This window comes from Desulfosporosinus hippei DSM 8344, assembly GCF_900100785.1.
In the GTDB taxonomy this organism is placed as follows: domain Bacteria; phylum Bacillota; class Desulfitobacteriia; order Desulfitobacteriales; family Desulfitobacteriaceae; genus Desulfosporosinus; species Desulfosporosinus hippei.
In genome coordinates this window covers 1-57,671 of sequence record NZ_FNCP01000013.1, presented here as the reverse complement: position 1 = coordinate 57,671, position 57,671 = coordinate 1, and the positions used below count along the sequence as shown (strand labels likewise).

Here is a 57,671-nt window from a genome sequence, read left to right as displayed (position 1 = left end):
CGTCATCCCTGATATATAGTCAATCACTGCTAGGGCGTAATCCTCTCTCTTTTCAATTTCATATATTACTTGATTATTATACCTATTTCTTTTGGACGATCTATCGTTATTATTAGAATACTTCAAGAGCCAATCCAAAAAACTGTTTAAAAGTAACGGATAAGTTAAGATATTTTTCCGAATTTTATATATAGTCTCTTCCTCACTATATAAATTTGATAAAGTACCATAGATCGATTCCAAGATCAGTTTGGAGTAACCTTTAAAAACATTTAACCTTTCATGCTTATATATGTTTTCATAATTAAACGCTTTTATTGAGTTAATTAAACCGATATATTCATCTGAAAATCTAATACCATTTTCAGGACTACTTGACTTACATAAATCAATAATCAATCTATGCGTTATTACCGTATTATTAATTTCTGACAATTCAATTTTGATAAAACTCTTTAGAATTTTTACCAATTGCTTAAGCTGATAACTGGATAAAATATTTAATGTATAGGCATCCTCGATATCTCTACCTAAATAAGCAATTTTATCTGAGATTTTAACTACGCATCCTTCCCATGTAAAAGGTGCATATTGACTGGATTTTTCGATGCAATTGAGGTCAACTTTTTCTTCTCTAGGATATATGGAATTTTCGTCAACTTCTCCACAGTGCAAAATAATCCCATCCCTCACTGCATAAGTCAAGTTTAAATTCTGTTCAAAACCTGAAGGATCAGGCAAAGTCTCAATTTTATCTATAAATCTTAAACTATTTCGCTCATGCCAAAAATTTTGTTTAGTTTCAGCCGATGCGATCTCTTTGAGAACTGTTTCGCCAGCATGTCCAAAAGGGGCGTGACCCAAATCGTGACCAAGCGCGATAGCATTAGTTAATTCAGTGTTTAAACCCAGATACTTCGCAATGGTATAGCTTACTGAAGCGACGTGGTTTACATGTTCAATCCTAGTGCAAATATGGTCATTTCTCGTTGCAAAGAACACTTGGGTTTTGTGTTTCAATCGTCTATAAGCATTTGAGTGCAATATCCTATTATAATCCCGTGCAAATTCGCTACGAATATCATCGCTCCGAGAGTATATACCAACTTCACGACTAATGCATTCGTGCCACTTTGGATTATCTATTTTGATACTTACATCTGAAAAAATCCCCTTAGTCATCTTTCTCCCTCCACTTACTCTATCTAAACATTACATATGACTTCTTCTTCAACTCAGTTGTTTTATTAATTGAAATTATTTCTATGTATTTCACCTGTCACCAGTATGGCGTTAGTTAAAATATTCTATATATTCCTACAAAATCCTGCGTGAATAGTGTCTTTATGAGATTAAATAGATTATTCGTAACTATGCCTACTAAAACGCAAAAAGAGAAGTCAGTAGCGATAACCAACTTCTCAAAACAAGCATTAGTAGCAATAGTTTTCTAGCTTACCTATTCAAATTGACCCTCCTCTCTTCACCGTCCTGTTGAAAATACTCTGTAAAAAACTCTACAAATCTCTTGAAAATTTCTACCACTTCATCCAACACTTCTCTTCTAATTCGCCCAAGGCTCTTTACTGGAACGTCAAGGATATAGCTTGACCGTTCTTCTCTGAAATAAATCCCAATCCCAATCCGATTTTCAATCATCATCTTGTCCGTCTTCAGTTGAACCCAGGTACTTATGTTTTTCTTTGATATTCTTAATTTTACATGCGAGTGGGTATCTCTGACACTAATTTCGTAAGTATTTCCATCTCCCGCACCAAAAGTAATAGCATTTGTATCTAATCTGGACTTAGATCTGTAAGCCCCAGGAAAGAACCATAGTACTTGGCGTATTTTTCCTAAAACATATAAATTAGCACCAAGACGGCTAGACAGATTTAAAGGTTCATGGATAACTGGTCTAGTCGATACATTGACAGCCTCTAGATCGCCTTCCAGCTCTCCTCCATGCAACTTTCTCCCCCTATATTCATCAACTATCTCAAAAGGCCCTCTGACTACCGCTAAACGGCTCAGATTCGTAATAACATCCAAAGAATAAAGCGTTGTTAATGTTTCAAGGACTGGTATTACAGCAGGGTTCACCTCTACAAATAAAACATCTAAAGGCTTTTCAAGCAAGCGTGCAAACTCTACAACCTCTTTAACAAGATGCTCCCTTCCTTGAAAGGACAGAGCCTCCCAAATAACTATTCCTTGCTTAACATCGGTAAGGATTTTCTTCACTTTTTCCATATGCCTAACGTCCGCTGGTATGAGCTGTACCTCTACATAGATATTAAGATTTATCTTATCAGCACAGGCATAAATATCTATTTTATTACCGTTAAGTGGCACTTCTTGCTCTAGCCGATATACTCTTGATCCGACTAAAGTACCGAGTACGTCAGAAAATACAACTTGGTACAGACTAAACAGATTTTCTTTTTCCCCACTAAGAATGAATCGTGGCATTCTATCAATACTCCTTTTAACTAAATTGCAAAAGGAACCCAATACTTAGATTTGGATTCCTTTTTGAAATTATTCAATGACAAATTCCATGGGCCCTGAAGCTTAACCTGCTCTATGCCTTTAACAAACCTTCCAGTTCATCAATCGTCTGGAGTATTTCGCCACCTTCAATAAACCTATTTCCTTTCCACTCCGCTGATATAATTTTGTCAAAAATTTTTACAACTAATTCCTTTATATGGGTAGTTGCAAAAGTGTCGTTCACTCGAAAATCATTTTTGACTAGCATATTTCGGATCTCACACACATCTTCCTCGAGTTCCGATGGTGTCGCCAGATTGAGAAGTTCAGCGACATCGAAATCTAGTGCCTTGGCTATAGCTTGCATTACGGGAAGTGAGGGAGCGCGCCTCTCCCCCTTTTCAAGACGGTTAATGTAACTACCTGATACCGCAGTCATAATCGCCAATTCATTTAAAGAATAGCCTTTTTCTTGCCTTCGGTGTTTTATACAAAGACTAAATTTGGGGTCGACGGCTCTTTCTTCTTTATCCTTGCTCATTTGCTATATTTTAGCCCCTTTCAAATAGAAACTTCCTTGTATTATAGATTTTAGAGGCAAAATTATAACAAGAGAAAAGAGCACTTCATTTCTTCCGTAGTTTCTCTGGAAAGTTCATACTATTTCCATCCGTATCAGTAGAAATCTAAGGAAATCTTATGCTATATATGTTTATCAATTCGTAATCTGTTATAATTTATCCATAACATTTCACAGTGGAGGCTACACGTTATGGATGATGAGAAAATCTTAATTAATGATGTTGCTATTTATTTAAGAAAAAGTCATGGAGATTATGAGGAAGACTTAGAAAATCATAGGCATGCACTTGTAGAGTTATGTGAGAAAATCGGATGTAAATATACTGAATTTGCTGAAATTGGCAATAGTGATAGCATACAGGATAGACCCGAATTCATTAAAATGCTAGGGGAGGTAAAACAAGGGCTTTACGATGCAGTAGCTGTTATTGATATTGATCGATTGGGGCGGGGCGATGATGGTGATTGGTCAAAAATCGAAACTATTTTCAGGGATGCTGAAGTCCTAATACTCACACCCGATAAAGTATACGATTTGGAAAATGAAAATGATGAATTTCAATTTGAATTAAAGAAATTCTTTGCACGGTTAGAATACAAGCAGATAAGTAAAAGATTTAGAAGAGGTAAGATTACTGGTGCAAAGAGAGGGAGATGGACTAACGGAAAACCTCCCTATCCATATGAATATAATGCAGAGTTAAAAAAGTTGGAGGTAAATGAAGAAAAGAGAAAAGTTTATCGTTTAATCATTAATATGAGCTTACAGGGACAAACTGCTGAACAAATTGCCTGGAAGTTAAACGAAATTGGTTATAAAAGTCCAGGCGGTAAGTTTTGGAGTTCAACTGCTATCTATCGGTTATTAAGAGATCAAACCCATTTGGGTAAAATAATTATTCACAAATCCAAAGGTAGTGGGCACAAAAACAAAAAAACTAAACCTCTTAAGGTGTTCGAAAAGGAAGAGTGGATTATTATAGATGGAGAACACGAAAAACTTAAATTAATTGAAGAACATCAAAAAATTTGTGAACTATTTGCCAAACGAAAAATAATTCCCAGAGCATCAAGACGAGGAGCTTTTTTGTTTAGTGGTCTTGTATACTGCGGAAAATGTGGATATTCCATGCAATTTACATATAACGGAGTAAGTAAAATTGAATATGTTAAAAAGTGCCAGAAAACTGATCCCTATGGAAACCGATGCGGTAATCAGGGATTAAACACACAAATCTTTGAAAAAGCTATATTTGATGAGTTAAAAAAGTATGAAGAGGAAATTATAAATAAAAAATACGAAGTTAACTCTAATGAATTGGAAGTACTAATTCAGGCAATCAACCAAAAAGAAATGGATGTTCTAAAAGAAAATAAAGCTTTAGATACATTGCAAGAGCAGAGAGAAAATCAAGAAATATCAAAAGAAAGGTTCCTGGAACGAAAGGCGATACGTGAAGATAATCTAAAAAAGTTAAACAGGGAAATTGGAGAATATAAAGAGAGGCTTGAAAAAAGAGAACAGACAAGTAATGAAAAAAGGCTTACCTCAATTAGAGACTTTTACAATCAGTGGAGCATTTCAAAAGATACGCAAGAAAGAAATAATTATTTGAAGACTATCATTGATAAAATTTCTTACACGAGAGATGGAAACAGGATAAATGTCAAAATAAATTTTCTTTAGGCGTATAGAGATGCAAAGGTAGTCTCTTATTGAGAGATTATGAGATAAAATGAGGTGCTCGGTTTGAATGATAAAATGCCCAACAGACTAATCAACGAAAAAAGCCCTTACCTTCTCCAACATGCTTACAACCCTGTTAATTGGTATCCCTGGGGACAAGAAGCTTTTGACGAGGCTAGTCGGATGAACAAGCCGATATTTCTTAGTTTAGGTTACAGTACTTGTCACTGGTGCCACGTAATGGAACGGGAATCCTTCGAAGACGACGAAGTCGCCGCCTTACTTAATCGCTACTTTATCTCCATCAAAGTAGACCGCGAAGAACGTCCGGACGTTGACCATCTTTACATGGCCTTCTGTCAGGCTCTAACAGAATCAGGGGGCTGGCCGCTGACAATTATGATGACCCCTGAGAAAAAGCCATTTTTTGCGGGTACATATTTTCCAAAAACAGAGCGCTATGGCTATAAGGGAATGCTGGAGCTTCTAGAACAAGTAGGGACTCTCTGGGCAACAAATGAACTAAAATTACGTGAGTCTGCGGATCAGATTGTGGCTGCTGTCCATACCGGACGCTCCGTACCCAATAAAACATCTCCAGTCTCAAGTAATCTCAAGGAAACCTCGGAGTCCATCCGATCCTGGGGAAACGAAGTTATCTCCCAGGCATATTCCGTCCTTGACCAGAGCTTTGACTCACGTTACGGAGGTTTTGGAAGTGCCCCTAAATTTCCGACTCCACATACACTAACCTTTCTCCTGCGCTATGGGAAGGATCATCCTCAGGACAGAGCCCGGGAAATTGTCCGTAAGACTCTCGATGGTATGGCTCTCGGCGGGATCTATGACCATGTGGGATTTGGATTTGCACGATATAGTACTGACGATAAATGGTTAGTACCTCACTTTGAAAAGATGCTTTATGATAACGCCTTACTAGCCTTAGCGTATTTAGAAAGCTATCAAGCAACCAACTTTTCAAAAGATGCTCAAATCGCCCAAGAAATTTTCACCTATGTACTGCGAGATATGACCTCGCCCGAGGGAGGTTTCTATTCAGCAGAAGATGCCGACGCTGAGGGGGAAGAGGGAAAATTCCATGTCTGGACTCCCCAGGAGGTTGAAGCCGTTCTAGATAAGGAGCTAGCGGCTAAGTATTGTGCTGTATATGACATTACTCCTAAAGGAAACTTTGAAGGAAAAAATATACCGAACCTTTTATTAGGGAAAATCAAGCAGATTGCCCAAGAGAACTCTTTATCTGAAGAGGAAATATTGCAATCTCTAGAATCCGCAAGGCAAGCACTCTTTAATACACGGGAAAAACGTGTCCACCCTCATAAAGATGATAAGATTTTAACCGCCTGGAACGGTTTGATGATCGCTGCCTTAGCAAAAGGGGCTCAAGTTCTGGGAGACACTTCCTATTTGAAAGCAGCTGAAAGAGCAACAGACTTTGTACTTACTCAGCTTCGGCGAAGTGACGGTCGTCTGATGGCCCGTTACCGTGAGGGTGATACTGCCTACTTGGGATACTTAGATGATTATGCCTTTTTAATTTGGGGTCTTCTGGAACTTTACTCTGCAAACGGCAAACCTGAAGTCCTCCAAACCATCCTGGAACTTCAAAAACAACAGGATTCTCTGTTTTTTGACGAACAAGTTGGCGGATATTACCTGACGGGCTCAGATGCGGAAGAACTTCTCTTTCGTCCAAAAGAGAGTTATGACGGCGCCCTTCCTTCGGGTAATTCCATTACTGCCCTCAATTTGCTTCGTCTCGCCCGCCTAACCGGAGATGAACATTGGGAACAAAAGGCCCAGCAGCAATTGCTGGATTTCCGAACAGTTCTTGAAGAGCATCCTTCAGGGTACACAGCTTTTATCCAAGCTATCCAATATGCGCTTCATCCTTCTCAGGAATTGATACTGGCAGGCTCCCTTAACTCCACTGAACTTCCGGAAATGCGTAAACTTTTCTTCTCTGAGTTTCGTCCCTATTCATCAGTTTTGTACCAAGAAGGAAGTATTAGTGATATTGTCCCTTGGCTTCATGATTACCCTGTTGAGCCGGATCAAACGACAGCGTATTTATGCGAAAATTTTACCTGTCAAAGACCTGTTCACCAGCTGGATGATTTCCAAGCACTTCTGAACAATTCATAACAAATGATCGAAAACCAGGGCTGGCGCTAAGCTATTGGCTAAAGCGACTAACCCTGGTTTTCGATGTATGAGATCTGCATTATCATGATAAATCTACACTATTACACACAAAAAAGAGCCTTCTAACTCATTTTGATATGCTTCTTTTCAGGGTAAAACTCCATGCCGCTGCCGCAGCACCAGCAGTAGTAGTATTATTCGTTCTACCTAAAGCAAGCGTATCAGTCCGGAAAGAAAGGCTCTGCTTTTTTTACTAATATTTAACGGTTGTCCACGGCAATAATCATCAGAGAGGGGCATTCTGCCAGATTATAATCCATCGGTGAAGCAAGTTCCTCTTCATTCTCATAGAACATCCTGACAAAGGGCCGGTTAGGGAAGGCGGGGTTTTGTTTTACCACATTTCCTCTTTGTCCATTACTCAATAGAATCCCAGAACCTGAAGGGTATACAGCAATGTGTTTCTTAAATACTTCTAAAGTTCGAGGACAAAAATGGGTATTAGATTGAGAAACAATGTATTCATAAGCCTCATTAGGCTCAATTGCTTTGCGATAAATCCGTTTACTGGTCAAAGCTTCATAAACATCAGCTACTGCAGCCAATCTGCCATATTCATGAATTTCGCTTCCTTTAAGCCCTCTGGGGTAACCCGACCCATCCCACTTTTCCTGATGTTGAAAGGCCACATGCGCCGAAAGTAAACTGAAGTCCTTATTTTTCCGTAAAATATTAAACCCATCTCCTGCGTGCTTCTTGATCTCCTCAAACTCTGCCTCAGTCAAAGGTGCTTTTTTATTGAGGATATGTTCGGGGATTAATATTTTCCCAATATCATGCATGAGAATACCCATGCCAAACTCAATTAATTTTTGTTCTGAATATCCTGAAGCAATCCCTAAGACAAGTCCTACAATCGTTGAATTAATAGAGTGGTGAAAAGTATAATCATCATACCCTTGCATGTCGGTCAAATTTCCTAAAATATCTGCACTAAAGAGCAGGTCGTTAATCATCTGCTGAATAGTTGATCGAACGTCGGCCACCACTAACGTCCCTTCTTGACCACTCTCTATATAATTGCTGACATGCTTAATCGTTTTATAGGCAACTTCCCGGGTTTGACCGGTAATCGACATATGAAATTCAACGTCTTCTAATCGATTATCCTGAATAAAAAGAACATCATAACCCATGGCTACTAAACGTTCAATATACGAAGCAGTCAGGCGAATACCAGTCTGCAATAAAATTCTACCTGAAGAATTAATTACAGGACGTGCTAAAATCGATCCTTCCTTGACATAACGAGTACTTACCAACCGCATGAAAATTCACCCTATCCAAGATTTGTGTCTGTCTTTGTCTTATATATTTTGGCCTAATAGACTAAGTTCGTCAAATATCACTAAAAACCTTTATGTATTTATGTTTTTTTAAAATTTTTCCCTTTAGTCCTAGAAAGTTTTACTCTACCCTTGACAATTTAGAATATTATAGTTTCTCTCCAACCATTATAATCTACGAAAAGGATCACTGACAACTTTTCCTTCTTCAAGCAAAGGCAATGGCTACTATTATTTTTTTCAGATCCAGATATTGATCCCCTTGTTCCTAAATATAAAATGAACTGCTCCCCCTTTGAGTAACAGATTTTTATTATTTAATCTGTCTACCAATTAGGGGAGCATCCCAATTCTAAAGATGGCTTAAATACAGATCTAAAAGTTAAAACTAACTTTCTAATACCACTTTAGTTAACCGAAAGTGTTCTACGTCAACTAAGCCTAAATCTGTAAGTTTTAATTCCGGGATGACAGGTAAAGAAAGAAATGCCAGGGTCATAAAAGGATCAACCATTTGATTAATTCCAAGACCGACTGCTAACCTATGTAACTCAGCTAAATTCTGAGCTACAGTTTCGGCATCAAGGTCTGTCATTAATCCGGCAATTGGCAAAGGGAGTTTTCCGATTATCTGATGGTTATCGACTAGACAAAGACCGCCACCCATCTCGACACAGGTTCTAATGGCTAAGTTCATTTCCTCGTCACTCATTCCGACGACAACTAAATTATGCGAATCATGAGCGACTGTTGAAGCAATAGCTCCTTTGGTCAGGCCTAAGCCCTCGACAAACCCTAGCCCGATATTGCCAGTTCCATGATGACGTTCCAGCACCGCTAATTTGGCAATCTTTTGAGTTAAATCAGTCATAATCACTCCATCTTTGACAGGCAGTTCCCGTATTAGGGCCCTTGTAACTAGGGAATGATCTTGGACTCCAATGACCTGAACTTGAGCATGGTTCAAGGATTTGGATTCGCTATTGGCAAATACTCTAAGCTTTTCTGGTGTCCAATCAGTTAAATGTACACTTTCAGTAAGTCCAGAGGCATCAGAGCGTGGAAATTTTGGCCGCTCGCCCTTTGGGCTTACCTTTGTTCCTTGCCAGTATACTTCCTCTATTGCAAAACTCTTTAAATCATTCAATACAAGGAAATCCGCTTGATAACCAGGCGCTACCGCACCTAGGCGAGAGAGCCCAATTGCTCGGGCAGCATTGATCGTGGCCATCTGGATTACTTGAATTGGATCTACTCCTGCCTTAATCGCCAGGCGAACAAGATGATCGATGCTGCCTTCATTTAGAAGATCCATCGGATGTCGGTCATCTGTGACAAGAAGACATTGTCCGGAATTTTGGCTCGTGACTGCAGGCAAAAGATCTAAAAGGTTCTTGGCTGCACTCCCCTCTCGCAGCATAACATGAAAACCCCGTCGCAGACGTTCTTTAGCCTCTTCTACCGTGGAGCATTCATGTTCAGTATGTATTCCGGCTAGAAAATAAGCATTAAGATCCTGGGGAGATATCCCCGGAGCATGTCCATCAAAGAAGGATACAGGAAGACTTAGCTTTTCCACCATATCCTGCTTAGCTTCGATAACTCCCAGGTAATCCATAACTTCTCCTAAACCTATAACTTTAGGGTGTCCGACGAATTGTAAGAGATCCTTAGCTTTGAGGTGGGCCCCGGAAGTTTCCAAATCTGTTGCTGGTACACATGAGGGAAGTGCGACAAAGGTATTAAAGGGTAACCCATTAACACTATCCAGGATATATTGAATCCCTCGACTTCCCAAAACATTGGCAATTTCATGAGGATCTACAACCGCTGTAGTTACACCATGGGAAAGTAGAACTGAGCAGAACTCCTCCGGACAGAGATGCGAGCTTTCAATATGGACATGTCCGTCTATCAGGCCCGGAACAACATACTTACCGCACAAATCCAGCTCTTTTTCTGCTTCTGCAAAGGTGCCAATGCCGACAAAAGCTCCTTGATGGACTCCAATGTCTGTTTCGTGGATTTCTCCCGAAAAGACATTAACTAACCTTGCTCGTCTCAGAACCATGTCAATCTTCACCAGGCCCCGGGCTTCATCCATTCTTTGTTTAAAGCTCGACATATGCTCATGCTCCATTCACGTATGATAAGGCTTCATTTCTTTAATACGTACAAATCAATTAAGGCTTCCTACTTACATGCTTGATCTGCTTTCTTAATAGGAAGTGTCCCCTCTGGCCATCCAGGGCTATGGGGACACTTTTCGATCATTGACATAGCAATAAGCGGTAGTTTAAACAAGTCCGACCCGTTGCATGACTCGATTCAGACTGCGGGTTGAGCTCAACTTAAGCTTCGGAACATCAATTGTTAATAATTGGCGATCTTTCATAACAATTCTGCCGTCTACCATTGTCAGGCGAACATCAGAGGAAACCGCCTGATAAACCAACTGAGAATAAACATCAACATGTTCATTCGGCCAGGTGTGTAATCCCTGCAAGCTTACGACTGCCAAATCAGCTTTTTTGCCGACTTCCAGACTTCCTAAATCATGTTCGTGGCCGATAGCTCTTGCTCCACCCAAGGTAGCCAGTTCAAAAACTTCTCGCGCGGGCATAACTGTCGGTCCATGTAAGGGTTTCTGAATCAAAGCAGCATGTCTCATTTCCCGGAATCCGTCTAAATTGTTGTTGCAGGGTGCCCCATCGGCGCTTAAGGAAACCTCTGCCCCACGTCTCATAAGTTCCGGAATCGGCGCAATTCCGGAGGCCAGCTTAAGATTTGAAGACGGGCAATGTGAAATTCTTGTTTTGGTGCGGACAAGAATCTCCTTTTCTGCCTCATCAAGCCAGATACAATGAGCTAAGATTAGCTTTGGCCCCGTTAATCCCACCTTGTCCAGATAAATAATGTTCCTCATGCCTCGAGTACTTTCCACAAGTTCAATTTCCGAACGGTTTTCCGAGGCGTGTGTATGGACAAAAGCATTCTTTTGGCGGGCAAGTTGCGAAACCTCTTTTAATAATGAATCGGTGCAGGAAATAACAAAGCGAGGAGTAAAGGCAACTTCTAGGCGCCCATTTCCTTTACCGTGATATTTTTCAAATAAATCTACGCTTTCCTGCAGCGAATCCTCAGTCTTTTCTTGCAAAGAAAGTGGTATATCTCCATTGCAATCATCCATCATTACCTTCCCGCTCAAAGCTCTTAAGCCACTGGTCAGGATGGCTTCGAAGGCATGTTCAGTATGATGCACAGTTTCCATGTCGACAATCGTCGTTGTCCCACCCAGGAACAATTCTCCAATCCCTAATAAGGCAGAGTCATATAAGGATTCCGGATCATGGCCGCCTTCCAGGGGCCAAATTCTCAATTTAAGCCAATCTAAAAGTTCTAAATCGTCAGCCTGTCCTCGAAAGAGAGTCTGACACAAATGAATATGAGTCTGAATTAACCCTGGTATTAATAAATCTCCATTGAGGTCAATTACTTGATCTGCAGGTTGTTCGATAACATCCCCAACTGCTGCAATCTGAGATCCATCAACAAGCAGATCCCCATGGAGAATCTCGCGCTTAGCATTCATTGTAACAATATTCGCATTTTTAAAGAGAATACGCATCCCATTCCCATCCTTTCCTGTATCGTGAAAGGCGCTGTGCTGAACATAAAACGCCAACCACTCAGGTTACTAGCTTATAGATTAAGATTTTTCTCTAATCTATGAAAAGCAGTAATCATATTGTTCATAATTTTGGAGAGATGATGGTGCATCTCTCCAAAATCGAGTTTTGATTAATGTCCGCCAATAATAAAGTGAATGATGAATAACAGAGTCAAAATATATGTGACCGGATTATTATCCTTGTGTTTTCCGGTAATCAGTTTAATAATCGTATAGGACATAAATCCAAAGGCCAGACCTTGAGCGATGGAGAAGGTCAAGGGCATCATGACAATTGTCATAAAGGCCGGCAAAGCTTCCGTAAAGTCATCAAATTTAATTTGAGTGACTTCACTCATCATTAAAACACCCACTAGAATAAGAACCGGAGCAGTTGCTTGTCCAGGAATCAACCCGACAAGAGGAGCAAAAATTAACGAGACCGCAAAGAGACAGGCCACTACAACCGCTGTTAAACCACTTTTTCCACCTTCGGCAACCCCGGAGGCACTTTCAATATAAGAGGTTACTGTAGGAGTTCCCATGGTTGCACCGAACATTGTTCCCACAGAATCAGCCATCAGGGCTTTACCGGCACGAGGCAGGTTTCCGTTCTCATCTAAAAGACCGGCTTTACGGGAAACTCCAAGTAGAGTTCCGATATTATCAAACAAGTCAACAAAGGTAAAAGCAAAGAGGATTGAGATAAAGCCATAGCTTATGGCTCCCCTGATATCCAATTGGAAGGCAACAGGTGCGATAGCGGCTACAGGATTAGAGGTAGCAATAAAGCTGGATATTCCCGTCGGAAATGGTGAAACACCCATGATCATACTAAATGCGGTGGTTGCTGCGATTCCGATTAACAAGCCGCCTTTAACATTTTTAGCCATCATCCAGCCGGTAACAATTAGTCCGAAGACAGTAACCAGAACACCAGGGGACTTCATATCACCCAAGGCAACAAAGGTTGCTGGATCCGCAATAATTAGTCCGCCATTTTTTAGTCCAATAAAAGCAATGAATAAACCTATACCTACCCCAATAGAGAGTCTCAAGACCTCAGGTACACCTTCGATAATCCATTCTCGTACTTTTGTAACAGTCATCAAGAAAAAGACAAAACCGGAGATGAAAACCGCACCAAGTGCTGTTTGCCAACTAAGTCCCATTCCCAAAACTACTGCGTAGGTGAAAAAGGCGTTAAGCCCCATTCCTGGTGCTAAAGCAATCGGATAATTTGCATACAAACCCATGATCAAAGTACCGACTGCGGCAGCAATGGCTGTTGCAGCAAAAGTGGCAGCCACTGGCATTCCGGCATCCTTCAAAATATTCGGATTAACGAATAGAATGTAGGCCATGGTAACAAAGGTGGTTATACCTGCGATGACTTCTGTACGAACATTTGTCCCTAACTCGTTGAGATGAAAAAACTTTTCTAAAAAGCCTTCCGGTTTACCTGAAGGTGGATTTTTCTTATTTGTAACGGTTGACATGGACAGCCCTCCCATTAAAATAAACTTTCCCATTGTAATTTTTTCATTTGTTTTTCTAGTTTAAGCTAAATTCATTGATTTTATTAAACTTCGTTTTGAATACTTCCTTACTGACATCACATAGGATAAGTGCGACTTAAGCTTAAGACCTAATAATGACTACTGGGTTAAAGTTAACGATTCACCTCCCCGTTTTTTTCAGCTAGCGCTTTTAAAATCTTTTCAGGTGTCGCTGGTATAGACGTAATCCTTACTCCCACAGCATCATCAATAGCATTAATGATGGCCGCAACTGTCGGAAGCATTGCAGGTTCACCAAGTCCCTTAGCGCCAAAAGGACCAGTGGACTCTGCATCTTCTACAAAAAATGCTTCTATATTAGGCACATCTAAGGCCGTGGGAATCAAATAACTGGAAAAGGCCGGATTCTTAATTTTTCCCTCGTCTAATTCTAATTCCTCAAGCAAAGCATACCCAATCCCTTGGGTAACTCCACCTGCAATTTGACCCTCTACTTGAGTAGGATTGAGAGCCTTTCCTACATCATGAACTGCGACGACTTTAAGGACTTGAACCACCCCGGTTTCGGTATCAACTTCAACTTCGGCAGACTGACAGCCAAAGGAATAGGGCCAGTAAGGAGCACCCTGCCCAGTCTCCGGGTCTACAGGGGTTGAACGAGCAGTGGAACTTTCGGCACTAATAAACCGTTCCCCCCGTAAACGAGCTTGAAAAACCAGGTCTGCCAAAGGCACCCTGCGTGAAGGATCCCCTTTAACCCCGATATATCCCTCTTTAAGTTCAATTCCTTCCGGAGTTGGGCAAGAAAACTCTCGTGCAGCATAGACCAGCAACGAGGATTTTGCTTGGCGAACGGCCTTTAAAACAGCATTTCCCGTATTATAAGTTTGCCTTGTCGCTGCCGTTGTCCCTGAATCCGGAGTAGCATCCGTATCCCCGGAATAGACACAGATATCCTGAGCCTCCAGCCCAAGTTCTTCCGCCACGATTTGCGCAAAGATAGAATTACTTCCTTGACCTACATCAACGGCCCCTGTCAATACTGTGGCCGAACCGTCATCATGAATTTCCACAAAGGCACTGGAAACATCCGGGAACCCATTCCCATAACCTGTGCCATACCAGGAACACCCTAAACCGATTCCTCTCTTTTTCACTCGGACTCCCCCCCTCTTTGGAGATAAGGTGTGATTTTTGCCAGGCACTGATCCAGCGGAACACTGCTGGTCAACACTTGTCCGGTTGCTGTTGTACTTCCGACTTTGAAGATATTACGCAAGCGAATCTCTAAAGGAGAAATTCCGATCTCCTTAGCAAGGAGATCCATTTGGCTTTCATAGGCCAAGACAGTTTGGGCTGCCCCAAAACCTCTCATAGCTCCTGAAAATGGATTATTGGTAAACACAGCATAACTATCAATCGAGACATTAGGAATGACATAAGGACCGGTTGCGTGGACTGCAGCTTTACGCAAGACGTTGATACTCCAGGAAGCATAGGCACCTGAATCCCCAACGATCTTGGCTTCCATGGCCACTAATTTGCCATCTTTTGTTGCGCCTGTCTTATATTGCATCCGCATGGGGTGACGTTTGGAATGGGAATAAAATGACTCTTCCCGAGTATTTTCCATTTTCACTGGTCGAAGGGTTTTCCAAGCCATTAAGGCAGCAATGACCTGGAGTGAAATATCTTCACGTCCTCCGAAAGCTCCTCCCACCGCCAGGGTTTTCACTTGAACCTGACTAAAGCGCAGCCCTAAAGCATGAGCAATCTCGCCGCGATCATAATGAGCGTATTGAGTAGCTGTTTGAACTACCAGGTGTCCACGTTCATCTAAATAAGCCAATACCGCTTCTGGCTGTAAAAAAGCATGATCCACATGTTGGGTATTGTATTCCTTTTCTATCACAACATCTGCTTTAGCCCAACCTTCTTCCATTGATCCCCGTCTTATGGGCATGTGATAAAGAACATTCGTTGGACGCAGGGATGGATGAAGAGGCAGGACATCAGGCTTCATGGCCTCCTCCGGGTCAAAGACAGTAGGCAGAACTTCGTACTCTACTTGTACACGCTTAGCGGCTTCTCGGGCAATTTCCTCTGTCTCAGCTCCCACAACAGCTACCGGGTCTCCTACCATTCGGACATACTCAGCCAAGACTGGTTGGTCGCGGAAGAGTACTCCGTGAGCATTGTGCGGAACATCTTTTGCGGATAGAACAGCCACCACTCCGGCCATTTCCAATGCATAGTCGCTGTTAATACTTAAAACTCTGGCATGGGGATGGGGACTGCGGATAACCACAGCATAGAGTTGACCCGGCAGATTTACGTCGGCAGGGAATTTTGTTTGCCCAAATACTTTTCCCCAAGCATCTTCTCTGGTAACTCGTGATCCAACCACTGAAGTTTTCATTGTTTTCCCTCCTCAGCGGCAATCTTCACAGCACGTAGAATTTTATCGTAACCAGTACAGCGACAAAGATTCCCAGACATGGCAATCCCTATCTCAGTTTCACTGGGGTGTGAGTTCTTATCCAATAAATTCTTAGCGGATAAAACCATTCCCGGAGTACAAAAGCCACATTGAACCGCTCCAACTTCTACAAAAGCCTTTTGTACCGGATGGGGAGAACGACGATTCCCTACTCCTTCAATGGTTGTAAGCACACTCCCATTGGCTTGAGCAGCCAAGACAAGACAGGAGTTGACAGTTTTTCCGTCCATGATAATGGTGCAGGCCCCACATTCTCCTTCGCCACACCCTTCCTTAGTTCCCAGGAGCCCTAAACGGTTGCGCAAAGCATCAATGAGACGTTCACTTGGTTCTACGTTCAAGGTATATGGCTTTTCATTGACGACAAGTTTAATCTCTATCATACTATTGTCCCCCCTCAGGAATGATGGATGTCAAAGCCTCACGAAAGACTCCGGCTACTGCTACTCGTTTATAGGGCGCGGAGGCTCGAGTTCCTAAAGCCTCTCGCACAATCCGCTGAACTTCTATAACACCTTTTTCCAGCAATTCATTATTCAATTCTTGTCCACTTAATTCTTGACCCAGCGCTTCACTTAAGAAAGCGCGTCTGCCAACTGCCCCCAAAGCAACACGAACATTATCTGTTCGACTTCCATTCAATTGTACTGAGACAGCAACACTGAGACGTGCAATAGCCAGAGCTTTCCGTCTGCCTAACTTAGCGAACCCGCTTTTCTGTCCATTCATGGGAATGTGAAATCCTCTGATAAGAGCTCCCTGCTCCAGCAGAGGTGTCCGGCTCAGAAGAGACTCTAAGGGTAAAATCTCATTTCCTGCCTTTGTACTTAGACAAACCTCCGCTCCTAAGGCCAAGAGGGCCGGCAAACCATCCGCTGCCGGGGAACAATTACCCAGGTTTCCGCCTATAGTTGCTTGATTGCGTATTTGCGGAGAACCCATTGTTTGACATGCCTGCCAAAGGGCATGGGCCTTCCGAAAAACAAGCTCACTTTTCCCCAATTCAGCAAAGGTTGCCATACTTCCGATCTCCAAAGATCCCTCAATTTCCTTTATTTCTCGCAGTACTGAAATCTTGCCCAGGTCTATCAAACCTAAGGGCTGGACTTTTCCCGTACGCATATGAAGTACAAGATCTGTTCCTCCGGCTAAGAAAGTTGCCTCCGATGTGTGAGCAATTTCTAAAGCCTCGTCTACGCTCTGCGGTTGGAAATACTTCATTTTCTCACCCCTATTATCATTCTAAGAGTCCCGTTCTTTGGATATTTCAATTTTCTGTTTATTTTTGGGCGCACAAAAAAACAACCTCTATTGCTGGATTCTATGAACCATCTCTGGCTCATAGAGAAGCAATTACGGTTGCCTCGTAGAAACCCCCGATCCAATTATCAGGGATATATGAGTAAAAGAAACAGTATTCAATTATACTAGGACTCTTAAATCAGTTAAGACTCAGCGGGTAACAAAAACCATTGGATTTGAATCAAAATAAAGTGAATTCATTCTATAATATACAAATTCGATATCAATATGAAATATCCTTCTTTTCTTACCCAAAAAATTATTTTACATAATATCCATAGTTCACCAAGGGGGCCTGTATTAAATAAGTCTCAATAGTTGCAGTTGTTGAGCCATCATAATGACAAGCCACCCAGGGAACCTTCTATTCATCAATGGTTAATCTAATTAAACCGGATTCCATGATGCTTACTAAAACTGCTGCACCAATGGCCCGTGCTTTTTCTGAAATCGTCCAACAAAACTCTTCCCGCCCACGAGGATCGATATCCCCAACTTTAATGTTTGCTGAGATTTGCGTATTTGTCCTTAATAAGCCTCTTAAAACCCCATCAATCAAGGTAAAGACCTTGGCAGTCTGTATGCCGTCCTCAATTTCACCTAAACAATCTCCTGCCAAAACCTGTTCTCCAATTTCGCGCTTCGCTCTGAAAATCCCGGTAATAGTTGAATAAACCACACGGTCTTTTGAAATACCCTTAACTTCTCCAGGAATACCTGTATTGGGCTGGGCCGGTCCAGCATAAATAATCCTGCCCAGATTATGTCCCCGATTAGTTTCTATGACAAGGTCTACGTCTTCACCGGCAGTAAAACCTGGTCCCAAACCGATGGTCATTGGGGCCATATTCCGCTTTGTCCCTAAGTTTTGCTTGGCCATGATAGCGTCAACCAATATCTGTGGTTTAAGCACCGGTAACATCTCTAAATCAGGATCGACTAAAATTGGAATCTCTCCTGCTTTCCAAGCAGTTTCACAATCTGTAGCGGGCAAATCTACGCGGCAAGCCGTAATCCCTTCAACCTGCCATCGACCTTCTTCCACAGCAGTCCCAAAACAGACTGGCCAGCGAACCATTAGGGGCTTAGCAACTTCTGTCATTACCACTCGAAACCCCGCTTTGGCCAAAGCCCAACCTACTCCGGAAGCTTGTTCTCCTGCTCCACGAATTAAAACTACCGGTCCATTCATCACCAGTTTACTGTTCATGACATATTTCTCCTTATCCTAAAAAACCATTATGTTTGGCTAAATAAAGCTTGGTATTGCTCAGGTGTATCAACATCATAAAAAAAGCTTTCTTCAACTGGAAACTTCCGCCATCGATCTCCATAACGATTTAAAACCACTCTGCCCCCTTGCTCCCCTTGAAGTGCCAACAGCTCTGGAACATACCGCTTATGGAAAAAGACGGGGGATCCAGCTGTTTCCCCAGTCATTGGTACAAGAAAGTCGGGAGGATGCTTAATAACCTCTGCTAAGCAGGCAGACAACATCTGAGCAGTAACGCCCACCTGATCACCGGGTAAGAAGGCGTAACTGTGAACCTCACTGTTCAGATCTTGTAACCCTATCTTAATGGTGTCGGCCAGAGGTCTGGGGTTGGGAGCAAAATGCCAAACCCCACTGTGCTTATAAAACTCATTCATGCTATCTTCTGAAACATATTTCTCAATAGGCTGCCGCGCGACTACCTGAATCTCCAGCGTGGACGCCAAAGCACTTGCTTGATTATTGACAGCCGCCAGGACTGTATCCAATACATGCCCCAGTACTGTGGTATTCTTCCAGGGGAGGGCCAGCTTGTCTTTCCCCATTCGGCTGGCTAAACCGGCAGCCATTACCACAAATCGAACCATCGTAAATCCCCCTCTTTGGCATCCCCTGCGGCTAAACGCAAATTACGCGGCCGCATTTCTACACATTCAAGATTCTGTTGCATTTCTGCCCATCGATATTTGAGGGCAAGTAATAGATCCAAGGGATCCATTGGATCTATTACTTGCTTATTTTTAATATTCTTCCCTGGTCCATTAAAAAGTATAACCCAAGGCATTAGCCTATATTGAGGAGCAAACACAGGAGACATAAGAAAATAGCTCCAAGCACTCTCTGCGTTCCAGACCCGTCCCAGAAGATCCTGACAGAGATGAGGTCTATGAACTTGGTCGGCCTGCAGAACCTTTCCCCATAACCCACGATCTAACACTAAAACTGCACAATCCGTGTGCTTAGGAATTTGCGGTTCGTAGGTCTCCCAACACTTTAAATTGCGTTCTCGAGCCCCGTCTCCCTCTATCACCCAATAAGGTTTAATTAAACCTTCACTCCCACACTGCACCTCTGCCTGGTTGCTTTGGTGCTCCGATGTCAGAAGACCCTCAGCGATAGCCTCGTCAACGGCTTTGAGTGAAGGTCCAACCCACTTTCCGCTCTCCTCTTCAGCTCTATCATACCAGAACCAAGTGCCCTTTCCTTTAGGAGGAGGGTCGGGACTCTTCCAGGCACTCATTTGATTCTCAGGATAAACTTTTGTTGTTGTCGTCGCTACAACTTGTAAACCCATGGATAGGATTTCGTGAGTCATGGATCGGACACAGGTTGTTTTTCCGCCAGCCCCGATGAATGTAGTCACAGGGGATTTACCGGTCATATTCCATAGGCTGCCGCTCCCCATGGCGGAACCGGCGGTTAAACTCGAACTACTCATGTTTTCTCCTTAACCATTATTTCTTATTATAAGGAGTTTCTCGTAAAGGCAAAGCGCAACGCAGCTTGCCATCAAATTTGTAGTAAGCCGACGCTACAGCCGGTGCCGTCGGAATTGAAGCGATTTCTCCTACTCCTTTAGCCCCATAAGCTAAGGGGGATGAGTTCTTTTCAATAATCACGGACTCCACATCAGGCATTTCCGTTGAGCGCAACAATCCTAACTTGGCATACTTAGCAGTGGGGACTCCATTTAGCAGAGGGAAATCTTCACGCAGTGCGTATCCTAAACCCATGCATACTCCGCCTTCAATCTGACCTTCTATTGCTTTAGGGTTGATAGCCCTTCCAACATCATGAGCAGCTATAACTTTTTCCACCATTCCCTGTTCATTCAGTAAAACTACCTGAGTTGCATAACTATAGGCCACGTGACTGATCGGGTTGGGCTTATCCGAATCCATGGGATCGGTTTTTCCAAAGTATTCGCCATAGAACTCTTGACCTTCTAATTTCTCAAGAGTGGAGGCATGCATTGCTTGCTGCATTTTTAAAGACGCTTGACGTACGGCTTCGCCGCTGAACATAGTCTGACGTGATGCTGTTGTCGTACCGGAGTTAGGGGTTAAGCCTGTATCAGGAGCTCCAACTTCAATTTTTTCTAAAGGCAGTCCCGTTGCTTCATGGACGATCTGAGTTGCAATAGTAGCAAAGCCCTGCCCGATGCAGGCAGCACTTGTCAGGACGACAACTTTGCCATTAATAATTTTCAGTTTTACCCGGCCGGTATCCGGCAGTCCTACTCCAATACCGGTATTTTTCATAGAGCAGGCAATACCTGCCGCGTGAGGATGTGCTTCGTAGACTTCACGAACCGCACGAAGTGTTTCCTTAATAGCGGTTCCTTCATCTGTGATCTGACCCGTGGAATTAACCATCCCCGGTTCCAATGCATTAAGATAGCGAATTTCCCAAGGAGAAATCCCGACTTTTTCAGCTAAAAGATCCATATGTGTTTCAGAAGCAAAGGCAGACTGCGGAACACCGAATCCTCTAAAGGCACCGGCGGGGGGATTATTGGTATAGACGCATAAGCCGGTAATATCGACATTATCTATTTGATAAGGGCCGCTGGCATGAGTACAAGCACGCTGGAGAACCGCTGTTCCTAATGAAGCATAAGCTCCGGTATCCGCAACAATCTTAGCTACCATAGCCGTCAGTTTTCCATTCTCATCACAGCCTGTGGTAACCTCTAATTCCATGGCATGCCGTTTGGGATGAACTAAGATGCTTTCTTGGCGAGTAAAGGTAAGCTTTACAGGTTTTTGGGTTTTCACTGCCAGCAATGCCGCATGGTGCTGGACACTTAGATCCTCTTTCCCACCGAAACCGCCGCCAACCAGTTTGCTGATTATCCGTACTTTTTCCGCGGGCAGACCCAGCATCGCCATAATTCCATGTTGATCATCATAAACACTTTGATCTCCCACATAAACTGTAATTCCCCCATCCTCTTGAGGGATAGCTAAGGCACTTTCAGGTTCCATAAAAGCATGTTCAGTAGGAGGAGTTGAGAAATGATTGGTAACCACAAAGGCTGATTTGGCTAGGGCTTCTTCGGTATTCCCTCGCTTAATCTTGGTTGTGCTTAACAGATTTCCTTTCTCGTGAATACGAGGAGCTCCCTCGGCGAGGGCTTCATCAGGACTTAGGATTGGTTTCAACTCTTCATAATCCACTTTAATTAAAGCCACAGCTTCTCTGGCTTGTTTTTTGGTTTGAGCAGCGACTAAAGCAATGGCATCGCCGATATACCTGGTTTCTTGGCCGATGGAAACCAGAGTCGGCCAATCATGGAAAATGTGACCATGGTTGCGATCCGCCGGAATGTCTTCTGCTGTTAAGACGGCTTCAACCCCAGGATAGGCAAGGGCTGCAGAAATATCAATGGCTTTGACAATTGCTCTAGGGTATTTGGTTCTTAAAACTGCTGCCTGGAGCATATTTTCTACATGCATATCATCCACATATTGTCCGGTTCCCATTGCTTTTTCACGAGCATCAACTCTTTGAATACTCGTTCCAATTCCTGCACTGGCCTGAAGTGACTTCGGATGTATTTCCCCTCTGAGGACTTGCGCTGCTAATGATATCCCCAATTCTATCTTGATATACCCTGTGCAGCGACATATATTCCCACGAATACTCTGCTTTATCTCTTGAGCAGTGGGATTAGGATTCTTATCAATTAAAGCTTTAGCACTAATAATCATTCCGGGGATACAAAAGCCGCATTGTACTGCGCCGGCTTCGGCAAAGGCCCAAGTATAGGCCTCCTTTTCTCGCTCTGACAGCCCTTCGACGGTTAAAAGTTTTTTCCCGGATGCTTTGGCAACAGTGAGAATACAAGCTCTCATTGCCTTTCCGTCGACTAAGAGCATACAAGCACCACAAGCACCTTCTCCACAACCGTTTTTAAGAGAAGTTACTTGAACCTCGTCACGCAAGAAATCCAGGAGATTCTTATCCTCTTGCACATTATGAACTGCGCCGTTAATATCAATCGTATACATTGTTACCCGACCTTTCTCTTGAGGAATGGCTTTCGGGATAAGTATATCCCCGCAGGTTTATCCTCCTTTAGCTGACCATCCTGGACAACCTGCTTACCCCGTAAGAATACGTGAATCGCTTGACCAGACCGCTTGAAACCTTCGTAAGGAGTATAGTCTACCTGCTGATGTAACTCTTCAGCTTTTATGACCGTTGATTGGCGCGGATCCCAAACCACTATATCAGCATCACTTCCGGGAGCAATGGTTCCTTTACGGGGGAACAATCCGAACAGCTTAGCTGCATTTGTAGAGGTTAAAGCCACGAAATCATTTATTGTTAATTTTCCCGACAAAACGCCGTGAGTATAGATTAATCCCAGGCGGGTTTCTACCCCAGCAGCCCCATTGGGAATTTTGCTGAAGTCATTAATACCTTTATCTTTTTGTCCTTTATAATTAAACGCGCAATGATCCGTAGCAACAACATCTAAGACTCCGGTGTTTAAGCCGGACCACAATATTTCCTGATGCTGAATTGGGCGCAAAGGCGGTGATATCACATATTTAGCTCCGTTAAATCCTTCAGCATTATAATAGCTGTCATTTAACAAGAGATATTGGGGACAGGTTTCTGCGTAAATCTCCAGTCCCTTTAGTTTTGCATTGGTCACTGCTTGAAGAGCTCCGCTGCAGGATAAATGGACAACATAGAGAGGTGCCCCTGCTATCTGAGCGAGGGTAATGGCTCTTTGAGTTGCCTCCTCTTCTACTTCCGGAGGACGGGATAAGGGATGATATTTCGGGGTGGTTTTTCCCTGTTTTAGATGTTCATGAACTAAGTCATACACTATATCACCATTCTCACAGTGTACACAAACCAGCCCGCCGGATTCCCCTGCTTGACGCAAAGCTTGTAAAAGTGCCTGATCGTCCACTTGCAAACTGTTCTTATAAGCCATGTAAAGCTTGAAGGAAGATACTCCGTCTTCTTCAATCAAGACTTTCATTTCGTTAGCAATGGCTTCATTCCAATCCGTGATTGCCATATGAAAACCATAGTCTACATAACTCTTACCGTTCGCTTTTATGTGCCAGTTCGCCAGTCCCTCTTTTAGAGTTTCACCTTTGAACTGAGTTGCAAAGTCAAGAATGGTTGTTGTTCCACCTAAAATTGCTGCTTTAGTACCCGAAAAGAAATCATCTGAGGTTGAAAAATCTCCCATGGGGAGGTCGAAGTGAGTATGGGGGTCAATTCCACCCGGAAATAAAAAGCAGCCATCCACATCTATTGCCTGGTCACCAGGTTGCTTGATATCGCAGCCAATAGCCACAATTCTCTCGCCTTCAATGCGGACGTCTGCTTGATACTGGTCTGCAGCCGTAACAATAGTTCCACCGTTTAATACTATACCCATGTTCATTTCTCCTTAAGGGAAATCTCCTCATCTCGGGGGCACAAACATTATGGAAACTTCCTCAGTTGATAATCTGAAGAATCTATCTGTCGTATTACAAGTCAGATTCTTTTGGATGAACCTTTCAGCCCTCAGGCCTCTGACCACTTATATATATCTACACATAATTGAAGGTCTCATGCTTCTTCTTGATAAGGGTTCAAATGAAGATTATACAAACTCAAGTAATTCTGATCTCCAATTTAAATCTAACTTTTTCATACTACTCTTAAATCACACTTGGGATGGAGATGAAGCTAACTCCTCTCCATCCCAAGCTCACAGTAACTATTACAATGGGAATACTCGATTCATACCTAATCAATTAGGGATAAATATGGGTTCCGGTTTTGCCGGCAATAGCTTCTTCTAAGGATTCAGGATTAGTAATAATCGCTTCTTTCCCGCCGTTTTCTAAAAAGCTAATGACAGCTTGGATTTTGGGCAGCATGCTTCCCGGTGCAAAATGATTCTCAGTCACATACTGCTTAAGTTCCGCTAAGGTCACCTTGTCTAAGGCTTTTTCGTCAGGCTTGCCATAGTTTAAATAAACTGTCGGTACACCTGTGGAAATTATTAAAACGTCAGCTTTAATATCTGCAGCCAAAAGACTGGTAGCAAAATCTTTATCAATAACGGCATCCACCCCTTGAAGCAAACCGTCTGCACGTTTAACTACGGGGATTCCGCCACCGCCAACGCTGATGACACAATAGCCATCTCGTACCAGTTTATTGATAACATTTTTCTCTACGATTTCTTGAGGACGAGGAGAGGCAACCATACGGCGATAACCTCTGCCGGCATCTTCAATCATAACCCACGATGGATTATTTTTCTGAATCTCTTCAGTTTGTTCTTTTGTATAGAAAGATCCAATGGGTTTAGTGGGTTTCTGAAAAGCAGGGTCATTCTCTGAGACAACAACTTGAGTCACAACTGTGACAGCCGTCTTGTCCATACCCCTCTTTTTGAACTCATTATCCAATGCTTGTTGGATTTGATAACCAATAGCTCCTTGGGTGTCTGCCCCACAGCTGACCAGTGGTACCTGATGCATTGCTGCAACATCCTTAGCAATTTCAGATCTTCTTAGAATAAACCCGACTTGTGGACCATTGCCATGAGTAACAATCACTTCATAGCCCTGCTCGATCATACCGACAATATGTTTGGCAGTTTCTACCACTGCCTCATATTGATCTTCAACGGTCGCATGTGCGTTATCACGAATCAGAGAATTCCCACCAATTGCTACAACAGCTAATGTACTCACAATTATTTTCCACCTACCAATAATGTCATAACAGCTTTAGCTGTATGCAAACGGTTTTCTGCAGCATCATAAGCGATAGAATGTGGTCCATCAATAACTGAGTCTTCAACTTCATTGTTACGGTCAGCAGGTAAGGCATGCATATACATAACATCTTTGCTGGCAGTAGCCATTTTAGCTTCAGTGCACTTCCAGCTCTTATTGGAAATGAGAGCATCATCAATAACAGCAGTGGCACCGGTAACAGTAGCACCTGTTTGGTCAGTAACCCAGTTGCCCCAGCTCTTAGGAATAACGATATCAGCATCCTTATAAGCTTCAGCCTCATCATGAGTAATTGTTAAAGTACCGCCATGCTTTTCAGCATTTGCTCTGGCTTGCTCAATAACCCACTCAGGAAGTTCCCAACCTTTTGGATACGCGAGCCATACATCCATACCATAACGAGGGAAGAGCAGAACTTGAGTTACAGGCACGGAAATCGGTTTCTTATGACTCTCAGCATATGCCCAGATGATAGAAATCTTTTTGCGACGTAAGTCTTGATGTTTCTCTTTAATGGTTAGCAAATCTGCTAAACCTTGGAATGGGTGATAAAGATCGTCTTGTAAGTTCATAACCGGAACTGAGGACCATTTAGCCATCTCAGTTAAGTATTGATTTCCTCTGCCCCAGTTGCAATAACGGCAAGCAATCATGTGACCAAAGCGGGAAAGAATAATAGCTGTATCCTTAGCTGTCTCACCATGAGCGATTTGCATGCTGCTGGAATCCAAGAATCCTGCATGACCACCCAATTGAGCCATACCGGCTTCCATGGAGTTTCTGGTACGAGTAGATTGTTCGAAGAACATTAAGAATCCTGTTTTGTTATGAAGGTAATCTGTATCTTCGCCCATAGCAAATTTTCTCTTAAGATCTAAAGAAACATCCAGCATTGTATCTAATTCTTCTTTAGTAAAGTCCTCTAAGTTAATAAAATGTCTTCCTCTGAAAACTGTATTCATTTATTATTCCTCCTAAATGTTTGTTTGCTATATTTTCAGTAGTCCTAAGACTACAAAATCGTTAAAACCTTTTAGCTACACATTCTTGTCGACCAAAGGTCGACACAATTGGAGCGCAGCAGCGTTTACCGAAGGTCAACGCCGAACCGCGACAAAGCCTTCGTCGTTCCCAGCCCACCCGAGCTTGCAGCAAAGGCGACTTTACAGAATGAGCACTTTAGTGTAGTCGCGTAAGCGGAGGTTAGTGCTGAAGCGTGTAGAAACGTCGTGGGACTAGTCCATGGATGGACTGATGCCGCGGTGCCATGACGATAAGCGGATGAGCTTATCGCCACACTGCAACTCATTACGCATACTCCTGCAGTGTGGATTGGCAAGGAGCGGCGCACATGCAGAAAGCACAAGGGTTTAGATGTTTTAGCTTCAGCGCTGACCGAAGTAGCGACGAAACGTGTGCGAATGGAGTAATGTCGCCTTTGCCCCACACTAAAAAATCTACTTCTTAATCCCCACAAGGTTCTCAGTATCCTTAGGCATCTTGTCAGCATATTCCTTAATATAAATGCTCGGAATAGCTGCATACATAGCTGCACAATCAACAAGTTCCTTTTTCCAGGTTCGCTCGTTTGGAGCATGGGCTTGGTCTTCGTGTCCCGGTCCAAAACCAATGCAAGGAATTCCATAACGTCCCATGATCGAAACACCATTTGTAGAGAAGGTCCATTTATCGACAACTGGATCCTTACCGAATAATCCTTTGTAAGCATCTGTAAGAGTACTGGTAACAGGATGTCCTTCTTCAATAAGCCAGGTTGGGAAATAGCATTCTGTTGGGTAAACCAGGTTGGTATAAGAAGGTCTGTCATACTGATACATGGTTACTTCTGCATTGGCAGCTTTGACTGAAGGAAGGTTCTTAATTTGTTGAACTGCATATTCCCAAGTCTCTCCGGCTGTTAAGCGACGGTCAACGGAAATCCAGCAGCTATCGGCAACTGCACAACGTGAAGGAGAAGTATGGAAGATCTCCGAAACAGTTAAGCTGCCTTTACCAAGGAAGGGGTGATCCATGAGGTTTTCATGTAAGCTGCGTAATTCTTGGAGAATCGGAGCCATTTTATAAATTGCATTGTCGCCACGCTCTGGAGCTGAACCATGACAACTAACACCTTTAGTCATTACTTTAATTTCCATACGTCCGCGATGTCCGCGATAGATCTTGCCATCAGTTGGTTCGGTAATTACAACAAATTCAGGTACAACCTTGTCTTCATTGATAATGTACTGCCAGCACAAACCATCACAGTCTTCTTCCTGTACGGAACCAACAACAACCATGGTATAATCATCTTCTAAACCAAGATCTTTAATAATCTTACCGGCATAAACCATTGAAGCCATACCACCGATTTGGTCTGATGCGCCTCGTCCGATAATGATCTCATCATCTTCAAACCCTTGATAAGGATCATACTTCCAGTTTTCCAGGTTCCCTACACCAACAGTGTCAATATGTGCATCCATAGCAATTAAATGTTTGCCATGACCAATATAACCGAGAACGTTTCCCTGAGGATCAATCTCAACTTTATCAAAGCCGACCTTTTCCATTTCTTCTTTGATGCGAAGTACTGTTCCCTTCTCATCACAGCTTTCTCCTGGGATAGCGATAAGATCTCTTAAAAACCGGCTCATTTCTGGCTCATATTTTTTGGCCAATTCAAGAACTTTTGCAAATTCCATTTTTTACATAATCCCCTTTCAATACTCTTGAAGTCAAGTAAATTGATCACTTTTTTAAAGCTGGACTTTTAAACTTACACAGTTAAATATAGCAAGAACCATGCCAACTTAGTTTGAAAAGGCTTTTCTTGATAATTTTAATCTGAAGTTCAGTTAGGGCTCAACCTCCTTCGTAAGATTGTTCCTATCAGCCCAAAAGCTCGGAAAGAAATTGTTGAATCTTTTATTCAAGGACTATCTTTCCCCAGCTTAAGAAGTTTTATCACGCTTTCCAATCTCAATTTGAGACGGTAATTTGTAAAGTAAAAATGTAAAAACCTCTAAGAAGCCCTGAATTCGACAATCTTCGGATTATGTCTCATTTTGAGACGGAAATCTAGCTTTGAAACATAGATTTGTTGCCTTTTTAGGTAAAAGTCTTGTTCTCTTCAATCTCATATTCCTTAATCTTACGGTAAAGGGAGGCTCTACTAATTCCCAACAACTTTGCTGCGTCTTCCTTATGCCCATCAATATTAACGAGGGTTAAGGCTCGCATAATTGTTTCCCTCTCCAGAGCTTTAAGGTTGAGAGATAAATCTTTGATTTCCGCTTTGTTTTCGGTCCTTATCCTCTTAGGCATCGTATCTGCGGTAATCATACCCCCTGCAACCATTGTGACACAGTACTCGATCACGTTACCCAGCTCGCGAACATTTCCCGGCCAAGTATAGTGAGACAAAATCTCGATAGCTTCAGGAGTAATTCCACTTACTGACCTATCCGTTACTACTGAATAATAATCTAAATAGAATTGGGTCAGAATCGGAACATCTTCTAACCGTTCACGTAAGGGGGGAATCGTCAAGGGAATAACATTTAGTCGATAATAAAGGTCTTCTCTGAATTCACCGGTTTTAACCATGTTATCTAAATCTCTGTGAGTCGCAGCAATGACACGTACATCTACGGGTATCGAGCGAGAACTGCCGATTCGTTCTACCCTTCTCTCTTGGAGAACTCTTAGGATCTTTACCTGTAGGTGAAGGGGCATGTCCCCAATCTCATCTAAAAAAAGAGTACCATTATGGGCCAGCTCAAATTTACCGATTTTTCCACCCCGTTTAGCCCCGGTAAAGGATCCTTCCTCATATCCAAACAACTCGCTTTCCAGGAGGTTTTCCGGAATGGCACCACAATTGATGGCGATAAAGGCATGTCCTTTACGTTTACTACTTTGATGGATGGCACGTGCCAGCAGCTCTTTCCCGGTTCCGCTTTCCCCCTGAATTAGGAGGGTAGCCTTACTTGGTGCCACATGTAAAGCCATGGCCTTTAATTCTTTCATTTTTCTCGAGTTCCCTACGATCTGGGAGAAATGAGTTTCTATTTCATTAACCGTAGCCGCTTTGACCAGCTTCTTAATCTGCTGAATATCCCTGAGAGTTATAACCGCACCTTCAATAACCCCATCTTTTTTGATGGGTACGACGTCGCAGTATAACTGGGTTGCGACCCTTTTTCCCTGGATATTTCCCGAAAAGGTTTCACCCCGTTCAACTGCCTGCCAGAGTTTTTTATTTTCCAACAAGTGATATAACGCCTGCTCTTCTTGCTCATCTATGTCTAATAGTTTGGCAGCTAAGGTATTATAATGGGTTATTTGTTGCTGGTCATTTACTAACAAAATCCCATCATGCAACAAATTGAGGACTGTGACTAGTTGGCTGGTTAAAATATCCCGATCATGGTTTTGTTGGATTTCACTTGCTTTTCCCACTAAAAGATCTGCCATCTTCTCCAAGAACAGCAATAACGATTGCTTGTTGTCCATAAGCCGCTTAGTTTGCTCTTCGTCAAAGCTTACTAAGCCGATGACCCCGATAATCTCATCATCACTGCGTATGGGGATAGCTACTTCAGCGTACTCCATACAATTCCCTTTACATGGACAAGGGTGACATAGCTCATTAAAGCCCGGGTTGTCAATGATCACGGGCTCCCCAGTTTTTAAAACATGCCGATAAACAAAACCATCATCCATCGGGCAGCCGCATTGACTTTTATATTTACCCGTACCGGCGACCCTTACTAAGTCAGCGTCAGCAATTTCAACTTCAATCTTTAGCGCTGCAGCAATGGCGTCTGCCGTTTGCTGAACTGTGCTCTTAATATTGCGTAAGTAATACAACATGCTTTATTACACCTCATATAATTAGCTTTAGCATACTTCATATACTGTATTCTCCGTATATTCCTTTACTTCCTACTCAATCCGGCCTAAAAAGTATAAAGAAGAGCAACAATCTATATCCGCACTCGAAAATGCCTGATTTTCAAAGTTGATACTAATAAAAACGGAAAGGAAGCACCTTATCTTGAAAGATTTGTGCTTCCTTCTTATCATATCATGTACAGAACATATTAACGTCCTGCTGATGGCAATTCACCATCCCAAACAATACTGCGATATTTAAAGGGATCCGTATTACCCTCCGTGTTAAATACTAAAATCTGAGATGATTCGTTAAGTTGAAGGGCTTCACGTGCTTCTTTGAAGGCATCATCAATCATAATTGTACTTATTAATCCTGTCGTTACGGCACCGGATTCACCTGAGATAACTTTCGGATCCCCGAGCAAGGGATTAGCTAACACACGCATTCCTTTGGCAGCTACCCAATCCGGGCAAGAAACAAAAACATCACTGTAATCCCTTAAAATATTCCAACCGATTAAATTCGGTTCTCCGCAGGCAAGTCCTGCCATAACCGTAGCCATCTCACCGCCAACTACCCGTGGTTTGCCATCGGCAGCAAGAGCCGATTTATATAAACAATCCGCCTGATCAGCTTCAACTATCCCGGTTATCGGGCGATCTTCTTTAAATAGCGAAGCAAAATATCCTTGTACAGACCCGGCAAGAGCACCTACTCCTGCCTGAATAAAAATATGGGTTGGCTTATCGATACCACAGTCATTAAGCTGTTCCAGGGCCTCCGCGGACATTGTCCCATACCCTTGCATAATCCAACTTGGGATTTCCTCATAGCCTTCCCAGGAGGTATCCTGAACGACTACCCAACCATGCTTCTCTGCTTCAGCTGCCGTCATCCGTACAGCATCATCATAATTCATATCTGTAATCTCTGCTTCCGCGCCTTCGGATCGAATTCTTTCTAATCGGTATTGAGAAGATCCTTTCGGCATATAGACGACGGATTTTTGGCGAAGTTGCCGAGCGGTCCAAGCAATTCCCCGGCCATGATTTCCGTCAGTTGTTGTGGCGAAGGTAATATCCCCTAACTTCTCTTTAACTTCTTTAGATGTTAGCACTTCAAAAGGCAGCTCACTAATGTCTTTGTTAAGCCTCTGGGCCAGGTATCTGCCAATAGCATACGAACCGCCTAAGGCTTTAAAAGCATTTAGTCCAAAGCGATAGGACTCATCTTTGACATAGATTCCACCAACACCTAAATTTTTAGCTAACTTATCCAGTTGGCGAAGTGGGGTAGGTTGATAATCGGGAAACGTTCTGTGAAAATTGATGGCCTTTTCAATAGCGTCTTTATTAAAGAGCTCAGTCGAAGAACCCGTTCCGTTTTTCTTAAGCATAGTATTCTTAGTCCATTTAATTTTGTCTGACATTAGTGTACCTCTCCTCTTTTTTAAGTATTGTGCAATAAAACTAGGATTTTAATACGGTATTAAAAACAATTTCTTGTTTTATTGTTGAACTTTTTATCTCCCCCTAAAAAATTCCTTTGGCCTTACTAACACCAATTTATTATGCAATTTCCGTGCCAGATAACGTGTTAGGGGGACGGTCCTTTTAACACGTATAGACATTTGGTTATAACCAGACAAACCTAATCTAACACCGATAGGTATTAAAGAAAATATTTGCAACTAACTAGAAGATGCAGAATTATATTTGAATAACTCTTTAAGCTTTTTTGAGTTTGTCATCTTATTAGCAAAAAACTCCCCATACAGACAATAGATCTTGTAATCTCTTGGGACACATCAATCCAGAAAAAAAATAGTTAATATTACACCGAGGATTATTACTACAATCAAAAGTATTATTTTTTCTTTAATGGAATGCGATATCATCGATTAACTGCGTTTCACTTTACACTAACCAATGTCCAAATTATAATTTTCCAAACAAAAAACAGCACTCAAATATTTTAGAGTACTGATTTACCATAGGGATTTTCTCTATATTAAACAGCTAATAATATTCTGGCCTTACTCTCTCAACAACCCCTCGATTGACTGCCAGCAGCTTTGCTATGCCCACAATAGGCAACTCCGTGTTTTTGCGCAGGACTGCTATTATCTCATTCCTCAAACTCCTATTAGTTCGAATTTCCTTCCTGCTGAATTCCGGCCAATTTTTCTGAAGATAGTTATTCAAATATAATTCCGCATCTTCTAGAGTACGGATACCGCCTTCATCCATGTCCAGGAATTTGTCATCGTTATTTTCCATAACAAATCGATTAAACTCTCGAACAGCAGATTTGGGATTAACAGCTATCGTATTAAGAATGTACTGAGTATCAACAAGGTTTGCAGCGGGCTCATCAGGATTCATGTAGCACCAATAACTACTCCACTTATATCCTTCCGGAGACTCCACCAGTTTTGCTTTTAGCGGATTACGGTGCACGTATCGAATTACTGCCATTAAATAACGTTCATCTTCAACGGTTTCACTTTTAAAACGATCTTGAAACACATGGCCAACACGACAGTATTTTTTGTTAAAATACATCGCATAGCTTGTGGCAATCCCCTTCATGATCAGGGATAACTCGTTCGTTCTGTCTTTTAAAACTAAATGAACATGATTACTCATCAGACAATAAGCATATAACGACAGTTCCGCTTGAGAATTTTTCTTATCCATGACATTAATGAACTTTTGTCGATCTTCATCATCAAGAAATATATTCTTTTTTTCGTTACCCCGAAGCATTATATGGTAGCATCCTGTATTACTGTACTTTCTCTGTAATCTTGTCAAATAACCCCCTCCACTCAGAACTCTTTTTAGCGCAAAAAACATTATATATTGTTTATCCTAAGAGACTTGCCCCTAATCCATTTTGCTAAAACTCGCCTTACATCTTCTTATCATTACAATATATTACCATATTTAAGCTGATAATTATAGAAAAAATCACAGAATTTTACTAATAATTCTGTGATTTTCTTCTGAACATAAGGGGTATATGGCTTATTCCCATACCCTAAGAATTAGAGAGCATTGTGAAAAGACTATAAAAGAATGCAGCATAAAACTTAGGGATGAAAACTCATATTTTCATAGCAAGAAAGGACTAGCCTAAGGATGGGAAATTAGTATTTCGTTTGTTAACTGCCAGTAGCCCTCCCAGTTATGAGAGGGCTAGAATTTATTCTTCCGACAAATGCAATAGTGTATAATAGCCAGCCATGAGTATTAAACAAATCGCCCTCGAAGTAAGTTAAAGCAACAGATCAAATCCTTACAGGCTTAACTAATGCTGGCCCGCTAAAAACTCTTCAAGCTGCGCTCCTTTTGGACGATTTCGCAGGCTACTTGATGAGCCTTTTTTCGAATTTCTTCTGCGTCCTGTGTTAGAAGTTGTCCCTTGCGAACAACAACTTTTCCGTTGACGATTGTTGTATCAACAAAGCTATGATTCCCGCAGCAAACTATGGAAACCAAAGGGTCGTGGGAACCCGCATAGGCTACATCTTTTAGATCAATGAGAATGATATCTGCTGCCTTCCCTGCTTCCAGTCGCCCTGTATCAGGCCTGCCTAAGACATCTGCCCCCCCACGGGTAGCACATTTCAGAGTTTCATAAGCCGACAACCCTTCATCCTTATAACGGAGATGGTTCAGAAGATAAGCTCTGCGCACCTCCTCCCACATATTTGAACCGTCATTACTGGCACTTCCGTCAACAGCTATCCCTAGTTTTGCCCCCGCTCTAACCAAATCTGAAGTTGGGCAAATCCCGCTGCCAAGCTTCATGTTTGAACTTGGACAGTGGGCAACCCCTGACCCACTCTGAGCCAGCAGGTTTATTTCCCGTTCACTAAGATGAATTGCATGGGCAAACCAGACATCAGGTCCTATCCAGCCCACGTCTTCCATTAACTCTACCGGCCGGCGTCCATAACGTTCGAGACAAAATTTTTCTTCATCTAGGGTCTCGGCTAAATGGGTATGCAGCATAACCCCTTTTTCTCTGGCTAATAATTGTGACTGCCGCATCAAGTCAAGGCTTACAGAAAAGGGGGAACAAGGGGCCAGCGCTAAGCGTGTCATCGAGTAATCAGCAGGATCGTGATACCTCTCAATCAAACGCTGGGAATCTTTAAGGATTGTCTCCGCGTCCTGAACCACCTCATCCGGCGGCAACCCCCCTTCACTTTTTCCTAAGGACATAGACCCCCGGGTAGCATGGAAGCGAATTCCAATCTCTTGGGCGGCATTAATTTGTGTATCGATGAAATTGCTGGCTTTCCCCCTTGGAAAAACATAATGATGATCTGTTGTTAAGGTGCAACCTGTGCGCAGCAGCTCGCTGAAACCTACCATCGCCCCATAATAGACAGCATCGGGGATGATATGCCGCCAAAACTCATAGAGATTAACCAGCCAGTAAAAGAGAGGCATCCCCTGTACTTCAGGAAGTCCGCGAAATAAGGTCTGATAGAGATGGTGATGAGTGTTCACCAATCCAGGAAGGACTGCCATTCCCTGAGCGTCAATAATCTGAGGATTATCCATGGGGTTCAAGCTCAAATCCCGTCCTACGGCAGTTATTCTATTTCCTTCTATAAGAAGATCGGCATTCTCCAATATCTCGTCCCGATCATTAAAACTTATAATATAGGAAGCATTTTTTATTAAAATTGACATTTGCAACAGCATCCTTTCTTTTCAAAATACTTTGGCCGACGACGACGACGAAGACACTGTCTTCCACGAGTTATTCCTTCTTGCAGCGTTGTTTTCGCACGGATTACTCTTATTGCAGACACTAACTTAGCATGAGTTAACTTAGCGAAGAAGCCTCGGAGCGAAAGCACCACAGTTGCACGCACTTATGCTTCAAACGACTAAAACGACGACGACACTTTCTTCCCACGCGTTATACTTTCCCGCAGCACTGTCTTCGCACGAGTTAAACCTTCTTGCCGCACTGTCTTCCCACCTCAGCCTCCTTGCAGCATGCAAAAGCTGATACTTCCTAATTAGTATAAAAAGAAGCAGTAGTTCCTATGCAAGAACCCCTGCCTCTTTCGAGTTGTTAACTATGAACTTACGAAAAAACGTGTTAAAAGGACCGTCCGTACGACACGCCCTACTACGACACGCCGGTCATGGCGTTGAACTGTTCGATTAATTTATCCAGTTCGGGGGCCATCTTGTGGAGTCGTCCCCAGTAATTGTCATAATCGTACCATTGGGCATTCAGTTCGCTCAAGTCATACTCTTGCTGTTCAATCCAAGTGTAATACTTGAGGTTATGGATGCGTTTTCTGGTTAGATAGGTCAGTTCTTCCATTGAGTCGGTTCTGACACCCAGGACATTTCGATTATGGTCGACGGCGGCATTGACTGCATTATAGACTTTGCCGCGTTCTTCTTCCATTTCTTTCAATCTGGACTGGTACATTTCTGCGGAGTCTGTGAGGACAGTAATGACAATATCATCCTCGGTTAACTCATAGTACTTGGCAAATTTGATGCAAGATAAAATATTTGCCGCACCGGAAATTCCTACCCAAGAAAGCTTAGTAATGACCTCTTCCGAGATTCCTTGCTCTCTCAAATAGTCTTGTCCTGCCGGTTCATTAAAGAGACGGAACAGCCCCAAGCTATCATTATCATCAATAGCAATGACCATATCCGTATTTTTAACATTGTGAACCCAAGGGATATGTTTATCCCCAATACCTTCGATTCTGTGTTCTCCGAAACCATTATCCAGTAAGGTTGGGCATTGTAAAGCTTCACCGACGGCGATCTTGGCATGAGGATACTGATCTTTTAAGTAGTCTCCGCTGCCCAGGGTACCGGCAGAACCGGAAGTTAAGCAAACCCCTGCCAATTTCCCCTTCGCGCCCATTTCAGCTTTGATAATTTCATGCATAGCATTTCCTGTGACTTCATAATGCCACAAATGATTGCCCAGTTCACCAAACTGATTAAATATCACAACATTATCCCGGGTTCGGCGCAGTTCCCAGGTTTTATCATAGATTTCCTTAACATTGCTTTCACTGCCCGGAGTGGCGATGATTTCCCCGGCAACGGTCTTCAGCCATTCGAAACGCTCTCTGCTCATATTTTCAGGCAAAATAGCGATGGATTTGCAGCCTAATAAAGCGGAATTGTAGGCTCCGCCACGGCAGTAGTTACCGGTTGAAGGCCAAACAGCTTCATGATATTTCGGATCAAATTGTCCCGTAACTAAACGAGGGACTAAGCAAGCAAAACTTGCTCCCACCTTATGAGCACCCGTCGGAAAATATTTACCTGCCATAGCAATAATTCTGGCTTTAACCCCTGAAATTTCAGAAGGGATTTCCACATAATTCGGCAGCAGATTGAATAAACCGCCTTCTTTGACCGGTTGGTTCTTCCAAGAAATTCTGAATAAGTTAATCGGGTCAACATCCCATAAGCCGGTTTTCTTCAGCTTCTCTTTAATGGATTCAGGTATCTTATTAGGATCCTTCATTTGCGCCAAGGTAGGGATAACAATATTTTTTTCTTTAACACTCTGTACGGATTTCTTAAGCTGCTCTTCATTAATTTCTAAATTGATCAAGCTTCTCATATTAGTCCTCCTTCAATTCGTGTTATGATTCCGGCTTCAGACTTTTCCTTCGAGCTTAACCAGCAGTTCCTTTAAGGATGGCTCAACCTTAATCGGCTCACCAACTGCCTTAATGGCGTTTTGAACGTCCTTTAAGCCATTACCGGTTACAATTGATACTACTTTTTCGTCGGCACCAATCACGCCTTTTTCCACCAAAACCTTAAGTCCGGCAGTTCCAGTTACTCCAGCCGGCTCGCCAAAAATACCGCTGGTTCTACCCAGTTCTCGCATGGCTGCCAGGATTTCCTCATCTGACACACCAACCATTGTTCCACCGGATTCGCGAACTGCATTTAAGGCCTTATCCGGATTTCGAGGCACACCGACAGCGATACTGTCAGCGATGGTATTCTCTTCTTTGGGACGCCAAGGACGATTTTCCACAAAAGCATCCACCAGAGGACAACAGCCCGTTGACTGCACTCCCGCAATTTTTGGTAAACGATCGATCCAGCCGGCATTATACAGATCCTTAAAGCCCTTCCAAACCCCTGCTATTGTACAGCCATCCCCCACGGAAAGGATAACCCAATCCGGCACCTCCCAGTTTAATTGTTCGGCAATTTCCAAGGCAACTGTCTTTTTACCTTCAACCAGGTAGGGATTGATGGCCGCATTGCGATTATACCAGCCAAATCGTTCAATCGCCTCAGCCGATAGCCTGAATGTATCTTCATAAGATCCTTGAACACTGATGACCGTAGCTCCAAAAATCAGTAATTGAGCTACCTTCCCTTGGGGGGCACGGCTTGGCACAAATATTACTGACTTAATACCCATAGCCGCCGCACTGCCGGCCAAAGAGGAAGCTGCATTACCTGTAGAAGATGCGGCAACTGTGGGTGCCTTTTCCTCTACAGCTTTAATAACAGCAATGATCGAAGCTCGATCTTTAAGAGATGCCGTCGGGTTTTGACCATCATCTTTGACATAAAGATTACTCATACCTAAGCTTTTTCCCAAGCCCTGAGGTTTATAAAGTGGACTCCAGCCAACTCTCAAATGAGGGCGGGCAGAATTCGGTTCGATGGGTAGAAAAGGCATGTAGCGAAAAATCGAATAGTCTTTGGACTGAGCCAGCTGCTCACGGGAGGTCAATTGATTAATCACTTTGTAATCATATTCCACATCCATGATGCCGCCGGTTTTGCCACAGGAGGGGCAGGTATAGGTCCCTGCTACTGCCGGGACTTGCTTTCCACAATCAATACAGCGCAGTCCTAACACATTTTTCATCAAAGATCACCTCAAATTCTATTCCAAAGTGCCTGTGCCAACTCTCTTGAACGAGCACCAATAGCCTCTTCATCAATATCAATGAGCTTTCGATCGAGCATCCGCACACGACCATTGATTATGGTAGTTTCAACAGACCTCCCTGAAACACCAAAAAGGAGATGCCCGCTCCAATTGTTTGAACCCAGAGGAGTCGGTGGTACATAGTCAACAACAATAATATCTGCCCAAGCTCCTGCGGTCAACTCCCCAAACTTTCCGCCGAATAAATCCGAAGCAATCTCAGGATTATTGCCATAAAGCATTTGCGGCACTTCACCCCAAGCAACGCTGGGATCAGCAGCAGCATGTTTGTGCAGGATATTTGCTACTTTTCCGCTCTCGAACATATCACAGGTGTAACCATCTGTCCCCAGTCCTACTTTAACACCTGCACTTAACATTTTCAGAACCGGTGTCACACCCACGGCATTTCCCATGTTGGATTCAGGATTATGCACAACTTGGGTTTGAGTAGTCTTTAAAAGGTCGATTTCGTGATCGTCGATATGTACACAGTGTACAGCAATACTTTTTGGTCCTAAGATCCCAAATTTGTTAAGTCGTTCAACCACTCTCATTCCATATTTAGAGAGACTGTCGTCTAAATCTTCTTTTCCTTCGGCAACATGAACGTGAAATCCTGCTCCTAAACGTTTAGCTTCCTCGCTGCACTTCGTCAAGGTTTCATCGGATAAAGTCAGTGAAGCATGGAGTCCAAACATCCCTGCCACCATGGAGTCCGGCTTAGCCTGACACTCGGCAATAAAGTCCACATTCTCTTTAATTCCCTCTTGAGCAATCTCATCCCCATCTCGATCTGAGACTTCATAACAAAAGGCAGCCCGGACTCCCATTTCTTTGGCTGCTTTTGCCAAAGTTGATAAACTTCCCGTAATAGCCATTGGGCTGGCATGATGATCGATAATTGTGGTTGTCCCCGTCTTAATACACTCAATCAAAGGAGTTAGGCCGCTATAATAGACGTCATCAATTGTTAACAGTTTATCAAGCTTCCACCAAAGCCCCTCTAAAATATCTCCAAAGCTCTTTGGCGGCTTACTCTTGGAATCCATTCCTCTGGCGAAGGTACTATAGAGATGCATATGAGTATTAATCATACCCGGCATAATTACTTTTCCACGAGCATCAATGAATTCCGCCTCGGGAAAACGTTTTTGTAAGTCTGAGGTTGAACCGACCTCTACAATTTTACTGTCCTGGATCAGAACCCCGCCGTTTGGAATTACTTGATTACTTTTCCCCAAGGTTAAGACTGTACCGTTTGCGACTAGAATCATACGATCTTCATCCTCTCTATTAAAGTTGGTTAGTTAGTGATCATAAATGTTAATAGCTACTTATTTAAATAATCCGACATCCTGGTACTCTAAAACCCACTGCTTGGTTTACCATTAGGCCGGATTAAAGATATCGCCTTCATAAAACACATAGAGTGGCAAAGTCCACACCCTATGCAAGTATTCACATCCACCCGAGGTTGCCCATCAAAAAAGCTTATTGCTCCATGCCCACCGGAATGGCAAGCTGTGTAGCAAGCCCCACAGGCATTACAGGCCTCTTCATTGATTTGGGAAACGACTTGTATCCCTCTCGGAAGTCGAGAGTGCTCAACCAGATAGGGCAATGATTTACCAATTACATCGGTTAGATTTTGAAAACCCTTTTCCATCATCCAACCTTCTAAGCCCTGTTTTAGTTCTTCGATGATTCCTATGCCAAAACGTAAAACAGCAGTGCACAACTGCAAAGTACTGGCTCCCAGAAGAAGAAATTCAGCACAATCCTGCCAAGTTGTAATTCCGCCGCTGGACGCAATATCTAAATTAACCTTTTGGGCAATCTCAGCTGTACAACGTAAGGCAATTGGTTTTAAGGCCGGACCGGAAAGTCCGCCGTAGGTTGAAACCCCTGCTATATTGGGATAAGGGATTAAGGTGTCTAAATTGACTCCGGTAATACTTTTAATAGTATTAATTGCACTGACTCCATTAGCACCACTGCGCTCTACCGCTGCAGCCGTAGCAATGATATCGGAATCTGAGGCAGATAATTTGATCACGATGGGAACATCTCCGGCTACTTCTTTAACCCAACCGGCGATTTGCTCAGTTCCTACCGGTTCATCAACTTTAGTACATAAGGTCCATTCTGTACCATGGGGATGCCAGATACTACATTCAATAATATCAGCTCCCGCCTTAACAAAACGCTGGGTTAAGGATTGCCAATCCTCCTTGCTAAAGGCCATGATACTTGGAACGACAACTTTATGGGGGAATTTCTCTTTTAGAATTTTTACATTCTGTTCAACAATTTCAACAGAGTGTTCGGAGACAAGATCAATGTTTTGCAGACCGATGAAGGCTTTCTCTCGTTCCACGCTGGTAACCATGGGAAAAACACGACTTACAATTCGCGAATCAACAGCAACAGTCTTTAAGACGGCCCCAGCCCATCCGGCTTCAAAAGCCTGAATCAAACGATCCACATGATCCGTTGTGGGTGAAGGGGCTAAGATAAAGGGGCTATCGTGTTTTATGCCGCAGTACATAACGGATAAATCAACTGTCATTTTCTAAAACCCCTTCAATGTACGAATTTATCAAAAATCAGGAAAGGGTGAGAGAGGAAACTCTCTCACCCCCCATTACTATTACTCGCGAATTCCAGCGTTAGCTTTAAGTTCGTCTAAATCTCCGGCACCTTTGCTGCCATTAAAGAAAGCATTGAGAATGATAGCTGTGATAGAACCTAAGGTAATTCCACTGTGCATAATAGTTTGGCTCCAAGAAGGGAAGTTTTGGAAGAAAGTAGGAACCATGACTGGGATGACCCCAATTCCGATACTAATAGCAACAATGAAAATATTCGTATGATTCTTTTCGAAGTCTACTTTGGCCAGGGTCTTAATCCCGCTGGCAGCCACGATTCCAAACATTGCAATTCCTGCGCCGCCAAGTACAGCGTTAGGCAAGGAGGCAATAATTGTTGCCATTTTAGGGAATAAGCCCAACACCACTAAGATTATCCCGGATGTTGCAACGACGAAACGACTCTTGACACCGGTTAAGCCGACCAAGCCCACGTTTTGAGCAAAGGCGGTATAAGGGAAAGCATTAAGCACACCACCCAGGGCAGTTGCCAAGCCATCTGCTCTTAATCCTGCTGTCAGCTCATCTTGACCGATCTTTTTACCGACCATTTCACCGATAGCCAGGAAGTCCCCGGTGGACTCAACCATAACTACCAGCATAACCAGAATCATCGAGATAATGGCACCGGCATCAAAGATTGGGAAACCGAAGTAAAAGGGTGTTGTGATGCCAAACCAAGGAGCATCAGCCACATTTGCAAAGCTCACGAGTCCAAAGGGCACGGCTACTATAAGACCGATGATCAAGCCCAGCAATACTGCGATATGGGAGACAAAGCCTGTAAACAATTTATTGATTAAGAGAATGCTGATCAGAACTACAAAGGCAATGAAAATAAAGGATAAGGAGCCAAAATTCTTATTTCCGGTTCCGCCCCCGGCCCAGTTGATACCGACAGGGAGGAGAGAAATACCAATAATCGTGATAATTGTACCAGTAACAATCGGTGGAAAGAAGCGTATAAGTTTACTAAAGAAGGGCGCTGCCAAAAATGTAAACAGACCGGCTACTATAACAGAACCAAAGATCATGGTCATGCCGCCGGTTTGAGCCATGATAACCATGGGAGTTACAGCTGCAAAGGTTACACCTTGAATAACAGGGATTTTGATTCCGATTTTCCAAATCCCTAAGGTTTGGAGTAAGGTAGCAAGTCCACAAGTGAATAAGTCGGCATTAATTAAAAAGGCAGTTTGGGCCGGGGTTAACTTTGCTGCTCCGGCGATAATCAAAGGTACAGCAACTGCTCCGGCATACATAGCAAGTACGTGTTGTAATCCATACAAAAAGAGTTTCCCGGCAGGTAACATTTCGTCAACCGGTGCGACACCGTTGTTTGTATTAGCCATTAGTAACTTTCCTCCTTATTTTCAATGCGGTCAAATAAGTAAAACAATAGTCACCTCCTTATGCATGTCGTCCTTGAGATAAGTCCCGCAACTAATTCAAGGGGTTTACTTCGCTCGAACTACCTTGTAAGCCTAACAGCACTTACTAGGTCTACAGCAAAAGCATAAAATTTTGGGTCAAGGATCCTGGTTAGGACTATTTGCTCCCATGCTTTGTTTCAGTAGCAATATTCGTGCCAACTCGACAGATTGAACTAAAGGTGCCTAAGACACGACCTTTTTCTACTGAATTCTCAATAAAACTTATCGTTTTGATAACGCCCTATTGATAAACTCAGAATTATTTCCTGCCTCACTGGCCTCCAGGTCACTCTATTCAGGCACTTATGTAACCCTATCATTTTGATAGGAATGCTACCGTATTGATAATGACAATTCGGCCTAGCAATACGATCATAAGAAAATTAAATTTTGCTACTGAAACGAAGTTGCGATTCTCTAGGGTTCTTGGAGTCTAGAGAGGCCTCATTTTTTTGAAAATGCGACCTCTCTCAATATGTGCATTAGTTCAAAACTTTATACAGGTGTTCATAGTCTTTATAAATGGTCCAAATAAAAGCTGCAATCTTATCGTCAATTTTCACATCTGTATTGCCTGCTTGATCGAACTTCACCTTAGTTATCTGCTCCTCAAAACGCAGCATAAACTCACCATTCGAGCCGTTATCCAAGAAGTAGAAGCCCACATTAGGACTATCCATAAAATCTTTTTCCGTCCAGAATAAAGTCAATTTAACCTTGTAAGGCTCACTGGAATAGGGACAGAAGGTTCCGCAGTTACCGCAAACGTTACACATGCCATCTACGTGTAAAATCTGATTCAGATTGGTCAAACCCTTGCCATTGACCGGAATCATAAGGTTGGCACGGTTCGGGCAAACCTCCGCGCAGATATTACATACCTTGTTGCACTCTAAACAGCGTTCTGACTCTAGTTCGTGATCGGCAACAGGTTTCATAACGCCTTTCTTTTCAGCAATCTCCAGCAACTGTTTTTCATTATCAAAGGAAATCCGATTCACATACTCCTGCTTGAAGACACGCTGCTCTTTTTCCAGAATTGCTTTGGCCGCAACAGTACCATGCTTGGCAGCACCGACTACCGTCCAAGGCCCGGCGAGAGCATCCCCACCGATGTAGACATTTTCCACGTTGGTTTCAAGGGTGTCTTCATTAACGGAGATCTGACCCTTTTCCCCAATCGTAATACCGTTTTGTTTCAGTAGATCATAATCGATCAGTTCACCAATGGCTGATAACACAGTATCTACCGCCAATTCTTCATAAGCACCTGCTATGGCTACCGGCTTTCTACGCCCGGATGTATCCGCTTGACCCAGCTCCATCTTCTGACATTTGAAGACTCCACCGCTTAGGGAAACAGGGGCCAGGAGTTCTTTGAAGATTACGCCATCTTCCTCGGCATAAATTAATTCTTCATGATCAGCCGGCATGTAATCTTTGGTTCTGCGATAAACGATATAGACATTCTCCACGCCCTTGACTCTGAGAGCAGCTCTGGCCGCGTCCATAGCAGAGTTCCCACCGCCGACAACAGCAACGTTCTTCCCTAAATTCAGAGCATCTTTATCGGCATTAAAAGCTTCTAAGAAAGGAATTGCACCCATTATCCGCTCTTGATCTCCGTCGATTTCCAGATTGTTGGTTTTTCCCGCCCCAATAGCCAGATAAACATACTGAAAACCTTTAGCTTTGTAATCCGCAACAGAAAAGTTAGGATCAATGCCGAACTCGAACTTTACACCTATTTTTTCAATGAGCTTAATATCCTTATCAATAGCTTCTCTGGAAATTCTAAAATCCGGGATTACATATTCAACAGTACCGCCAGCCTTCGCCCGCTTGTCAAAGACCGTAACCTCCAGGCCACCTTTAGCCAGGAAGTAAGCAGCAGCTAGTCCGGATGGGCCCGCTCCTATTACCGCCACTTTAGCCGTTGACTCAGGTTTAAGAGTCGGAAGCTTTTGCATATAAGCATCATAGCCTTTTTCCGCTGCAACTAATTTCTGGCCGCGGATATGAACAGATTCGTCATAATCCAACCGGGTACACTTAGTCATACAGTTATGAGTACAAATTGTACCTGTGATGAAGGGGAATGGATTCTTGGCAACAATTACATCAAAGGCTTCCTCAAAGCGGCCTTCTCCCACCAAACGGAGATATTCCGGCACATCCTGTTCAATCGGACATCCCACGGTACAAGGTGCGATAAAGCAATCCAGAACAGGCAGCTTAAGCTCAGTCTTACGATTGATTAGATCTCCCTTTTCCTTAATATGATTAGCATCAGCAAAAGCACTTTCCGCCAAGGCTTTTAGTTTCTCAATATCAAGTTTGCCGGAAGCCTTTTTGCCCATGAGTGGATCTAAGATATCCGCCATTTGCTTAAAGCGCAGATAGGCCCCGGGCTTCAGCAAGGTAGTGGCAACAGTAATGGGCTGGATTCCGGTTTCAAAAATCCGGTCAATATTAAAGGCATCCGCTCCGCCGGAATAAGAGATATTCAGATCCCCGTCAAATTCCGAGGCTAATTTATAGGCCAGATTAATGGTTAAGGGATAAAGGGCTCGACCGGACATGTACATTTCTTCGCCGGGGAGCTCAGATCTGCCAATCTTCACAGGCAAGGTGTTAGACATTTTGACACCAAAGTCTTTTTGATTTTCTTTAGCGAAGACTTTAAGACGCTTCAGCATCTCCACACCATCATTGAACTGAAGGTCATGAGTGAAAGACTCTTCTTTAAGCTGAATATACTTATAGCCCATTTTGTCGAAGGTATTTCTGACATATTCATAGCCTAATAGTGTTGGATTCATCTTGACAAAGGTGTGCAGTTTCTTTTCACTGATCAGGTATTTGATAATAGCCTCAATCTCTGCCGGGGGACAACCGTGCATGGTTGACAAGGTGATAGAGGTACAAATAGTCGGAGAGATTCCCTCAACAAAAGCTTGATCAACAGATTTAAATTGATTAACATTTTCAAGCAGAGAAGCCTGGCACGCCTTAAAAATCTCAGTATTTGAAGCATCCTTAAGCCCTTCAATGAATTCATCAACTTTGGGAGATTGAATACCTTTCAGGTCATAGCCCACGCTCATATTAAACATAAAACGTCGGTCACTTTGCCCAAACAACTCTTTTTGGAGAATATGGAGGGCAAACCAAGCTTTTACGTACTCATCAAAAGCACCCATGATCGGGAGTTCTGTTGACCACTCAGTGTTATAGCACTCATCTTCCGCCAAAATACAAGGCTTAGGAATCTCTAATTCGTCCATGATTTGAACTGATTTTAATTCAAAGAAACGACTTCCACTCAGATAGGAAGCAATAATATTTTGAGCCAGCTGGGTATGGGGACCGGCTGCCGGGCCCACGGGAGTGTCCATGGTCTCTCCAAAAAGCCCAATTTGGTTATCGTTTTTCTTTTGGAAAAACTTAACGTCAGAAACCCCAAAGATAGTATGAGATCGCTTGTACTCCTCCAGCATCCAATTCACGAGCTTCGGGAAGGGAATCGGGATCATTTTATCACTCATCATTATTTACCAAGCCTCAATTCTCTTTAATATAATTTAAACCTGCCAAGGAAGCCAAGACTTCCTCGGCAGAAATCTGTTATTCCCCTTTATAATGAGGGCTGTCAACGCAAGTGCAAACATGCCCCTCTAAAGACTTTTCAGCTGCTTTTAAAATGTTCTGATACCCAGTACAGCGGCACAAATGCCCTGAAAGCTCTCGCTTTAACTCTTCCCGGGTGTAATCTTTTCCGCTCTCTTTTAAGGCAGTGGTGGTTAATACCAGTCCGGGAGTACAGAACCCGCATTGTACAGCACCTTCGTCAACGAAGGCTTTTTGCACCTCGGAAAGCTCGCCATTCTTTTCCGCCACACCCTCGATGGTTCGAATCTCCTTGCCATCAGCCCAAACTGCTAGGTAAATGCAAGTATCCGTAGGAACACCATCGATAAGGACACTGCAGGCACCACATTCTCCTACCCCGCACCCTTGCTTGGCACCGGTGAAACCTAAATGGCTTCTTAAGACATCCAGCAAGGACTCTCGCACATCAACTTCAAAATCATATGCTTTTCCATTCACGGTAAAGGCAATTCGTTTATACAACTTCCGCACCTCCTGCACTGACAACTGCCGTCTTCAAAGCTCTTTGAGTGAGCTCTTCCACTAAATGTTCCCGATATTCTTTGGAAGCCCGCCATGAAGTTCGCGCCTTTGCGGATTTGACCGCCAGCTTCCCGATCTCCGCCAGGGTAGCCGAGGAAATTTTCTTACCCTTGGCATACTCTTCCGCTTCAAGACATCTCAAAGGTGTGGGGCCGGCGACGCCCAGGCCAATTCTGACCTCTTCGAAATTTCCGCCTTGCACTTTACAAACAACAGCTACTCCCAGGGTGGCGATGTCCATGGCTTCACGCATGGCAAACTTGATATAATGCCCGGCAAAGCCCTTGTAGTCTTCGGGATCTATGCGCACCTCTGTCAGAATTTCCCCGGGATTAATGGCAACCTTACCAGGTCCCAGATAAAACTCCCGGATTGGAACAACCCGTTCCCCATTTTTACTTTCCAATTTCAGCTGAGCGTTGAGAGCGAACAAGGAGGAGGCGCTGTCAGCAGATGTGGCACCATTACACACATTTCCGCCGATGGTCGCAATGTTTCTGATTTGCGGCCCTCCCATAGAGATGGCTGCTTCTGTCAAAATCGGAATTAAATCCTTCAGGATGGGGTTATGAAAAACCATCGAAAAGGTTGCCATAGCACCGATAACAATCGTCCCATCATCTGCTAAATCAATTTTTTCCAAGGATTTAATCTTACGCAAACTCAGGAGCTCAGCTTCTTCCAGTTGCCCTCCGTGCATTTTGATGAGCACGTCAGTACCGCCGGCAATTATTTTTAGATTAGGGTTTTCCGCAAGCAAGGCAGTTGCTTCGCTCACAGTTTCAGCATCGTAGTATCCTTTAATATCGTACATCTCATCACCGCCTTACTAGATTAATCCCTTTTCTTTAAACTTTTCAAAGACACGTTGTGGATTCATGGGTATCCGATTGAAAGCAACCTCAGTGGCATCCAGTACCGCATTACGGATGGCCGGAGCCGGAGAAACGATGGGAGGTTCTCCTAAGGATTTGACCCCAAAGGGTCCGGTAGGATCCTCTTTCTCAACAAAGGCCGCGCCAATATCTGGAGTATCCATGATGGTGGGAAGTTTATAATCCAACAAATTATTATTAAGAGGTTTACCCGTCTTCTCATCAAAGAGCAATTGCTCTGACAATGCATAACCGATGGCCATGCTGACTCCGCCATGGACTTGCCCCTCTGCCAAAAGAGGATTGACAATCTTACCTGAGTCATGGACATTGTAGATTTCTAAAATCTTAATTTTTCCGGTCTTCATATCCACTTCTACTTCGGCAAAAGTAACCCCAAAAGGGATAGCGTTAATGCGAGCATTATTGGAGACATCACTGGTTATGGGCTGAGCATTAACTCTGTCATAATAGGATTGCATCGCAACCACTTCCAGCCCAAGGACCTTTTCTCCCGAATCTTTAAAGACAACGGCTTGCTCCTTAAGGTCTAACAGATGAGCAGGTACATCTGTCATGCTGCTGGCGAAAGCAAGAACTTTCGTTTTCACCTCTAAGGCTGCTTTTTCCACAGCCATCCCTGAGACATAAGTTTGTCGAGAGGCATAGGACCCAGTATCAAAGGGGGTAATATCCGTATCTTGGGTACTTATCACATGTACCATATACATAGGAATTCCCAGGACCTCAGCCACCATTTGAGCAAAGACCGTGTCGCTTCCTTGACCAATTTCAGTAGCACCCAGCTGAAGCTGAACTGAACCATCTTGATTCATTACAATTCGAGCACCTGCCAGTTCTAAGGCTACAGGATAGGTTCCTGAAGCATAGCTAAAGCAAGCCATACCCAACCCTCGACGGATATCTCCGGTTTGATCCTTATACAAGGCTTTCTTAGCATCCCACTTGATTAACTCTCTGCCTTTATCAATACACTCACGGATACTGCAGCTTCGGATTGTGTTTTTACTTAGCGGGTCGACATGACCTTCCTTGACGACATTTTTCTTCCGAATCTCGATGGGATCCAGGTTAAGCTGTTTGGCAATATCCTCGATGTGGGATTCAAAGGCAAAGAAGATCTGAGGAGTACCATACCCACGCATTGCCCCAGCCACCGGCAGGTTAGTGTACACGGTTATCGGATCATATTTTAAGGCCTTGGTCGGGTAGAGATAACGGAACTTTCCTCCCCCGCTGCTGGCAATGGAATGTCCGTGGGATGCATAGGCCCCAGTGTTAGAGACGGCGGATATATGAATACCATTGATTTTTCCGTCATTGTTAATCCCTGTCCGGATTTTAAATTTAAAAGCATGACGAGTACGAGTATCAATCATCGACTCTTCACGGGATAGTTCGAGCCTTACCGGTCGACCACCAACCGCCAAGCTCATGGCAGCATTTAGCGGCTCAATACAGACATCCTGCTTATTACCGAACCCGCCTCCTATATAAGGCTTGATCACCCGCACCCGACCCCAGGAGATCCCCAGGGATTGAGCGACAATCCGGCGCACAATATGGGGAATCTGGGTCGAGGTCATGATGACAATTCTTCGATCCGAATCAACATAAGCATGAGATACTTGATTTTCTAAATGGCAATGCTGAACAATGCTCGTCTCATATTCACCTTCAATGACATGATCCGATTCCTGTAAAGCTTCTTCAAGATTTCCTATTTCATAGCCCTTGGCTGAGAGAATGTTACCCTCACAATCGTCATGAATGAGGGGCGCTCCTTCTTTAAGGGCCGCATCAGTACTTGTTAAAACTTCCAGCAGCTCGTATTCCACTTCAATTAACTTCAAAGCCTTTGAGGCAGTCAATTCGTCAGTGGCAACCACCGCTGCAATATTGTCTCCTACAAATCTAGCCTTTTGAGTTAAAATATTGCGATCTTCTTTATCCCGATGACTTTCCTCAAGGGAATAAGGATGCCCCGCCGTGCCATATTTAAGCTCTGCAACAGTCACGTCATCCGTGGCGATAGCCTCGATTATACCTGGGATTGCTGTAGCATAGCGAATATCCGGCAAATCTTTGTACGTAAGCACAGCCTCAACTCCCGGTAAGGCTTTGGCCTTGCTGACATCGATTGATTTAACAAGGGCATGCGCATAGGGACTGTGCAGAATTTTACCAACTAACATATTTCGTTCAGCAAAATCATCCGTATATTTGGCCTTGCCTGTCACCTTGGCTACAGCATCGACTCTTCTAACGCTTTTTCCTACAACTGTATAAGCCATTTTGTTTCCTCCCGTCCCTAACAATTATTGAACCCAATTAATTGAACCCATTAACGTTTAGCATATGTAAAGGTGCAAAATTCATGCCAACTAATCAATATGTCGAATAATGGGCAAATAGCCCGCTTTCCCATTTTTGCAGCTAAAACTAAGTTATCACATTGATAGGCCACACTTATCTCAAAACTCATTCCAGCCTATAGAGGCCTTTGTTATCAAAATGATAAGAAATTATCAATTCGGTAGGCCTCAATCATTTTGATAAGGCCTACCGCTGATTTCTTATTCTATGTTATAACGGGCAAGCTTGCGATAGAGTGTGGCTATCCCAATCCCCAAAGCTTTGGCCGCTTTCTCCTTACCTTGAACCCCACCGCCAAACATCTGATAACAACGCAGGATAGTCTCCCGCTCAACCTTTTCCAGATTGAATTCATCTTCCAGATTCAAGGCCTGATTATTCTTAAGCCTTGGCGACAAGTGTTCCTCAGTTAAGGTGGAATCATTGGCCAAATTCATTGCGTATTCAATGATGTTCTGTAATTCACGAACATTCCCCGGCCAACTGTATTCTACCAACCTTTGTCGGAATCTATCCGATAAAAATCGAACGTTTTTATTAAGCCGTTGGTTAAATCCATTAATAAAGTGCTCGCATAAAATCTGTATATCCTCTTTACGTTCTCGCAAAGGTTTAATGTCTATAGGAATTACGTTAATCCGATAGTAGAGATCTTCTCGAAACTCGCCTTTAGCCATCATTTCCTCAAGGTTGCGGTGGGTTGCTGCGATAACTCGAACATCGACAGGGATGGGCACTATGCCACCGATCCGCTCTATCTGACGCTCCTGCAGCACTCGAAGAATCTTAGCCTGCAAAAACAACGGCATATCCCCGATTTCATCGAGAAAAAGCGTACCTTTATTGGCTAATTCAAACTTTCCAATCTTCCCTCCTTTACGGGCACCGGTAAAGGCACCTTCCTCATACCCGAAAAGTTCGCTTTCCAGAAGGGCTTCCGGGATTGCCGTACAGTTAATTGCCATGAACATACCTTGTTGTCTGGCACTTAGATTATGAATGGAGCGTGCCAGCATTTCCTTGCCGGTTCCGCTTTCCCCCCGAATTAAAACTGTCGATTGACTGACTGCCACGACCTTAGCTCGTTCCCGAATTTGCTGCACCGTATCACTAACACCTAAGATATCCTCAATAGTGTAGCCCGCATCTTGAAGGGAGAGGCGATGAACAATTCGTCCGATTTCATCAAAGGGCCGCAGGGTTACGCCAATGCTCTTAACTCCACCTGCACTATCAATGGGCAAAGCCCTCAATATCATTTGCGCCTTATTCTTTTTGGTTTCTAATTGAACTTCTCGTTCGATAACTTCATCCACGTTAGTCCCCACTCTCAGAATGTCAGAGACTATCTGTGGGGAAAATAAGCTCTTTAAGTGCGTCCTGGGCGTGAGCAGGTTAGCACTGAACAAGCGCTTGGCAGATTGGTTATAGTGGAGAACATTCCCCTCAAGATCGACGGTTATCAGCCCTTCTTCCAAACAGTCGATAATCGAATTCAGGTAGTGATTCGCTGAAACCAGCCCGGCTAAAAACTCTTGTTCTTTCAACTTTAGCGCGATGGTTTCCGCCATCTTGGTTAAGAAAATCAGATAGGACTGCTGGTTCTCCTGAATGAGTTTAGCTTGAGCCTCTGTGAAGCAGATCAGCCCAATCGCCCCGACAGCTTTATCATCAACATTGATGGGAGAAACAACTTCGTACTTCTCAGAGCAATTCCCCCGCGCCTTGCACGGGGCACACAAAGGATGTATCCCCGGGGTTTCAATAACAAATTGATGTCCGGTTCTTAGGACTTCCTGATAGATATACCCTTGCCGATCCATGGATTGACCAACAAGCTTCTGATATCTGCCCGTCCCGGCAATCCGCATTAATTTATGATCCGCTATCTCGATATCGATTTTCACGACAGTAGCAATAGCTTCCGCAATCTGTTGTGCATAATCTTTAACGGCCATAAGTTCAACCATTAAGCTACCCCCATTAAAAGTATTATTTCTCAGAATGTCAGTTAATATGACTATTACAATTAACTATTATCTTTTAAACCGGCACGATTATTAAGGATTTAAGAACTCACTTTTTGTCGTCTTACCTAACTATTCGTTTCAAAATGATAATATCCTTTGTCATATTTATCATTCTGATAAATATGGGCTAGATAATCCTATACCACCCTAGATAGTAAAACAAAGCAAGGATGAGGAGATTGAATAAGATCAGGAGCGGCGAGCCCATTCTGAACTTAGCATGTTTTGTTTTATGATGAAAATACTTCATTCCGGCATAAAGCCCCACTCCCCCAAGGGCTGCCCCCATTAAGAGTAAACTTGATTCAGAAATCCTCCAGCGGTTCAGCTTAGCCCGCCGTTTATCTCTCCCCATGGCAATAAATACGTAACTGTTCCAGAGAAGGTAGGCCCCTAATAAGACTTCCATACTCATCTAATTTTCCTCCTATCTATTGATCCTCGTGAAAACGGTAACACAACCTAAGGAAACGGTGCCAATATGAAAAACTCCTAGCATGTAGGAGTTTTTCAGTCTTTCATATAAGTGTATATTCTAGCACAGATCCTTGGGGGAATTAAAATGCGATTTCCCTATACCGGGTAGACTAATGTTTTAGAAAAATTAAATTGACAAACAGCTTATCTTCTCATATAATAATCAATGTCACGCGGTCATGGCGGAACTGGCAGACGCGCTAGATTCAGGTTCTAGTGCTCGCAAGGGCATGGAGGTTCAAGTCCTCTTGACCGCACCATAATGAAAATGCAAAAACCCTTGATATTCAAGGGTTTTTTCTTTTATCTCTCGTATTCTACTAAGGAGAACAATTAAGTCCTCTCTCAAAAAAAGCAGAAGCCCGGCGCGCTCCCCTACACACCGGGTTTCTGCCCTAAGGAAAAACTTCCAACTGATCTACTACACTATATGACCATGTCCATAAAAGTGTGACAAAGCGCCGGTTAATTGCGGGCGTCATTTTTATGCCCTAAAATGTCCTCTATGTTGCAGTTAAGTAAATAATAAAATCGATTAATCACAGATAAACCCACAACCGGCTTCGAGTTGGCTTTTGCAAAGTAGGCCTTAATATATACTTGATCTTTGGCAAATAAAAAAGCCCCCATCAAAGTGATAGGGAAGCTTGTAACCTTATTGGACGATCTGGCATAGTATGTATTGCGGTGTAGGCATGGCATCGCTTCCTTTCTGATAAAGGGGGAGAGCTTGGTGAACTCTCCCCTGTTTACATCTTCACACACAGATACCACTTACATGTATTCAGTTCATATTTAAGCTCGAAGGGCCGCAACTCCCCGTTAATTTCAGACTGACAGCGGAAAAGGATCATCCGGTTGCCAGAAAGTTTTTCTTCTGTCATCGTGACTACTTTTATTAATTTTAAGTTCTTTGCCATCGAGCTTGAATCTTAAGGGGTGGGGTTTGCCGTTCTCAAACCAAGCCAAGGCTTCGATGGGGGCTGCTAGGATTTTCATTGAACCACCCCGACTTTATAATTGCTAATGAGTAACTCCCCGGCCTTACTACTTTTGTCCTGCAGACTGAATATCTTACTTCTACCTGGTTAATGTTAAACTCGGAATATAACTCTCTAATCTCCGGATGATCATTAATACTCAGCAAGAACTTCCCCTGAATTTTTGAGAGGCATTCTTTTAGCCTGACGTAGTCTTCCTTAGAAAATGGCTTACTCCCTTGGCTCTTGTAGTCAGCTAGGCCGTAATAAGGCGGATCGCAATAGAAAAACGTTGAGCTTCGGTCATAACTGGATATGTTTTTTTCGACATCCCTGTTTTCGATGATTGTATTAACCAGCCTATCCCTTACGGATCTTATGTTTATTATCCCTTACCCGCTCAAGAACCATTGGCGGCTTCTTTAAAGGGGTAATCAGAAAGTCTTTCATCAAGGCTCCAATGCTAAAGTGCAATAGGTAATAGAATCTAACTGCTCGGTTAACATCGGATGTGCCAGCGAGACTTAATTTCTTGTATTTCTGGAGATCTCTCTTGAGATAAGCAAATAATCAAAGACCTGAATGAATTGTTCGGGCTTTTCTTTTACGACTCGGAAGAAGTTGACCAGTTCGGAATTTATGTCGTTGTAGACCTCAACTTGAGAAGGCGGTTTTTCGAAGAGGACCCATCCTGCGCCGCTAAAGGGCTAACAATAACATATATGCACCGGGATCATCTTCACGATGGTCTTTCTTAATCTGTATTTTCCACCCATCCATTTGATTGGACTAATCACAGGTAATTCACCACCTAACTCTTGTATTAATCAAGAACATATGTTCTATTGTAACGCCAATAGATCTATGATGCTAACAAAAAAATAGCCTCACCAAAGTGAAGCTATTTACAAATTATATGGATTTTGTGAAGTTGAGTAATTAAAAATTAATGTAACAATTACGAAATAATTAGAATCATTTATTTACAATAGGTGGCCAATCATTAAAAAATAAATTAACAAGTTCCTAGATATTTCTGGTAAAAACCATGATTAGTCCAATATTCAATTTTAGCTACTATTTCTTTAGTATCTCTACTTTCGAAAACCTCTAACGGCTTTTCCCACTTATAATCTTTTACTAAACATAGTTCATATGCACCATTTCTATCTCCATCGGGGTACCATCCTAAATCGAGAATAAGATTAAATTTTATATTAGTGAGTCGCAATAAATCTTCAACAAAAATTTCTCCAAAATTTCTGCAATTATCAGGTTCACATTCACAGAAGTTATTGAATTCTACAGTCCATCCGCCAAGTAATCTTAATGGTTGAATTTCATAGGGTTCTGATATTTCTTCCTCAAGAAACTCGGCTATCACATCATTCATTTAACCATCCTCTTTTTTAAGCTACGGTATTAAACTTAGGAGTTCTAAGAATAACGAAGCAGTATGGTGTTGGTTTTAAAATAGTGTTTCAAGAGTCATAATCTAGGAACAAATAAGTTTGATATGATCAAATAAGGGGCAAATCTTCCTATGCAAATCTTATTAGATTTCTTCTCTGAGGGCATCTTTAATATCAACTATTTTTTCAACACTTCCAAGATTAATTTGGCCTTTCGTATTTTGAATTATCTCCACACCCACTGATTCAATAATTCTTCTAATTATTTTATTTGTAATGATAATTTGCCCTTTAACCTTTTTAAAACTGCGTTTGTGGTCATTTTCATACTCATCATGATAGAAAAAGGTACCCGTTAATCTCACATCATCTTTATTGGCAGGCCAAATAGCAACACTTATCCATCCGTCATTCCCTGTTGCCCTCCACCGATACTCTGTATCGCAGACTATAATTTTTCTACTTCCTTTTTTATTAGTAGCCATCGTAATCTCCAAAGCTTACATTTTAGTCACATAACTTCTATAATAACAACTACCCATTCGCCATTACTTCGCGTTATCCACCTTTCGTGCTATGTCCCAATTGGTGATAAATTCCATTTACTAGCTTGACCTGTATATGAAGTTTGCGAAGTTTCGCGAAATCTTCAGTTATACGAAGGGCTTGCCCCCAGATGCAGGCTAAACCAAGGAATTTTATCGATAATAATATGGTTGAATACTCCAGCCGCTTTTCTTTAGAACTAAACAAGCTCCAAACTTCGCTCTTTGCAGATGTTTTTGCAGATTGTTATACATATCATCCATGTTAAGCATTTTCCCAATACTGAATATCGGAATTTCTAGTGACCTGCCACGAATAACATGGTCAAAATCTAGTAACAAGCCATCTTGAGCATATTCAATCAATTGGTTAGAAATCTCTAAAGGTATTTCAGGAACAACTTTACGCCTATTGACCTTAAGACGAATTACTTTACCTATAATGTGTTCAAACTCACGCAAATTCCTGGAATAAAAAGTATTAAACCAACCATCATCATGGGCTAAGTAAGAAAAACGATTGTTAAGCTTATCAAAGAATGGTGATGCAACTGGCTTCATCATGTGCCCAAGATATAATAGTTCTGCTACTTCCCGGGGCTCAAGGGTTCCAAGTGATTCTATATCCGTAAAATCGACCCAACAAAAATCTCCAAATTTATATACATCAGTATTTATAATATTGGGGATAATCTCTTCTCTAATAAAGTTACATCGGGTAGTATAATCAAATTCTCCTTCATCGAAATATCCTGCTAATACCAAAATATTATCAAGGGGATTCTCCAACGCTGTCATGAATTCCTTGAATTCTATACCGCATGAGACAATACGGTCCTCATTCGGATAGGCGTTTAAATAGATTAAATCCCGTGATTTTGACAAATTATTCTCTCCTTAAATATGGATAATGGGAAATTGAATTATTGTTTTCCAAATGTCCAGTATGCTCATAATCCGTAAGTACACTTTCTCAACACTCGATGATAGACTGGCATATCTTCGGCAACCGCAGACACAGCTTCAAGTTTTCCGGCATGGATCATTTCTTCTATACGGAGTGCGACCCAGGAATCACCAATTCCAAGTTGATATTTACCAAGCACCCGCCCGATAATCATTGCTTCCTGAAATTCCTCACCTTCTGCTGCAATTTCACGAAGGATAAAGCCATCATAGAGGGTTTCCTGTGCACTGATCAACTGTCCATTCAGCGTGGCCCGCAAAGGTGCGTTCTCCCTTTGAAGCTCCTGCCAATGAGATGCGCAGCTTTGTTCAAATACCGGTAGTACAGGCTTTTGCAAGGCAAGATACCGATGCCATTCTCCGGGAGCAACTTCCCCCCAGCCGCTTTTCTGCACGATATTTCCCTTTTCGTCAGCTTCCCATTCTGGGAGCTTGACAATATAAACCTGTCTGCTATGCACTTTCCACTGATTCAACTGCCCCATGAACCAATAGAGTCCACACATTTCATCAGGCTGATTGCTGTACCATACTCGAAGGGATTCTCCCAATGTTACGCGTTTCCGAACTTTTTTCAGATCTTCATTTACCCGTTTAAGTATTTCCTGAGCCGCCTGACACCCCTCGTCATTCGGATAAACGCTGTATAAGTGTTCCAATGTCTGTTTCCGCTTGATACCAGGCTGATTCTCCGAAATATCTCCAACGCTCAGAACCAAATTGAATCCATAGATGTCTGATGTATTTCCACTCAAAGGGGTAGCGCTCTCCCACGCCAAGCGTGCCTTTTCTTCTGCTTCTTGTTGAGCAACTTCAACTTCCTCTTTGGTTGGCTTGCTTCCATCCGCGTGACTAACGAATACTCCAATACACCCACCTTGGTATTTCCCCTCTCCATAGTGCTGTGCCACTTTAAGACTTCCACAAGCACTATCGCTGAATACTATGTCAAGCATATTATCCTCTTCTCAAATCCAGAGGCCGACAGAACGTTAACCCCTTAGATATTTTAACTTCCTATGATGTTTTTCAACATGTCTGCTAACTCACCTGTAATATTGTTATTCATATTTCCATAGTAAAGCTTATTATTGACAACAAAAATGCACCCCATATAAACTATCGGATTATCAAAAACCTCTAGGATTTCTTTTCCATCATCTGAATCCGTATATCCGCTGGGCGAGTCAACATATATGTAATATAACTTATCATAGTTTTTGAAATCTTCCGTTCTATAATTAATATTTCCAAACTTATTTTCCAGCTCAACTAATAATTCTTTATCTATTAGAATTCTAATGCCTTTTACATTATCATCATTACAAAGTACAAACCGAGAATAATCTTGCAGGGCTTGTTTTACGAGGCCGGGATTTTCTAAAAATTCTGCTTTGGTATATCGTGTAGAGTCATGTCCTCCACCAGTTGTGAATGGTAAAATAAACTGATCGGTTTTCGGACAGGAAAACGGATCGGAATTTGGCCACAAACTGATCGCTTTCATCTTGAAATAATACAA

The 57,671-nt window shown here is 42.8% G+C and carries 42 protein-coding genes, 1 tRNA gene, 2 pseudogenes and 1 riboswitch (1 of these 46 running past the window's edge); of the genes and pseudogenes, 3 read left to right on the top strand and 42 right to left on the bottom strand.

Translation table 11 applies throughout. The features are described 5' to 3' along the window. From BLS16_RS12350 to BLS16_RS12340, 3 genes are all read right to left on the bottom strand, one after another. On the bottom strand, positions 1-1,182 hold the 5' portion of the coding sequence (locus BLS16_RS12350) for a deoxyguanosinetriphosphate triphosphohydrolase family protein (RefSeq protein ID WP_092333647.1). It extends 45 nt beyond the left edge of the window; 1,182 of the gene's 1,227 nt are visible here — the first part of the coding sequence; it begins with the start codon at positions 1,180-1,182; its stop codon lies beyond the left edge, outside the window. Between the two features lie 273 nt (positions 1,183-1,455). Further along, positions 1,456-2,472: a hypothetical protein gene (locus tag BLS16_RS12345; RefSeq protein ID WP_092333645.1), complete on the bottom strand. Its 1,017-nt coding sequence runs from the start codon at positions 2,470-2,472 to the stop codon at positions 1,456-1,458. A 112-nt stretch (positions 2,473-2,584) separates the two neighbouring features. Further along, a complete protein-coding gene (locus tag BLS16_RS12340; RefSeq protein ID WP_092333643.1) occupies positions 2,585-3,034 on the bottom strand; it encodes a helix-turn-helix domain-containing protein in 450 nt (149 codons plus the stop codon). 231 nt (positions 3,035-3,265) lie between these two features. Here BLS16_RS12340 and BLS16_RS12335 point away from each other — a divergent pair, with 231 nt between their 5' ends. Together BLS16_RS12335 and BLS16_RS12330 are read left to right on the top strand one after the other, a co-directional pair. Then, complete coding sequence (locus tag BLS16_RS12335) at positions 3,266-4,762, top strand: recombinase family protein (protein ID WP_092333641.1); 1,497 nt, start codon at positions 3,266-3,268, stop codon at positions 4,760-4,762. A gap of 54 nt (positions 4,763-4,816) precedes the next feature. After that, positions 4,817-6,928 carry a thioredoxin domain-containing protein gene (locus BLS16_RS12330; RefSeq protein ID WP_486598907.1) on the top strand — a complete coding sequence of 704 codons (2,112 nt, stop codon included), beginning with the start codon at positions 4,817-4,819 and terminating at the stop codon, positions 6,926-6,928. Positions 6,929-7,188: 260 nt separating this feature from the next. Here the strand turns inward: BLS16_RS12330 and BLS16_RS12325 are convergent, their stop codons facing one another. The 31 genes from BLS16_RS12325 to BLS16_RS12175 all read right to left on the bottom strand — a co-directional run bounded on the left by BLS16_RS12325 (position 7,189) and on the right by BLS16_RS12175 (position 52,184). Further along, on the bottom strand, positions 7,189-8,256 hold the full coding sequence (locus tag BLS16_RS12325; protein WP_092333639.1) for an HD-GYP domain-containing protein: 1,068 nt from the start codon (positions 8,254-8,256) through the stop codon (positions 7,189-7,191). Positions 8,257-8,662: 406 nt separating this feature from the next. Further along, positions 8,663-10,399, bottom strand: a complete 1,737-nt coding sequence (ade, locus tag BLS16_RS12320) for an adenine deaminase (protein WP_092333637.1) — start codon at positions 10,397-10,399, stop codon at positions 8,663-8,665. A gap of 171 nt (positions 10,400-10,570) precedes the next feature. Further along, complete coding sequence (locus tag BLS16_RS12315) at positions 10,571-11,902, bottom strand: 5'-deoxyadenosine deaminase (RefSeq protein ID WP_092333635.1); 1,332 nt, start codon at positions 11,900-11,902, stop codon at positions 10,571-10,573. 173 nt (positions 11,903-12,075) lie between these two features. Further along, entirely contained in the window at positions 12,076-13,443 is a 1,368-nt protein-coding gene (locus BLS16_RS12310) for an NCS2 family permease (RefSeq protein ID WP_092333633.1), read from the bottom strand. A gap of 173 nt (positions 13,444-13,616) precedes the next feature. Then, positions 13,617-14,621: a xanthine dehydrogenase family protein molybdopterin-binding subunit gene (locus tag BLS16_RS24600; protein WP_092333631.1), complete on the bottom strand. Its 1,005-nt coding sequence runs from the start codon at positions 14,619-14,621 to the stop codon at positions 13,617-13,619. Then, positions 14,618-15,883: a xanthine dehydrogenase family protein molybdopterin-binding subunit gene (locus BLS16_RS24595; protein WP_092333629.1), complete on the bottom strand. Its 1,266-nt coding sequence runs from the start codon at positions 15,881-15,883 to the stop codon at positions 14,618-14,620. The genes BLS16_RS24600 and BLS16_RS24595 overlap by 4 nt, the downstream gene beginning before the upstream one ends. Continuing rightward, the gene (locus tag BLS16_RS12295; RefSeq protein WP_092333627.1) at positions 15,880-16,347 is read right to left on the bottom strand and encodes a (2Fe-2S)-binding protein; all 468 of its coding nucleotides are present in this window, start codon (positions 16,345-16,347) and stop codon (positions 15,880-15,882) included. The genes BLS16_RS24595 and BLS16_RS12295 overlap by 4 nt, the downstream gene beginning before the upstream one ends. Before the next feature lies 1 nt (position 16,348). Further along, positions 16,349-17,185 carry an FAD binding domain-containing protein gene (locus BLS16_RS12290; RefSeq protein WP_092333625.1) on the bottom strand — a complete coding sequence of 279 codons (837 nt, stop codon included), beginning with the start codon at positions 17,183-17,185 and terminating at the stop codon, positions 16,349-16,351. A gap of 101 nt (positions 17,186-17,286) precedes the next feature. Further along, positions 17,287-17,386: riboswitch (purine riboswitch) on the bottom strand. Positions 17,387-17,630: 244 nt separating this feature from the next. Then, on the bottom strand, positions 17,631-18,476 hold the full coding sequence (gene yqeB, locus BLS16_RS12285; RefSeq protein WP_092333623.1) for a selenium-dependent molybdenum cofactor biosynthesis protein YqeB: 846 nt from the start codon (positions 18,474-18,476) through the stop codon (positions 17,631-17,633). Positions 18,477-18,505: 29 nt separating this feature from the next. Beyond that, a complete protein-coding gene (locus BLS16_RS12280) occupies positions 18,506-19,126 on the bottom strand; it encodes a nucleotidyltransferase family protein (RefSeq protein WP_092333621.1) in 621 nt (206 codons plus the stop codon). Beyond that, complete coding sequence (locus BLS16_RS12275) at positions 19,108-19,977, bottom strand: hypothetical protein (RefSeq protein ID WP_092333619.1); 870 nt, start codon at positions 19,975-19,977, stop codon at positions 19,108-19,110. The genes BLS16_RS12280 and BLS16_RS12275 overlap by 19 nt, the downstream gene beginning before the upstream one ends. A gap of 16 nt (positions 19,978-19,993) precedes the next feature. After that, positions 19,994-22,552 (bottom strand): selenium-dependent xanthine dehydrogenase, encoded by a 2,559-nt coding sequence (gene xdh / locus BLS16_RS12270; protein ID WP_092333617.1) that lies wholly within the window; start codon positions 22,550-22,552, stop codon positions 19,994-19,996. Between the two features lie 2 nt (positions 22,553-22,554). Beyond that, entirely contained in the window at positions 22,555-23,949 is a 1,395-nt protein-coding gene (gene hydA / locus BLS16_RS12265; protein ID WP_092333615.1) for a dihydropyrimidinase, read from the bottom strand. Positions 23,950-24,313: 364 nt separating this feature from the next. After that, positions 24,314-25,264, bottom strand: a complete 951-nt coding sequence (gene arcC, locus BLS16_RS12260; protein WP_092333613.1) for a carbamate kinase — start codon at positions 25,262-25,264, stop codon at positions 24,314-24,316. Between the two features lie 2 nt (positions 25,265-25,266). Then, on the bottom strand, positions 25,267-26,271 hold the full coding sequence (locus BLS16_RS12255) for an ornithine carbamoyltransferase (protein ID WP_092333611.1): 1,005 nt from the start codon (positions 26,269-26,271) through the stop codon (positions 25,267-25,269). A 495-nt stretch (positions 26,272-26,766) separates the two neighbouring features. After that, a complete protein-coding gene (locus BLS16_RS12250) occupies positions 26,767-28,014 on the bottom strand; it encodes a YgeY family selenium metabolism-linked hydrolase (RefSeq protein ID WP_092333609.1) in 1,248 nt (415 codons plus the stop codon). Positions 28,015-28,420: 406 nt separating this feature from the next. Continuing rightward, the gene (locus BLS16_RS12245) at positions 28,421-30,187 is read right to left on the bottom strand and encodes a sigma-54-dependent Fis family transcriptional regulator (protein ID WP_092333607.1); all 1,767 of its coding nucleotides are present in this window, start codon (positions 30,185-30,187) and stop codon (positions 28,421-28,423) included. Positions 30,188-30,417: 230 nt separating this feature from the next. Beyond that, positions 30,418-31,641, bottom strand: coding sequence for a diaminopropionate ammonia-lyase (gene dpaL / locus BLS16_RS12240; protein WP_092333605.1), 1,224 nt, complete (start codon positions 31,639-31,641; stop codon positions 30,418-30,420). A 589-nt stretch (positions 31,642-32,230) separates the two neighbouring features. Continuing rightward, positions 32,231-33,028, bottom strand: coding sequence for a transposase (locus BLS16_RS12235; protein ID WP_176786143.1), 798 nt, complete (start codon positions 33,026-33,028; stop codon positions 32,231-32,233). A 510-nt stretch (positions 33,029-33,538) separates the two neighbouring features. Beyond that, on the bottom strand, positions 33,539-34,921 hold the full coding sequence (locus tag BLS16_RS12230; protein ID WP_242876274.1) for an 8-oxoguanine deaminase: 1,383 nt from the start codon (positions 34,919-34,921) through the stop codon (positions 33,539-33,541). Positions 34,922-35,369: 448 nt separating this feature from the next. Beyond that, on the bottom strand, positions 35,370-36,848 hold the full coding sequence (locus BLS16_RS12225) for a pyridoxal-phosphate dependent enzyme (protein WP_092333599.1): 1,479 nt from the start codon (positions 36,846-36,848) through the stop codon (positions 35,370-35,372). Between the two features lie 36 nt (positions 36,849-36,884). Continuing rightward, positions 36,885-38,126 (bottom strand): threonine synthase, encoded by a 1,242-nt coding sequence (thrC, locus tag BLS16_RS12220; protein WP_092333597.1) that lies wholly within the window; start codon positions 38,124-38,126, stop codon positions 36,885-36,887. Positions 38,127-38,137: 11 nt separating this feature from the next. Then, a complete protein-coding gene (gene ssnA, locus BLS16_RS12215) occupies positions 38,138-39,466 on the bottom strand; it encodes a putative aminohydrolase SsnA (protein WP_092333595.1) in 1,329 nt (442 codons plus the stop codon). An 89-nt stretch (positions 39,467-39,555) separates the two neighbouring features. Then, complete coding sequence (preA, locus tag BLS16_RS12210) at positions 39,556-40,761, bottom strand: NAD-dependent dihydropyrimidine dehydrogenase subunit PreA (protein ID WP_092333593.1); 1,206 nt, start codon at positions 40,759-40,761, stop codon at positions 39,556-39,558. 81 nt (positions 40,762-40,842) lie between these two features. After that, positions 40,843-42,192: a nucleobase:cation symporter-2 family protein gene (locus BLS16_RS12205; protein WP_092333591.1), complete on the bottom strand. Its 1,350-nt coding sequence runs from the start codon at positions 42,190-42,192 to the stop codon at positions 40,843-40,845. A 563-nt stretch (positions 42,193-42,755) separates the two neighbouring features. Further along, positions 42,756-45,824 carry a putative selenate reductase subunit YgfK gene (gene ygfK / locus BLS16_RS12200; RefSeq protein ID WP_092333589.1) on the bottom strand — a complete coding sequence of 1,023 codons (3,069 nt, stop codon included), beginning with the start codon at positions 45,822-45,824 and terminating at the stop codon, positions 42,756-42,758. A 76-nt stretch (positions 45,825-45,900) separates the two neighbouring features. Further along, positions 45,901-46,407 carry a xanthine dehydrogenase subunit XdhC gene (xdhC, locus tag BLS16_RS12195; RefSeq protein WP_092333587.1) on the bottom strand — a complete coding sequence of 169 codons (507 nt, stop codon included), beginning with the start codon at positions 46,405-46,407 and terminating at the stop codon, positions 45,901-45,903. Further along, positions 46,400-47,281: a xanthine dehydrogenase FAD-binding subunit XdhB gene (gene xdhB / locus BLS16_RS12190; protein ID WP_092333585.1), complete on the bottom strand. Its 882-nt coding sequence runs from the start codon at positions 47,279-47,281 to the stop codon at positions 46,400-46,402. Before xdhB ends, xdhC begins: the two co-directional genes overlap by 8 nt. Positions 47,282-47,296: 15 nt before the next feature. Beyond that, positions 47,297-49,657, bottom strand: coding sequence for a xanthine dehydrogenase molybdenum-binding subunit XdhA (gene xdhA / locus BLS16_RS12185; protein ID WP_092333583.1), 2,361 nt, complete (start codon positions 49,655-49,657; stop codon positions 47,297-47,299). Positions 49,658-49,939: 282 nt separating this feature from the next. After that, positions 49,940-51,709, bottom strand: coding sequence for a sigma-54 interaction domain-containing protein (locus tag BLS16_RS12180; RefSeq protein ID WP_092333581.1), 1,770 nt, complete (start codon positions 51,707-51,709; stop codon positions 49,940-49,942). Between the two features lie 187 nt (positions 51,710-51,896). Then, a complete protein-coding gene (locus tag BLS16_RS12175; protein WP_092333579.1) occupies positions 51,897-52,184 on the bottom strand; it encodes a DUF1294 domain-containing protein in 288 nt (95 codons plus the stop codon). A gap of 235 nt (positions 52,185-52,419) precedes the next feature. Between BLS16_RS12175 and BLS16_RS12170 the strand changes: the two genes are divergently transcribed. Further along, positions 52,420-52,506 (top strand) — tRNA-Leu (locus BLS16_RS12170). 568 nt (positions 52,507-53,074) lie between these two features. On the opposite strand, the gene BLS16_RS12160 is transcribed toward BLS16_RS12170, so the two are convergent. The 8 genes and pseudogenes from BLS16_RS12160 to BLS16_RS23610 form a co-directional block, all read right to left on the bottom strand. After that, positions 53,075-53,245, bottom strand: a complete 171-nt coding sequence (locus BLS16_RS12160; protein ID WP_345788527.1) for a hypothetical protein — start codon at positions 53,243-53,245, stop codon at positions 53,075-53,077. Beyond that, positions 53,202-53,570 carry a DNA adenine methylase gene (locus BLS16_RS24260; protein WP_242876277.1) on the bottom strand — a complete coding sequence of 123 codons (369 nt, stop codon included), beginning with the start codon at positions 53,568-53,570 and terminating at the stop codon, positions 53,202-53,204. The genes BLS16_RS12160 and BLS16_RS24260 overlap by 44 nt, the downstream gene beginning before the upstream one ends. 180 nt (positions 53,571-53,750) lie before the next feature. Next, positions 53,751-53,873 (bottom strand): annotated as a pseudogene (locus BLS16_RS24255) (hypothetical protein); the annotation flags it as partial. Positions 53,874-54,241: 368 nt separating this feature from the next. Further along, positions 54,242-54,619 (bottom strand): hypothetical protein, encoded by a 378-nt coding sequence (locus BLS16_RS12150; protein WP_092333575.1) that lies wholly within the window; start codon positions 54,617-54,619, stop codon positions 54,242-54,244. A gap of 162 nt (positions 54,620-54,781) precedes the next feature. Further along, positions 54,782-55,123 carry a hypothetical protein gene (locus BLS16_RS12145; protein WP_092333573.1) on the bottom strand — a complete coding sequence of 114 codons (342 nt, stop codon included), beginning with the start codon at positions 55,121-55,123 and terminating at the stop codon, positions 54,782-54,784. Positions 55,124-55,336: 213 nt separating this feature from the next. Beyond that, positions 55,337-56,068: a hypothetical protein gene (locus tag BLS16_RS12140; protein ID WP_092333571.1), complete on the bottom strand. Its 732-nt coding sequence runs from the start codon at positions 56,066-56,068 to the stop codon at positions 55,337-55,339. A gap of 65 nt (positions 56,069-56,133) precedes the next feature. Continuing rightward, positions 56,134-57,105 (bottom strand): DUF3658 domain-containing protein, encoded by a 972-nt coding sequence (locus BLS16_RS12135; protein ID WP_092333569.1) that lies wholly within the window; start codon positions 57,103-57,105, stop codon positions 56,134-56,136. Between the two features lie 53 nt (positions 57,106-57,158). After that, positions 57,159-57,671 (bottom strand): annotated as a pseudogene (locus BLS16_RS23610) (hypothetical protein); the annotation flags it as partial.

What these genes read in the sequence shown, in the direction of transcription:
- yqeB (WP_092333623.1), bottom strand. Translation starts at nt 18,476, where the DNA reads ATGAACAGTAAACTGGTGATGAATGGACCGGTAGTTTTAATTCGTGGA.
- BLS16_RS12150 (WP_092333575.1), bottom strand. Translation starts at nt 54,619, where the DNA reads ATGAATGATGTGATAGCCGAGTTTCTTGAGGAAGAAATATCAGAACCC.
- thrC (WP_092333597.1), bottom strand. Translation starts at nt 38,126, where the DNA reads ATGAAAAATGTGTTAGGACTGCGCTGTATTGATTGTGGAAAGCAAGTC.
- BLS16_RS24595 (WP_092333629.1), bottom strand. Translation starts at nt 15,883, where the DNA reads ATGAAAACTTCAGTGGTTGGATCACGAGTTACCAGAGAAGATGCTTGG.
- BLS16_RS12160 (WP_345788527.1), bottom strand. Translation starts at nt 53,245, where the DNA reads ATGAAAATCCTAGCAGCCCCCATCGAAGCCTTGGCTTGGTTTGAGAAC.
- BLS16_RS12345 (WP_092333645.1), bottom strand. Translation starts at nt 2,472, where the DNA reads ATGCCACGATTCATTCTTAGTGGGGAAAAAGAAAATCTGTTTAGTCTG.
- ssnA (WP_092333595.1), bottom strand. Translation starts at nt 39,466, where the DNA reads ATGATTCTAGTCGCAAACGGTACAGTCTTAACCTTGGGGAAAAGTAAT.
- BLS16_RS12135 (WP_092333569.1), bottom strand. Translation starts at nt 57,105, where the DNA reads ATGCTTGACATAGTATTCAGCGATAGTGCTTGTGGAAGTCTTAAAGTG.
- preA (WP_092333593.1), bottom strand. Translation starts at nt 40,761, where the DNA reads ATGACAGTTGATTTATCCGTTATGTACTGCGGCATAAAACACGATAGC.
- BLS16_RS12255 (WP_092333611.1), bottom strand. Translation starts at nt 26,271, where the DNA reads ATGAATACAGTTTTCAGAGGAAGACATTTTATTAACTTAGAGGACTTT.
- BLS16_RS12245 (WP_092333607.1), bottom strand. Translation starts at nt 30,187, where the DNA reads ATGTTGTATTACTTACGCAATATTAAGAGCACAGTTCAGCAAACGGCA.
- BLS16_RS12290 (WP_092333625.1), bottom strand. Translation starts at nt 17,185, where the DNA reads ATGAAGTATTTCCAACCGCAGAGCGTAGACGAGGCTTTAGAAATTGCT.
- BLS16_RS12325 (WP_092333639.1), bottom strand. Translation starts at nt 8,256, where the DNA reads ATGCGGTTGGTAAGTACTCGTTATGTCAAGGAAGGATCGATTTTAGCA.
- BLS16_RS12230 (WP_242876274.1), bottom strand. Translation starts at nt 34,921, where the DNA reads ATGTCAATTTTAATAAAAAATGCTTCCTATATTATAAGTTTTAATGAT.
- BLS16_RS12145 (WP_092333573.1), bottom strand. Translation starts at nt 55,123, where the DNA reads ATGGCTACTAATAAAAAAGGAAGTAGAAAAATTATAGTCTGCGATACA.
- xdhA (WP_092333583.1), bottom strand. Translation starts at nt 49,657, where the DNA reads ATGGCTTATACAGTTGTAGGAAAAAGCGTTAGAAGAGTCGATGCTGTA.
- BLS16_RS12180 (WP_092333581.1), bottom strand. Translation starts at nt 51,709, where the DNA reads ATGGTTGAACTTATGGCCGTTAAAGATTATGCACAACAGATTGCGGAA.
- BLS16_RS12250 (WP_092333609.1), bottom strand. Translation starts at nt 28,014, where the DNA reads ATGGAATTTGCAAAAGTTCTTGAATTGGCCAAAAAATATGAGCCAGAA.
- BLS16_RS12335 (WP_092333641.1), top strand. Translation starts at nt 3,266, where the DNA reads ATGGATGATGAGAAAATCTTAATTAATGATGTTGCTATTTATTTAAGA.
- dpaL (WP_092333605.1), bottom strand. Translation starts at nt 31,641, where the DNA reads ATGTCAGACAAAATTAAATGGACTAAGAATACTATGCTTAAGAAAAAC.
- BLS16_RS12295 (WP_092333627.1), bottom strand. Translation starts at nt 16,347, where the DNA reads ATGATAGAGATTAAACTTGTCGTCAATGAAAAGCCATATACCTTGAAC.
- xdhB (WP_092333585.1), bottom strand. Translation starts at nt 47,281, where the DNA reads ATGTACGATATTAAAGGATACTACGATGCTGAAACTGTGAGCGAAGCA.
- BLS16_RS12205 (WP_092333591.1), bottom strand. Translation starts at nt 42,192, where the DNA reads ATGGCTAATACAAACAACGGTGTCGCACCGGTTGACGAAATGTTACCT.
- ade (WP_092333637.1), bottom strand. Translation starts at nt 10,399, where the DNA reads ATGTCGAGCTTTAAACAAAGAATGGATGAAGCCCGGGGCCTGGTGAAG.
- BLS16_RS12280 (WP_092333621.1), bottom strand. Translation starts at nt 19,126, where the DNA reads ATGGTTCGATTTGTGGTAATGGCTGCCGGTTTAGCCAGCCGAATGGGG.
- BLS16_RS12175 (WP_092333579.1), bottom strand. Translation starts at nt 52,184, where the DNA reads ATGAGTATGGAAGTCTTATTAGGGGCCTACCTTCTCTGGAACAGTTAC.
- BLS16_RS12225 (WP_092333599.1), bottom strand. Translation starts at nt 36,848, where the DNA reads ATGAGAAGCTTGATCAATTTAGAAATTAATGAAGAGCAGCTTAAGAAA.
- BLS16_RS12340 (WP_092333643.1), bottom strand. Translation starts at nt 3,034, where the DNA reads ATGAGCAAGGATAAAGAAGAAAGAGCCGTCGACCCCAAATTTAGTCTT.
- BLS16_RS12310 (WP_092333633.1), bottom strand. Translation starts at nt 13,443, where the DNA reads ATGTCAACCGTTACAAATAAGAAAAATCCACCTTCAGGTAAACCGGAA.
- xdh (WP_092333617.1), bottom strand. Translation starts at nt 22,552, where the DNA reads ATGTATACGATTGATATTAACGGCGCAGTTCATAATGTGCAAGAGGAT.
- BLS16_RS12315 (WP_092333635.1), bottom strand. Translation starts at nt 11,902, where the DNA reads ATGCGTATTCTCTTTAAAAATGCGAATATTGTTACAATGAATGCTAAG.
- ygfK (WP_092333589.1), bottom strand. Translation starts at nt 45,824, where the DNA reads ATGATGAGTGATAAAATGATCCCGATTCCCTTCCCGAAGCTCGTGAAT.
- BLS16_RS12275 (WP_092333619.1), bottom strand. Translation starts at nt 19,977, where the DNA reads ATGAGTAGTTCGAGTTTAACCGCCGGTTCCGCCATGGGGAGCGGCAGC.
- hydA (WP_092333615.1), bottom strand. Translation starts at nt 23,949, where the DNA reads ATGGGTATAGTATTAAACGGTGGAACTATTGTTACGGCTGCAGACCAG.